The sequence below is a fragment of the Mycobacterium sp. NGS15 genome, assembly GCF_059813245.1.
This window is the reverse complement of record NZ_JCALEF010000006.1, coordinates 556,175-613,485: the sequence shown is the minus strand read 5'-3', so window position 1 is coordinate 613,485 and position 57,311 is coordinate 556,175. Positions and strand designations below refer to the sequence as shown.

52 protein-coding genes and 1 pseudogene (1 of these 53 cut by a window edge) are annotated in these 57,311 nt (G+C 63.9%); 29 read left to right on the top strand and 24 right to left on the bottom strand.

What is annotated here, in order from left to right:
* Both AC5Y5C_RS20785 and ku read right to left on the bottom strand, forming a co-directional pair.
* On the bottom strand, positions 1 to 978 hold the 5' portion of the coding sequence (locus AC5Y5C_RS20785; protein WP_499975926.1) for an Nramp family divalent metal transporter. 252 nt of this gene lie to the left of the window's left edge; the window shows 978 of its 1,230 coding nt (coding positions 1-978); the start codon lies at positions 976 to 978; its stop codon lies off the left edge, out of view.
* Between the two features lie 93 nt (positions 979 to 1,071).
* Positions 1,072 to 1,881 (bottom strand): non-homologous end joining protein Ku, encoded by an 810-nt coding sequence (gene ku / locus AC5Y5C_RS20780; RefSeq protein WP_499975924.1) that lies wholly within the window; start codon positions 1,879 to 1,881, stop codon positions 1,072 to 1,074.
* Here ku and AC5Y5C_RS20775 point away from each other — a divergent pair.
* Positions 1,871 to 4,207, top strand: a complete 2,337-nt coding sequence (locus tag AC5Y5C_RS20775) for an ATP-dependent DNA ligase (protein WP_499975922.1) — start codon at positions 1,871 to 1,873, stop codon at positions 4,205 to 4,207. The genes ku and AC5Y5C_RS20775 overlap by 11 nt on opposite strands.
* Here the strand turns inward: AC5Y5C_RS20775 and AC5Y5C_RS20770 are convergent.
* Together AC5Y5C_RS20770 and AC5Y5C_RS20765 are read right to left on the bottom strand one after the other, a co-directional pair.
* Positions 4,175 to 4,504, bottom strand: coding sequence for a DUF4873 domain-containing protein (locus AC5Y5C_RS20770; RefSeq protein WP_499975920.1), 330 nt, complete (start codon positions 4,502 to 4,504; stop codon positions 4,175 to 4,177). The genes AC5Y5C_RS20775 and AC5Y5C_RS20770 overlap by 33 nt on opposite strands.
* Positions 4,501 to 5,403: an AurF N-oxygenase family protein gene (locus AC5Y5C_RS20765; RefSeq protein ID WP_499975919.1), complete on the bottom strand. Its 903-nt coding sequence runs from the start codon at positions 5,401 to 5,403 to the stop codon at positions 4,501 to 4,503. The genes AC5Y5C_RS20770 and AC5Y5C_RS20765 overlap by 4 nt, the downstream gene beginning before the upstream one ends.
* Positions 5,404 to 5,512: 109 nt before the next feature.
* Between AC5Y5C_RS20765 and AC5Y5C_RS20760 the strand changes: the two genes are divergently transcribed.
* From AC5Y5C_RS20760 to AC5Y5C_RS20735, 6 genes are all read left to right on the top strand, one after another.
* Positions 5,513 to 6,163 carry a TetR/AcrR family transcriptional regulator gene (locus AC5Y5C_RS20760; protein WP_078310402.1) on the top strand — a complete coding sequence of 217 codons (651 nt, stop codon included), beginning with the start codon at positions 5,513 to 5,515 and terminating at the stop codon, positions 6,161 to 6,163.
* A gap of 6 nt (positions 6,164 to 6,169) precedes the next feature.
* A complete protein-coding gene (gene cobF, locus AC5Y5C_RS20755) occupies positions 6,170 to 6,919 on the top strand; it encodes a precorrin-6A synthase (deacetylating) (protein WP_499975917.1) in 750 nt (249 codons plus the stop codon).
* 15 nt (positions 6,920 to 6,934) lie between these two features.
* Complete coding sequence (locus tag AC5Y5C_RS20750; protein WP_499975915.1) at positions 6,935 to 7,888, top strand: Fpg/Nei family DNA glycosylase; 954 nt, start codon at positions 6,935 to 6,937, stop codon at positions 7,886 to 7,888.
* 9 nt (positions 7,889 to 7,897) lie between these two features.
* The gene (locus AC5Y5C_RS20745; protein ID WP_499975914.1) at positions 7,898 to 8,647 is read left to right on the top strand and encodes an SDR family oxidoreductase; all 750 of its coding nucleotides are present in this window, start codon (positions 7,898 to 7,900) and stop codon (positions 8,645 to 8,647) included.
* A 55-nt stretch (positions 8,648 to 8,702) separates the two neighbouring features.
* The gene (ppk2, locus tag AC5Y5C_RS20740; RefSeq protein WP_499975913.1) at positions 8,703 to 9,611 is read left to right on the top strand and encodes a polyphosphate kinase 2; all 909 of its coding nucleotides are present in this window, start codon (positions 8,703 to 8,705) and stop codon (positions 9,609 to 9,611) included.
* A gap of 175 nt (positions 9,612 to 9,786) precedes the next feature.
* Complete coding sequence (locus AC5Y5C_RS20735) at positions 9,787 to 11,358, top strand: histidine phosphatase family protein (protein WP_499975911.1); 1,572 nt, start codon at positions 9,787 to 9,789, stop codon at positions 11,356 to 11,358.
* Between the two features lie 23 nt (positions 11,359 to 11,381).
* Here AC5Y5C_RS20735 and AC5Y5C_RS20730 read toward each other — a convergent pair whose 3' ends face one another.
* On the bottom strand, positions 11,382 to 12,434 hold the full coding sequence (locus AC5Y5C_RS20730; RefSeq protein WP_499975910.1) for an NAD(P)H-dependent amine dehydrogenase family protein: 1,053 nt from the start codon (positions 12,432 to 12,434) through the stop codon (positions 11,382 to 11,384).
* A gap of 86 nt (positions 12,435 to 12,520) precedes the next feature.
* Between AC5Y5C_RS20730 and AC5Y5C_RS20725 the strand changes: the two genes are divergently transcribed.
* Together AC5Y5C_RS20725 and AC5Y5C_RS20720 are read left to right on the top strand one after the other, a co-directional pair.
* The gene (locus tag AC5Y5C_RS20725; protein ID WP_499975909.1) at positions 12,521 to 13,369 is read left to right on the top strand and encodes a TIGR03621 family F420-dependent LLM class oxidoreductase; all 849 of its coding nucleotides are present in this window, start codon (positions 12,521 to 12,523) and stop codon (positions 13,367 to 13,369) included.
* Positions 13,370 to 13,418: 49 nt separating this feature from the next.
* Positions 13,419 to 13,853, top strand: a complete 435-nt coding sequence (locus AC5Y5C_RS20720; RefSeq protein WP_499975905.1) for a pyridoxamine 5'-phosphate oxidase family protein — start codon at positions 13,419 to 13,421, stop codon at positions 13,851 to 13,853.
* On the opposite strand, the gene ctaD is transcribed toward AC5Y5C_RS20720, so the two are convergent.
* The 3 genes from ctaD to AC5Y5C_RS20705 form a co-directional block, all read right to left on the bottom strand.
* Positions 13,850 to 15,529, bottom strand: a complete 1,680-nt coding sequence (gene ctaD / locus AC5Y5C_RS20715; RefSeq protein ID WP_499975903.1) for an aa3-type cytochrome oxidase subunit I — start codon at positions 15,527 to 15,529, stop codon at positions 13,850 to 13,852. The two genes, AC5Y5C_RS20720 and ctaD, sit on opposite strands and share 4 nt — an antisense overlap.
* 72 nt (positions 15,530 to 15,601) lie before the next feature.
* Positions 15,602 to 16,474, bottom strand: a complete 873-nt coding sequence (locus AC5Y5C_RS20710) for an NAD(P)-dependent oxidoreductase (RefSeq protein WP_499975901.1) — start codon at positions 16,472 to 16,474, stop codon at positions 15,602 to 15,604.
* Complete coding sequence (locus AC5Y5C_RS20705; protein WP_499975900.1) at positions 16,471 to 16,965, bottom strand: VOC family protein; 495 nt, start codon at positions 16,963 to 16,965, stop codon at positions 16,471 to 16,473. The genes AC5Y5C_RS20710 and AC5Y5C_RS20705 overlap by 4 nt, the downstream gene beginning before the upstream one ends.
* A gap of 81 nt (positions 16,966 to 17,046) precedes the next feature.
* On the opposite strand from AC5Y5C_RS20705, the gene AC5Y5C_RS20700 reads away from it, so the two are divergent.
* Complete coding sequence (locus tag AC5Y5C_RS20700) at positions 17,047 to 17,607, top strand: CGNR zinc finger domain-containing protein (protein WP_499975899.1); 561 nt, start codon at positions 17,047 to 17,049, stop codon at positions 17,605 to 17,607.
* Between the two features lie 83 nt (positions 17,608 to 17,690).
* Here the strand turns inward: AC5Y5C_RS20700 and AC5Y5C_RS20695 are convergent, their stop codons facing one another.
* The 3 genes from AC5Y5C_RS20695 to AC5Y5C_RS20685 are packed head-to-tail and all read right to left on the bottom strand — an operon-like array spanning position 17,691 to position 20,525.
* The gene (locus AC5Y5C_RS20695; RefSeq protein ID WP_499975897.1) at positions 17,691 to 18,827 is read right to left on the bottom strand and encodes a GTP-binding protein; all 1,137 of its coding nucleotides are present in this window, start codon (positions 18,825 to 18,827) and stop codon (positions 17,691 to 17,693) included.
* A gap of 22 nt (positions 18,828 to 18,849) precedes the next feature.
* Entirely contained in the window at positions 18,850 to 19,737 is an 888-nt protein-coding gene (locus AC5Y5C_RS20690; protein WP_499975895.1) for a dihydrodipicolinate synthase family protein, read from the bottom strand.
* Positions 19,734 to 20,525, bottom strand: a complete 792-nt coding sequence (locus AC5Y5C_RS20685) for an aldolase (protein WP_499975894.1) — start codon at positions 20,523 to 20,525, stop codon at positions 19,734 to 19,736. Before AC5Y5C_RS20685 ends, AC5Y5C_RS20690 begins: the two co-directional genes overlap by 4 nt.
* Positions 20,526 to 20,653: 128 nt before the next feature.
* Here AC5Y5C_RS20685 and AC5Y5C_RS20680 point away from each other — a divergent pair, with 128 nt between their 5' ends.
* Entirely contained in the window at positions 20,654 to 21,163 is a 510-nt protein-coding gene (locus AC5Y5C_RS20680) for a helix-turn-helix domain-containing protein (RefSeq protein WP_499975892.1), read from the top strand.
* Between the two features lie 16 nt (positions 21,164 to 21,179).
* Here the strand turns inward: AC5Y5C_RS20680 and AC5Y5C_RS20675 are convergent.
* From AC5Y5C_RS20675 to AC5Y5C_RS20660, 4 genes and pseudogenes are all read right to left on the bottom strand, one after another.
* Positions 21,180 to 21,293: pseudogene (locus AC5Y5C_RS20675) on the bottom strand (peptide-methionine (R)-S-oxide reductase); the annotation flags it as partial.
* A gap of 26 nt (positions 21,294 to 21,319) precedes the next feature.
* Positions 21,320 to 22,957: a glucose-6-phosphate isomerase gene (pgi, locus tag AC5Y5C_RS20670; protein ID WP_499975891.1), complete on the bottom strand. Its 1,638-nt coding sequence runs from the start codon at positions 22,955 to 22,957 to the stop codon at positions 21,320 to 21,322.
* Between the two features lie 42 nt (positions 22,958 to 22,999).
* Positions 23,000 to 23,824: a hypothetical protein gene (locus tag AC5Y5C_RS20665; protein ID WP_499975889.1), complete on the bottom strand. Its 825-nt coding sequence runs from the start codon at positions 23,822 to 23,824 to the stop codon at positions 23,000 to 23,002.
* 31 nt (positions 23,825 to 23,855) lie between these two features.
* Complete coding sequence (locus AC5Y5C_RS20660) at positions 23,856 to 24,146, bottom strand: chorismate mutase (RefSeq protein WP_499975887.1); 291 nt, start codon at positions 24,144 to 24,146, stop codon at positions 23,856 to 23,858.
* Positions 24,147 to 24,485: 339 nt separating this feature from the next.
* Here AC5Y5C_RS20660 and pcrA point away from each other — a divergent pair, with 339 nt between their 5' ends.
* On the top strand, positions 24,486 to 26,879 hold the full coding sequence (gene pcrA, locus AC5Y5C_RS20655) for a DNA helicase PcrA (protein WP_499976114.1): 2,394 nt from the start codon (positions 24,486 to 24,488) through the stop codon (positions 26,877 to 26,879).
* A gap of 56 nt (positions 26,880 to 26,935) precedes the next feature.
* On the opposite strand, the gene AC5Y5C_RS20650 is transcribed toward pcrA, so the two are convergent.
* Positions 26,936 to 27,982, bottom strand: a complete 1,047-nt coding sequence (locus AC5Y5C_RS20650; protein WP_499975885.1) for a M23 family metallopeptidase — start codon at positions 27,980 to 27,982, stop codon at positions 26,936 to 26,938.
* A 422-nt stretch (positions 27,983 to 28,404) separates the two neighbouring features.
* Here AC5Y5C_RS20650 and sucC point away from each other — a divergent pair, with 422 nt between their 5' ends.
* The 3 genes from sucC to AC5Y5C_RS20635 all read left to right on the top strand — a co-directional run bounded on the left by sucC (position 28,405) and on the right by AC5Y5C_RS20635 (position 31,323).
* Positions 28,405 to 29,568, top strand: a complete 1,164-nt coding sequence (gene sucC / locus AC5Y5C_RS20645; protein WP_499975883.1) for an ADP-forming succinate--CoA ligase subunit beta — start codon at positions 28,405 to 28,407, stop codon at positions 29,566 to 29,568.
* Positions 29,569 to 29,582: 14 nt separating this feature from the next.
* Entirely contained in the window at positions 29,583 to 30,485 is a 903-nt protein-coding gene (sucD, locus tag AC5Y5C_RS20640; protein ID WP_499975881.1) for a succinate--CoA ligase subunit alpha, read from the top strand.
* A 235-nt stretch (positions 30,486 to 30,720) separates the two neighbouring features.
* Positions 30,721 to 31,323: a hypothetical protein gene (locus AC5Y5C_RS20635; RefSeq protein WP_499975879.1), complete on the top strand. Its 603-nt coding sequence runs from the start codon at positions 30,721 to 30,723 to the stop codon at positions 31,321 to 31,323.
* Here AC5Y5C_RS20635 and AC5Y5C_RS20630 read toward each other — a convergent pair.
* On the bottom strand, positions 31,320 to 32,168 hold the full coding sequence (locus AC5Y5C_RS20630; RefSeq protein WP_499975877.1) for an LLM class F420-dependent oxidoreductase: 849 nt from the start codon (positions 32,166 to 32,168) through the stop codon (positions 31,320 to 31,322). The two genes, AC5Y5C_RS20635 and AC5Y5C_RS20630, sit on opposite strands and share 4 nt — an antisense overlap.
* Before the next feature lie 118 nt (positions 32,169 to 32,286).
* Here AC5Y5C_RS20630 and sfnG point away from each other — a divergent pair, with 118 nt between their 5' ends.
* The 7 genes from sfnG to AC5Y5C_RS20595 all read left to right on the top strand — a co-directional run bounded on the left by sfnG (position 32,287) and on the right by AC5Y5C_RS20595 (position 41,644).
* Positions 32,287 to 33,408 (top strand): dimethylsulfone monooxygenase SfnG, encoded by a 1,122-nt coding sequence (gene sfnG / locus AC5Y5C_RS20625; RefSeq protein ID WP_499975874.1) that lies wholly within the window; start codon positions 32,287 to 32,289, stop codon positions 33,406 to 33,408.
* A gap of 125 nt (positions 33,409 to 33,533) precedes the next feature.
* Entirely contained in the window at positions 33,534 to 34,556 is a 1,023-nt protein-coding gene (locus tag AC5Y5C_RS20620; RefSeq protein WP_499975871.1) for a DUF5336 domain-containing protein, read from the top strand.
* 26 nt (positions 34,557 to 34,582) lie between these two features.
* Positions 34,583 to 35,908 (top strand): cell division protein PerM, encoded by a 1,326-nt coding sequence (locus AC5Y5C_RS20615; protein ID WP_499975868.1) that lies wholly within the window; start codon positions 34,583 to 34,585, stop codon positions 35,906 to 35,908.
* On the top strand, positions 35,905 to 36,603 hold the full coding sequence (gene purN, locus AC5Y5C_RS20610) for a phosphoribosylglycinamide formyltransferase (RefSeq protein ID WP_499975864.1): 699 nt from the start codon (positions 35,905 to 35,907) through the stop codon (positions 36,601 to 36,603). The genes AC5Y5C_RS20615 and purN overlap by 4 nt, the downstream gene beginning before the upstream one ends.
* A complete protein-coding gene (gene purH, locus AC5Y5C_RS20605) occupies positions 36,573 to 38,153 on the top strand; it encodes a bifunctional phosphoribosylaminoimidazolecarboxamide formyltransferase/IMP cyclohydrolase (RefSeq protein ID WP_499975860.1) in 1,581 nt (526 codons plus the stop codon). The genes purN and purH overlap by 31 nt, the downstream gene beginning before the upstream one ends.
* A gap of 22 nt (positions 38,154 to 38,175) precedes the next feature.
* Positions 38,176 to 40,029 (top strand): ABC transporter ATP-binding protein/permease, encoded by a 1,854-nt coding sequence (locus AC5Y5C_RS20600; protein WP_499975856.1) that lies wholly within the window; start codon positions 38,176 to 38,178, stop codon positions 40,027 to 40,029.
* Between the two features lie 379 nt (positions 40,030 to 40,408).
* On the top strand, positions 40,409 to 41,644 hold the full coding sequence (locus AC5Y5C_RS20595) for a hypothetical protein (RefSeq protein ID WP_499975852.1): 1,236 nt from the start codon (positions 40,409 to 40,411) through the stop codon (positions 41,642 to 41,644).
* Here the strand turns inward: AC5Y5C_RS20595 and AC5Y5C_RS20590 are convergent.
* The 7 genes from AC5Y5C_RS20590 to AC5Y5C_RS20560 form a co-directional block, all read right to left on the bottom strand.
* Positions 41,598 to 42,200, bottom strand: a complete 603-nt coding sequence (locus tag AC5Y5C_RS20590) for a DUF1707 SHOCT-like domain-containing protein (protein ID WP_499975847.1) — start codon at positions 42,198 to 42,200, stop codon at positions 41,598 to 41,600. The genes AC5Y5C_RS20595 and AC5Y5C_RS20590 overlap by 47 nt on opposite strands.
* An 86-nt stretch (positions 42,201 to 42,286) precedes the next feature.
* Complete coding sequence (locus AC5Y5C_RS20585; RefSeq protein WP_499975843.1) at positions 42,287 to 43,081, bottom strand: enoyl-CoA hydratase family protein; 795 nt, start codon at positions 43,079 to 43,081, stop codon at positions 42,287 to 42,289.
* A 17-nt stretch (positions 43,082 to 43,098) separates the two neighbouring features.
* The gene (locus AC5Y5C_RS20580) at positions 43,099 to 44,268 is read right to left on the bottom strand and encodes an acyl-CoA dehydrogenase family protein (protein ID WP_499975841.1); all 1,170 of its coding nucleotides are present in this window, start codon (positions 44,266 to 44,268) and stop codon (positions 43,099 to 43,101) included.
* Positions 44,265 to 46,277 (bottom strand): acetyl/propionyl/methylcrotonyl-CoA carboxylase subunit alpha, encoded by a 2,013-nt coding sequence (locus AC5Y5C_RS20575; RefSeq protein ID WP_499975838.1) that lies wholly within the window; start codon positions 46,275 to 46,277, stop codon positions 44,265 to 44,267. The genes AC5Y5C_RS20580 and AC5Y5C_RS20575 overlap by 4 nt, the downstream gene beginning before the upstream one ends.
* A 14-nt stretch (positions 46,278 to 46,291) precedes the next feature.
* Entirely contained in the window at positions 46,292 to 47,887 is a 1,596-nt protein-coding gene (locus AC5Y5C_RS20570) for an acyl-CoA carboxylase subunit beta (protein WP_499975834.1), read from the bottom strand.
* On the bottom strand, positions 47,884 to 49,032 hold the full coding sequence (locus AC5Y5C_RS20565; RefSeq protein WP_499975830.1) for an acyl-CoA dehydrogenase family protein: 1,149 nt from the start codon (positions 49,030 to 49,032) through the stop codon (positions 47,884 to 47,886). The genes AC5Y5C_RS20570 and AC5Y5C_RS20565 overlap by 4 nt, the downstream gene beginning before the upstream one ends.
* Positions 49,033 to 49,063: 31 nt before the next feature.
* Positions 49,064 to 50,779, bottom strand: coding sequence for an acyclic terpene utilization AtuA family protein (locus AC5Y5C_RS20560; protein WP_499975828.1), 1,716 nt, complete (start codon positions 50,777 to 50,779; stop codon positions 49,064 to 49,066).
* Between the two features lie 345 nt (positions 50,780 to 51,124).
* Between AC5Y5C_RS20560 and rpmF the strand changes: the two genes are divergently transcribed.
* From rpmF to mspA, 7 genes are all read left to right on the top strand, one after another.
* On the top strand, positions 51,125 to 51,298 hold the full coding sequence (gene rpmF / locus AC5Y5C_RS20555) for a 50S ribosomal protein L32 (RefSeq protein WP_078297068.1): 174 nt from the start codon (positions 51,125 to 51,127) through the stop codon (positions 51,296 to 51,298).
* 67 nt (positions 51,299 to 51,365) lie between these two features.
* The gene (locus AC5Y5C_RS20550; RefSeq protein ID WP_499975826.1) at positions 51,366 to 52,052 is read left to right on the top strand and encodes a response regulator transcription factor; all 687 of its coding nucleotides are present in this window, start codon (positions 51,366 to 51,368) and stop codon (positions 52,050 to 52,052) included.
* Positions 52,053 to 52,072: 20 nt separating this feature from the next.
* Positions 52,073 to 53,608, top strand: coding sequence for a HAMP domain-containing sensor histidine kinase (locus AC5Y5C_RS20545; protein ID WP_499975825.1), 1,536 nt, complete (start codon positions 52,073 to 52,075; stop codon positions 53,606 to 53,608).
* A 41-nt stretch (positions 53,609 to 53,649) separates the two neighbouring features.
* Positions 53,650 to 54,957, top strand: a complete 1,308-nt coding sequence (locus AC5Y5C_RS20540; RefSeq protein WP_499975823.1) for a S1C family serine protease — start codon at positions 53,650 to 53,652, stop codon at positions 54,955 to 54,957.
* A 35-nt stretch (positions 54,958 to 54,992) separates the two neighbouring features.
* Positions 54,993 to 55,490 carry a MogA/MoaB family molybdenum cofactor biosynthesis protein gene (locus AC5Y5C_RS20535; protein WP_078297529.1) on the top strand — a complete coding sequence of 166 codons (498 nt, stop codon included), beginning with the start codon at positions 54,993 to 54,995 and terminating at the stop codon, positions 55,488 to 55,490.
* A 4-nt stretch (positions 55,491 to 55,494) separates the two neighbouring features.
* Positions 55,495 to 55,698 carry a hypothetical protein gene (locus AC5Y5C_RS20530; protein WP_499975821.1) on the top strand — a complete coding sequence of 68 codons (204 nt, stop codon included), beginning with the start codon at positions 55,495 to 55,497 and terminating at the stop codon, positions 55,696 to 55,698.
* A 369-nt stretch (positions 55,699 to 56,067) separates the two neighbouring features.
* Positions 56,068 to 56,673 carry a porin MspA gene (gene mspA / locus AC5Y5C_RS20525; protein ID WP_412457851.1) on the top strand — a complete coding sequence of 202 codons (606 nt, stop codon included), beginning with the start codon at positions 56,068 to 56,070 and terminating at the stop codon, positions 56,671 to 56,673.
* The last annotated feature ends 638 nt before the right edge of the window (positions 56,674 to 57,311 follow it).

The following is a 57,311-nucleotide window of genomic DNA, read 5'->3' as shown; positions in this document are numbered from 1 at the left end:
CCGCCGCGCCACGATGGGAAAGGACCGGCGCAGTAGTCCTTGCATGATCATCGCGCCGGCATAGGCGCCGACCGAAGACGATGCGAGCCCGGATGCCAGCAGGCCGATGGCGAACAGCAGGGCCACGGTGGGGCCAAGGCTGTCACGGACGGCGGCATGCGCACCTTCGATGGTGTCGACGCCCTCGCGCCCCTGCAAATTCGTGGCCGCCACCAGCAGCATTGCCATATTGACGGCGCCGGCGAACAGCATCGCCAGGCTCACGTCCCAACGGGTAATACGAAGCAGTCGGCGGCGCGGCTCGCCCTCTTCGGGATGACCGTGCCGATCCCGGGCCAGGCCGGAGTGCAGGTACACGGCGTGCGGCATGACCGTGGCGCCCAGCATGGCTGTCGCCAGCATCAGGCTTTCGGCGCCCTGGAAGCGTGGGATCAGTCCCGCCGCCGCCTCGGCCAGTGGGGGCGGTTCCACCACGACGCTGGCGAGGAATCCGATCGCGATGATGGCCAACAGCGCGGAGATCACGTATTCGAAAGAGCGTTGTCCGCGGCGGTCCTGTACGGCAAGCAGCACCATCGAGACGATTCCGGTGATAACACCACCGATGAGCAGCGGCAGGTCGAACAGCAGATACAGCGCGATGGCCCCGCCCACAACCTCAGCCAAATCCGTTGCCATGGCCACCAATTCGGCTTGTATCCAGAACACAAGTCGGGTGGGCCGCGACATGCGATCGCCAACGGCCTCCGGTAGCGACTGCCCGGTGACGAGGCCGAGCTTCGCCGAGAGGTACTGCACCAGCCCGGCCATCACGTTGGCGGTGACGATCACCCACACCAGCAGGAAGCCGTACTTGGCGCCGGCACTGACATTCGAGGCGACGTTTCCGGGGTCGACATAGGCGATGGCTGCGACGAAGGCGGGTCCGAGTAGGGAGAACCCGCGCACCGGTCGCGCTTGCTTCTGCCGCTCCAGCACCCGCGCCTCCTGATTTCAAGTACCCCGAATAGAAAAGTTAGAGTACCCGAAACTATGTGCTGCGGCGAGGCCACCCACGGGCGGCTCCGGTGACTAGTTGGTGCTGGCCTTCTCCGCCTGACGTTTCTTGACGCTGGCCTCGAGCTTGGCCAGCAGGTCGGAGACATCGGTGGTGTCGAGCTCGGTGGGCGCCTCTTCCTTGGTGAACGCCTCGCCGCCTTCGAGCTTGGCCTCGACCATCTCCAGCAGCTGCGATTGGTACGTGTCGTTGTATCGGCTCGGATCGAAATCGTCGGCCATCGACTCGACCACCTGCCCTGCCATCGACAGTTCGGCCGGTTTGATCTTCACTTCCTGGTCCAACACCGGGAAGTCGGGTTCACGAATTTCGTCAGGCCACAGCAGGGTGTGGATGATCATCACCTGACGCTCGCCGAAGTCCTTGACCCGCAATGCCGCGAGCCGTGTCTTATTCCGCAGCGCGAAATGCACGATCGCCACCCGATCGGTCTGCGCGAGTGTCTGGGCCAGCAGCACATACGATTTCGACGACTTGCTGTCCGGCTCCAGGTAGTAGCTCTTGTCGTACAGCAGCGGGTCGAGTTCGGCGGCGGGAATGAACTCCAGCACCTCGATCTCGCGGCTGGACTCGGCGGGCAGGCTTGCCAGATCCTCATCGGTGATGACGACGGTGCGCCCGTCCTCGGCCTCGTAGGCCTTGTTGATATCCCGGAACTCGACGATCTCACCGCACTCTTCGCAGGTGCGTTTGTAACGGATTCGGCCGTTGTCCTTGTTGTGGACCTGATGGAACTTGAGGTCGTGGTCCTCGGTCGCGCTGTATACCTTGACAGGGACGTTCACCAGCCCGAAGGCGAGGGAGCCCTTCCAGATGGAACGCATATCCCAAGTATGGCCCACGCAGCCAACTTCGGGACCTTCTGTGCGCCTTTCCAATGCGGAAAAGGTGCTGTACCCGGATGCCGGAACCACTCCGGCCACCACCAAGGCGGATGTTTTCAGCTACTACACCGCCATTGCACCCTTCATGCTGCCGCACATCGCCGGGCGCCCGGTCACCCGCAAGCGGTGGCCTAATGGAGTTGGACGGCCGTCCTTCTTTGAGAAGGACCTCGCGTCGTCGGCCCCCGATTGGCTTCCGCGGCGGCGCATCGAGCACAAATCCCGCTACGTCACCTACCCGTTGATCGACACCTCGGTGGGGCTGGCCTGGATAGCTCAGCAGGCGGCACTGGAGGTGCATGTGCCACAGTGGCGTTTCGCTGGCGAAAATCCAGGCCCAGCAACACGATTGGTGTTTGATCTGGATCCGGGCGAGGGCGTGGATCTGCCACAGTTGGCGAAGGTGGCTCGTGCGGTGCGCGATGTACTCGACGATATCGGTCTGACTACCTTCCCATTGACCAGTGGTAGCAAGGGCCTTCACCTGTATGTGCCACTGGCGCAGCCGGTCAGCTCATCCGGTGCGGTCACCGTCGCCAAAAAGGTCGCGGTCCAGCTGGAGCAGTCGATGCCGGATCTGGTGACCGCGACGATGGCCCGGGAACTACGTGCGGGCAAGGTGTTCGTGGACTGGAGTCAGAACAGCGGTTCCAAGACGACGGTTGCCCCGTATTCCTTGCGCGGCCGCGAGGCGCCGACCGTTGCCGCACCGCGTACCTGGGAGGAGTTGGAAGATCCGGAGCTGCGTCAGCTGCGGTTTGACGAAGTGCTGGCGCGCGCTCAACGTGACGGCGACCTGCTGGCAGGTCTTGACGATGTAGAGGTCATCGAGGACAGATTGTCCACGTATCGCAGCATGCGCGATCCCGCGCGTACCCCTGAACCCGTACCTGCCATCGAACCGCAGGCAGGCCACGACAGTTCATTTGTCATCCAGGAGCATCACGCCACCGCGCTGCATTACGACTTCCGGCTGGAGCGCGACGGTGTGCTGGTCTCGTGGGCGGTTCCCAAGAATCTGCCCATGGAACCCTCGATCAACCATCTCGCGGTGCACACCGAGGATCACCCGCTGGAGTACGGAACCTTCGAGGGCACGATTCCCAAGGGAGAGTACGGCGCGGGGGAGGTGACCATCTGGGACTCGGGCACTTACGACACCGAGAAGTTCATCGATCCACGTGACGATTCCGGGCCCGGCGGCGGGTCCAAAGGAGAGGTCATTGTCACCCTGCACGGCAAGCGAATCTCGGGCCGTTACGCGCTGATTCGAACCGGTGGCAAGCAGTGGCTGGCGCACCGAATGAAGGATCAGCGCTCCCCGGTAGACAAGCACCGGATGCCGGCCGACCTCGCGCCGATGCTGCCGGCTACCGGATCGGTCGCGGGACTGGCGGCCGATGAGTGGGCCTTCGAAGGCAAATGGGATGGTTACCGCCTCATCCTGGAATGCGACCACGGCCAGCTCAAGGCCTTGGCACGCAGCGGGCGCGACGTCACCGCGGAGTTCCCGGCCTTGCGGCGGCTCGCCCACGAGTTGGCCGATCACCGCGTGATTCTCGACGGTGAGGTAGTGGTGCTGGATTCGACGGGGCTGCCGAGTTTCTCGCTGCTGCAAAACCGGACAGCCGCTGCCGAGACGGATTTCTGGGCCTTCGATCTGCTGTATCTGGACGGAAAATCATTGCTGAGCACCAAGTATCGTGACCGGCGCCGATTGCTTGAGGTGCTTGGCGCCGGCACCGAGGCGATGACTGTGCCGGAACAACTTAACGGCAATGGCGCGGCTGCTCTGGCGCATTCGCATGACCAGGGATGGGAGGGTGTTGTCGCCAAGAGGCTGGATTCCACCTACGTTCCGGGGCGCACTCAGTCCTGGATCAAGGCGAAGAACTGGAGCAGCCAGGAGGTCGTCATCGGCGGTTGGCGTAAGGGCAAGGGTGGGCGCAGCAGCGGAATAGGCGCTCTGCTGATGGGGATACCGGACGGGAGTGGATTACGTTATGCAGGACGGGTGGGTACCGGGTTCACCGAGAAAGACTTGGCGTCGCTCAAGGCGCAACTAGAACCGCTGCACCGCGATGAATCGCCTTTTAGTGCACCGCTTTCCGCGGTCGAGGCCAAGGATGTGCAGTTCGTCGAGCCGGTGCTGGTTGGCGAGGTCCGCTACGGCGATCGCACGCCCGGTGGGATTCTCAAGCATTCCAGCTGGCGTGGTCTGCGCGCCGATAAGTCAGTTGGCGACGTCCAGCTCGATCTCGGGTAGCGGGTACGGCGGTGCGCCGACACCTGCCACCGAAAAGTGGCCCCATGGGGTCTGTTCGGTGATCCGACCCGGCGCGCTGGTCTCGCCCACGGCGATCGTGACCTGGGTGCCGCCTTTGAGCTCCCCGCCCTCCGGCTTGGCGTAAATCGTTCCCTGCCAGTGGAACTTGCCGTCCAGCGGGTTGAAGAACCCGATCAGCCGCACCCGGGACTCGACGGTGAAATCGCCCGTGGTGACTACGGCCATGCCGTCGAAGACGTCATCATCTTCCGTGTCGTTCCTGCCGTGCTCACTCACGCGACGAAACCCGTTCTGCGCCACATGCGCCGGGAGAGCGGGCCCATTAGGCCCGTCTCGTCAAGGAACTTGTACAGCGGGGCGAAGCCGGTCCGTGAGGCCTCCTGGAATGCCGGGTTGCTGCGGGCCACCCGCATGGTCTGCCTGCCGGGAAGCCCGACAGCCTCGTACATCTTCTTGTTGGTCAGCAGGTAGCGGAAGATGGGCCCGCCCAGGCCGTTGGTGAGCCGCAGCAGTACCTTGACGCGCTTGGGAGTTCGGTCCAGACGTTGCCGGATGCCATCACGCGCGAACTGAATGTGCCGAGCTTCCTCCGTGACATGAATACGCATGAGCCGCTGCACAAGTGGCTGCAGCTCGGGGTCGTCCATGATCTCGCGCTGCAAGGCATCGAAGATCTCTTCGCCGATCAGAGCGGCCACCCACAGCACCGGGCCTTTGAGTGCCAGTGGCAGAAGGTTGGCCATCGCCCGCTGGTGCCACGGCATCCGGTATGCCGGCAAGCCGGTCTTCTCGATAGCCTTGGCGAACATCGTCATGTGCCGGGTCTCGTCGCCGATTTCGGCGAGCGAGTAGAGGGTCTCGTGGCTGATGGGGTTGGCGTGCATCATCACCCGCAACAGGCCCTGGTTGAGCATGTTCTCGAACCAGATTCCCGTCGAGAGCAGGTTCACCATCTCGTGCCGCGACAGTTCGATCTGCTCGGCTCGCGACATGTTGTTCCACACGTCGGTGCCGTACAGCGAGACAACCTTGGGTGGCAGGTAGTACTTGTCGGGATCTAACGGTGCGTCCCAATCCAGGTCGACCATCGGCTGGTAAGACCGGCGCACGGAACCTTTGAGCAGCCGGTCTGAGTACTCCTCGCGCGTGGGGCCGTTATTGAGGGTTGCGGTCACCGTTGGCCGTCCTTTCCGTTAGGATGACAAACGTAAACGTTGCAGGTTGAGGCGTCAAGTGAGACGCGAAGTGCCACGTAATTTTTGTGGCGGACGAAAGTAGGCACCGATGAAAGTGAGCCGGTCGAGCCATCGTGGCCGCACCCGCGATCACGGCGAGATTCGCCGTCGAATCCTCGATGCCGCCGAAGAATGCTTGCTGGAACATGGCTACGAGGCGCGCCTGCATGCACTGATCGCCAAGAAGGCCGGTTTGTCGCGGCCCACTGTCTACAAGCACGTGGGAGACCAGGCCGCGATCATCGAGGCGCTGTTCCATCGCGAATTTCTGCGTTTCGGAGAGATTCTGGAACCGGTCTTCGCGACGGCTAAGACGCCGCGCACAGGATTCATCGATGCCATCGTGCGCATTGTCCAGCACGGTCGTCACCATCCGTTGCTGCAGAAGGGCCTCAAGGAGAACCCCGAACAGGTGCTGCCGTACCTGACGGTCAAGGCCCGGCCGTTCATCGACCAGACGACCGTGTTGCTGGCCCCGTACTTCCGCAAGTTGCTCACCGAGGAGCAGTTGGCCAGCATCAACGTCCGGGCCGCCGCCGAGTGGAGCTTCCGGATCGCCGCCTCGTTGTTGGTGACTCCCGGTGTCGTCGAGACCCAGAGCGACGAGCAGTTGGGCGATTTCATTGGCAACCTGCTCACGGTATCGGCGATCACCGAGGAGATCTCGGCGGTGTTGACTCCCAATTCGGCTGCTTCTTAAGTCGCGATGCGACGGATTCGCGTCATCGGGATCGGCGCAGGCCACCCCGAATACCTGACCGTGCAGGCCATCGCGGCGCTTAACGATGTCGACGTCTTCTTCGTGGCAGACAAAGGTGATACCAAGGGCGATCTGGTCGAACTGCGTCGCCATATCTGCGAGCGCTACATCACCGACCCGGACTATCGCTTCGTTGAACTGTCCGACCCGGTGCGCGGCAAGGGTGAATATCGGGGCGCGGTGACGCAGTGGCATGCCGAACGGGCTGCCTTGTGGGGCAAAGCAATTGCTTCCGAGCTGGCGGAGAACGAAGTCGGTGCCTTTCTGGCCTGGGGGGATCCTTCCCTCTACGACAGCACGCTGCGGATTCTGGACGCGATCCTGGCCAACGATCCCGAGGCATTCGCATACGACGTGCTGCCGGGCATTACGGCGATTTCCGCGCTCACCGCGCGGCACCGGATTGTGCTGAACGGTATCGGGGAACCGGTGCTCATCACGACCGGGCGCCGGTTGCTGGACGAGTGGCCCCGCACCGGAACCGTGGTGGTGATGCTCGACAGTGATTGCGCGTTTCGGCAGCTGGAGCCGTCGACACAGATCTGGTGGGGCGCCTACCTGGGCACCGAACACGAGCTGTTGGTGTCGGGGGCGGTCGGCGAGGTAGGTGCCCGAATCGCCGAGGTGCGTGCCTCGGCCCGGGCCGAACATGGATGGATCATGGACACTTACCTCCTGCGGAGTGTCGGCGAGTAGAGGCAGACTGAGCCCATGCCCGAACTACCGGAAGTCGAGGCACTCGCCGATTACTTGCGTCGTCACGCGACCGGGACCACCATCGCCCGCATCGACGTGTCGGCGTTCTCGGTGCTCAAGACCTTTGATCCGCCGATCACCGCCCTGTACGGCCGGACGGTCACGGGTGCGACGCGCTGGGGTAAGTACCTTGGTCTGCAGGCTGGGGACCTGTATCTGATTACCCACCTGTCGCGAGCCGGGTGGCTGCGCTGGTCGGACAAGCTGGCGGCAGCGCCACTCAAGCCGGGCAAGGGGCCCATCGCGCTGCGGGTGCACCTGGGAACACCTGGCGATGCACCGGGATTGAATGTCGCCGGCGCTGCGGCTCCCAGGTCGAATGTCGCCGGCGCTGCGGCTCCCGGGTTGAATGTCGCCGGCGCTGCGGCTCCCGGATTCGATCTCACCGAGGCCGGCACCCAAAAGCGTTTGGCCGTGTGGGTCGTGGCTGACCCGGCCTCTGTGCCGCAGATCGCCTCCTTGGGGCCCGATGCGCTCTCTCTGACCGCAGCCGGATTGGCCGATATCTTGTCCGGCACCACCGCACGTCTGAAGAACGTGATCACCGACCAGCGAGTGATCGCCGGGATCGGCAACGCGTACAGCGACGAGATCCTGCACGTGGCCAAGCTGTCTCCCTTCGCCAGCGGCAAGGCGCTCACCGAGGGCCAACGAACGGCGTTGTACGAGGCCATGCAGTCGGTTCTCACCGACGCGGTGGAGCGCAGTGCGGGCCAGCGAGCGGCGACTCTCAAGGGGGAGAAGCGATCCGGATTGCGGGTGCATGCGCGAACCGGCATGCCCTGCCCGGTGTGCGGCGACGTGGTGCGGGAGGTGTCCTTCGCCGATAAGTCGTTCCAGTACTGCCCGACATGCCAGACCGGCGGCAAGGTGCTGGCCGACCGTCGGCTCTCGCGGCTCCTCAAATAAAGTGACAACGTGACGCGACAGAAGATCCTTATCACCGGGGCGAGCTCCGGCCTCGGCGCCGAGATGGCCCGTCAGTTCGCGGCGAAGGGACGCGACCTTGCGCTCTGCGCCCGGCGCACGGAGGCCCTGGAAGAACTCAAGGCTGAGCTGTTGGCCGCCAACCCGGGGATCAAGGTGGCCGTGCGCTCCCTGGACGTCACCGACCATGACTCGGTGCCGGTGGTCTTCGGTGAGCTGCGCGAGGAGCTTGGCGGTCTGGATCGCGTGGTCGTGAACGCCGGTATCGCCAAGGGCTGGCATCTGGGGGGCGGCAAGTCGTGGGCCAATATCCAGACCATCGAAACCAATCTCATTGGTGCGCTGGTGCAAATCGAAGCGACGCTCGCGCTGTTCAAAGAGCAGGGCCATGGGCACCTGGTGCTCATCTCGTCGGTCACCGCGGCCAAGGGGCTGCCCGGCACCAAGGCCGCTTACGCGGCCAGCAAGGCCGGGCTCTCCTCATTGGGTGAGTCCCTGCGTGCCGAATACGCCAGCGGTCCCATCAAAGTCAGCACCATCGAGCCCGGCTACATCCAGACCGACCTGAGCGCCAAATCACCGACCACGCCGATGATGGTCGATACCAAGACCGGTGTGACGGCGATGGTGGACGCCATCGAAAGAGAACCCGGACGTGCCGCGGTGCCGCGCTGGCCGTGGGCACCCGTGACCCTGATCATGCGCCTGATTCCGCCGCGGCTGGCCGGACGCCTGGCCTAGTCCGGACCAGGGGTTTCCCACGTGGGACTTTATGCCCACGTGGGATGCTGAATCCATGTCCGATCAAGAGAAACCGAACGCCTCAGTCACGGTGGACTACGCCGCAGAACTTGATGAACTCGCGAGCCTGCGCGGTGGGATCAGTCGCACCAAAGAGGCCAAGGACGCCTGGAAGCAGGGCTATCCCTACGACGAGAAGCTGAGCCGCAAGGAGTACGAAAAGACCAAGCGCAAGCTGCAGATCGAACTGCTCAAGCTGCAACTGTGGGTCAAGGAGCGCGGCGAGAAGATCTGCATCGTTTTCGAAGGCCGGGACGCTGCCGGTAAGGGTGGGTCGATCAAGAGATTCACCGAGCACCTCAATCCCCGCGGTGCCCGCGTGGTGGCACTGGAGAAGCCGACCTCGGTGGAGCAGACGCAGTGGTACTTCCAGCGCTACACCGCGCACCTGCCCAGCGGCGGGGAGATCGTGCTGATGGACCGCTCCTGGTACAACCGGGCAGGTGTCGAGCGCGTGATGGGCTACTGCACGCCTGCGCAGTGCGCTGAATTCCTACGCGAGGCGCCGGAATACGAACGCATGCTGGTGAATTCGGGTACACACCTGATCAAGTTGTGGTTCTCGGTGAGCCGCAAGGAACAGTTGGCCCGCTTTGAGGCCCGGCGCACTGATCCCGTTCGGCACTGGAAGCTCTCGCCGACCGACCTCGCCTCCCTTGACAAGTGGGACGCGTACACCGAGGCCAAGGAGGCTATGTTCTTCTACACCGATACCGACAGTGCGCCCTGGACGGTGGTGAAGAGCAACGACAAGAAACGTGCCCGCCTGGAGGCGATGCGACACGTGCTCTCGCAATTCGACTACGACAACAAGGACGTGGAGATCGTGGGTGCCCCGGATCCGTTGATCGTCGGACCCGCCTCGGCCATCTTCGAAGAGGGAGAGAAGGCCGGTTCGCGTTAGCCGAGTCAAGCATTGAAGCACTGAATATTCAGCCCTGCAAGGGTTTTCGTTTAATATCTCGTTCTGGATTTGGTCACATCCATATGGTCCGCTCAGTGGGATGAAACATTGCCTAACTCGGATCGGGCATCGCTAATGTGAGCGCACTCACATGACCTATGGATGGGGATTCTCAATGCGTCAATCGAAAACGCGGGCAATGTCGCGTGTCCTGACGACGGTGATCGCTGCCGTCGTCTTCTCGATAGTTACCGCGGTTGTTGCCTGGGCGGCCGATCCGATGACCATTACCTTTGTGCGACACGGTGAATCCGAAGGTAACGCGTTAGGCAAGATTGACACCTCGGTCCCCGGGCCGCACCTGACGCCGACAGGCCAGCAGCAGGCCAAGGATGTCGCCGACAAGCTCGGTGGAGCCTTCGACGGCATCTATGCGTCGGACATGATCCGAACCCAGGAGACCGCTAAGCCCATGGAGGACAAACTGGGTGAAAAAGCCACGGTGCTGGGCGGTCTGCGTGAGATCGGCGCCGGCATCTTCGAGGGGCAATCGGAGAAGGACGGCATCGGCCGCATCGGATACATCGCCGCGCCCTTGATGTGGACGTTGGGCGCTCGCTTCGTGCCGGTGCCCGGGGGCGAGGACGGCAACGCGTTTGACGCACGTGTCGATAACTCGGTGAAGACGATCTACGAGAGCGGCGACCGTAATGCGGTGGTGTACTCCCACGGGGCCACCATCATGTTTTGGGTCATGATGAACGTCGACAACCCGGACCCCAGCCTGCTGCTTTCTGATCCGCTGAGTAACACCTCGGTGGTGAAGGTGGAGGGCACCCCCGAGGGCGGCTGGACACTCAAAGAGTGGAATGGCAAGCCCGTCAACCAGAATCCTTCGTTGCCGACCAAGCTGTTCGTAGATTTCCGCAACTTCTTCGTGCAGCCGCAGACGACGGCATACCGTATTCAGCAGGCGATCGCGACCGGCGATATCTCCAAGGTCGCCGATGAGGTCGCCAAGGGAGTGGTGGACGTCATCAAGTCCACGGTGCACTTCCCGGCGGCGGTGGCACGTGACGTCATCAACGAGGTACGCGGCGCGTTGCCGAAGGCGCTGAATCAACCCGTCAAGCCGGATGCCGCCGTGGCGGAAAACAAGTCGACTGCCGCGCGCGAATCTACGGTCAACACCGAGACCCATGAGTCGAAGTTCGCCGGCGTGAAGGTGATCGAGGCGAAGAAGCCCGCCACGGTGGTCGGGGCCGCGACGGAGAAGCCGGCCGGATCCGCCAAGCCGGTCACCAAGGCCGATGAATCGGGCGCACCGGAGCTGAAATCGCCTGAAGTCACGACGCCAGAAGCGAATGCATCGGAGACGAAGGAGCCCGCCGTCAAGGCTCCGGAGGTCACAACACCGGCCAAGGTCATTGCGCTGCCGAGTAAGCCGGTGAAGGCAAACGGCGCAACTGATCTGACCGACGGTAACAAGTCCGAGCCGGGCAAGACCCCCAACGGTGTGCAGAGGGTGAAGGAGCACCTCGCGGCCACGCTTCAGAAGGCCTCTGATGCGGTCCAGAAGATCACCGGTACGCCGTCCAAGTCCGAGCCTGCCGCGAGTACCGGCAACAAGAGTGAACCGGCGGGTGCGGAGTCGAAGGCCGCCACACCTGCCACCTCCAGCACATCGAAGAGCGGCGGGTCCGAGGAGTCGGGAGCCACCGGCTCATCTCATAAGGACGCTGCCTAACGAGCGGTCCTCGGCTCCGTCGGTCACCGATGGAGCCGAGGATGTGCTCTGCCCGCGATGAGCGGAAGGTCAAGGTACGACTTGAGCCCCGGCTGCGCCGCGCAGACATAGGGCACGGAGTTGACACAGTGCGCCGCCGTCGAGACCACGCCCTCGTTGGCGAGGAGCCCGGCCTCGACGCTGTGGGGATGAAAGCCGGTGATCGTGCACGATGACGAGGGAGTGCCGCGCACCTCGACCTCGTAGCGCGGACCACTGGGGCCGAAGGTCCAGGCGGGTTCCAAGTGTTCTTCGCCCATCAGCCAGTTCACGGCGATTCGTGCGACCGCCTCGTCCCCGATGAATGCTTCCCACGAGAATTGCTGACCGGCAACGCATCCTGGTCGGATGACACCTATCGGAGAATCGATGTCCACGGTGGCGACGGCGACCTTGAGATTGGGCCGGATCTCCACCTCTGCGAAGCCCATACCGTCGAGGATCATTCGTAGGGACTGTTTGAACCCGCCGCCCAGCAGTTTGGGCATCGGCCCGCTGATTGCCTCTTCGGGTGTGCCGCCAAACTTCATGATGTGTCGGATGACATCCGGCGCGCCATAGGTGCGGATGTCCGAGTACTCTTCGGCGCGCACGTAGGTGACGGCGGAGGTCATGGACGAGAAGATCAACGGATACAGATCAGTGATACCGCCGGGATCAATTCCGGTGCCGTGCAATGTGACTCCGGCCTGGCGGGCAGTGGCATCCAGATCATGGCCGGAACTGTCGGGGTAGAACCAGCCGACGGGGGTGACCACGTTCTTGCCTGAGGCGAGCAATGCCGCGACTTCCGACGGGTTGGGGAGTAGCGGGCTATAGATCACGCAATCGGCGTCTAGAGCGAGGATGTCGTCCAGACTATTGGTCGTGGTGACGCCGATGGGCGCCTGGCCGATGAGCTCGCCGACATCGACGCCGGTCTTCTGCGGTGAGTGCACCCAGCACCCCACCAGCTGTACTTCCGGGTGTGCGATCACCGCAGTGATCGCGGCCCTGCCCACTTCACCGGTCGCCCACTGGACCACTCGATAGACCATGTCATTGCCTCCTCGCAACCGGTAACCTCAGACCTGCATAACACCAAACAAGTGCTTGGTCCAGATCTTGAGAGGTGGGAATCTCGGTGATTAGACACGGATTTCGGTTTGGGACGAATCTGATCTCTCATGGGGATATTGGTCAGATTCGCGACCAGGTGCGGCAGGCCGAGGATTGCGGTGTTGACGTCATTGTGGTTCCCGACCACCTCGGTGTCGGTGCACCCTTCCCGGTAATGCTTGCCGCCGCGAGCGTTTCGACGACGATCCGGGTCGGAAGTTTCGTACTGACCACAGGTTTCTACTCTTCGCGTCTACTTGCGCGCGACATCGCGACGGCTGACCGGCTCACCGACGGTCGTGTTGAGATCGGATTGGGGGCCGGATATGTCCAGCAGGAATACGAGGCGGCGGGAGTGCCATTCCTGAGTCCGGCCGGACGTGTGCAGCAGCTCGCCGATGCCGTCGGCGCGCTGCGCGGGCTGCTTTCCAGCCCGCATCATTGGCCACGGCCAGTGCAGTCTCCCGTACCGATCATGATCGCGGGCAAGGGCGACAAGATTCTGAAACTCGCGGCACGGCAAGCCGATATCATCGCCATCTCCGATGCGAAGACGCGCGCCGATCTCGCCGAACGTGCCGCATACGTACTGGAGGCGGCCAGTCACCGCGCCGACTCGCCGGAGCTGAACCTGGGGATCTTCGATGTCGCCATCGGCCGCTCACCAGACTTGGGGCTCATGCGCGTATACCGGCCACATGATTCCGATGATCAGTTACTCGCATCGCCCACTCTGCTACACGGGTCCAAGGGGGAGCTCATCGAGCGGATCCTCGCACTTCGCGAAGAACTCGGCATCTCCTATCTGACGTATATGGGAGTGGATCCACGTGGACTCAAGGACTTTCATTCGCTGATCGCGGCCCTCCCGTAGGGACCTTCGCATCTAGTTACGGAGGCGGCGGTAGGCGATCATCGGCGTCATGACGCCCGATTCGCAACCCGTGACCCTGCTCGAGAAGTACGAAAGCTGGACCCTGCTGTCGAGCGCCAAGCTGGGCAGATTGGTGGTAGTGATCGATGGCAGACCCGAGATCTTCCCGATCAACTTCGTGACCCAGCGCGGCACCGTGCTGTTCCGGACCGCCGAGGGCACCAAGCTTTTCGGTGCGGTCGTGAGTGACGAGGTGCTCTTCGAGGCGGACGATCACAACGATATCGGTGGCTGGAGCGTCGTCGTGCGCGGTGCGGCACAGGTGCTGAACTCGTCGGCCGACATCGACGAGGCCGACCGGGGAGGACTGTACCCATGGATACCCACCGTGAAGCTGCATTACGTGCGGATCATCCCGGCACAGATCACCGGCCGCCGCTTCGTGTTCGGGCACGAGCCGGACGGCGGCCACGTTCCGGGCTAATGCCCGACGTGCGCCTCGGTGCGCATGCGTTCGGACATGTGTGGATAGTGCAGCTCGAATGCCGGGCGCTCCGAACGGATCCGGGGCAGCTCGGTGAAGTTGTGCCGCGGCGGCGGGCAGCTGGTGGCCCACTCCAGGGAGTTGCCGTAGCCCCACGGATCGTCGACCGTGACCACCTCGCCGTAGCGGTAACTCTTGAACACGTTCCACACGAACGGCAGCATCGACGAGCCGAGGACGAAGGCACCGACCGTTGACACGATGTTCAAGCCCGTGAAGCCATCGGTGGGCAGGTAGTCGGCGTACCGGCGCGGCATGCCCTCATTGCCCAGCCAGTGCTGCACCAGGAACGTGGCGTGGAAGCCGATGAACGTCAGCCAGAAGTGAAACTTGCCCAGACGCTCGTCGAGCAGGCGGCCCGTCATCTTCGGGAACCAGAAGTACACGCCCGCGAAGCTTGCGAACACGATGGTGCCGAACAAGGTGTAGTGGAAGTGCGCCACCACGAAGTACGAGTCGGTGACGTGGAAATCTATGGGGGGAGCGGCCAGAAGGACGCCCGTCAGACCACCGAAGAGGAAGGTGACCAGGAACCCGATTGAAAACAGCATCGGGGTCTCGAAGGTCAACTGCCCCTTCCACATGGTGCCGATCCAGTTGAAGAACTTGATACCGGTCGGAACCGCGATCAGGAAGGTCATGAAGGAGAAGAACGGCAGCAGCACCGCCCCGGTGGCGTACATGTGGTGTGCCCACACCGCGATCGACAACGCCCCGATCCCCAGGGTCGCAAAAACCAGGGTGGTGTAACCGAAGATCGGCTTGCGGCTGAACACCGGGAAGATCTCCGATACCACGCCAAAGAAGGGCAAGGCCAGCACATACACCTCGGGGTGTCCGAAGAACCAGAACAGGTGCTGCCACAGCAGAACACCGCCGTTGGCGGGATCGAAGATGTGTGCACCCAGGTGCCGGTCGGCGGCCAGCCCGATGGCGGCGGCGGCCAAGAGCGGGAACACGAGTAGCACCAGCACGCTGACTACCAGGATGTTCCAGGTGAAGATCGGCATCCGGAACATCACCATGCCGGGCGCCCGCATACAGACGACCGTGGTGATCATGTTGACCGCACCCAGGATCGTGCCCAGGCCGCCCACCGCGATACCCAGGATCCACAGGTCGGCACCCGCTCCGGGGGAGTGAATGGCGTCCGAGAGCGGGGTGTAGGCGGTCCACCCGAAGTCCGCGGCGCCACCCGGGGTGATGAAGCCGGCCATCGCGATGAGAGCACCAAACAAGAAGAGCCAGAACGAGAGTGCGTTCAGTCGCGGGAAAGCCACGTCGGGAGCGCCGATCTGAAGCGGCAGCACCACGTTCGCAAAGCCGAACACGATGGGCGTCGCGTAGAACAGCAGCATGGCGGTGCCGTGCATGGTGAAGAGCTGGTTGTACTGCTCATTGGACAGGAACGCCAGCCCCGGCATGGTGAGTTCGGCGCGGATCAGCAGCGCCATCAGACCGCCCACCATGAAGAAGGCGAAACATGTGACGAGGTACATGACCCCGATCAGCTTGTGATCGGTTGTGGAGACAAGTCTGTAGATAAGAGAGCCTTTAGGCCCTAGCCGACGGGGAAAGGGGCGACTTGCCGTCAGTTCGAGAGATGATGTAGCCACAGGAAACCTCCATACGGGACAGTGCGATTCGCCTGTGTACGTGAGGCATTTCCTGCGGACATCATGCCATAGTCACCCCGCGTCGCGCGCCCGCTGTAGATCGGCGATCGACGACCAGTCCAGGTCTGCTTGTCCGTTGGCCAGCGCCTCATCGAGAACCGTTCGCAGTACCTCGCCGAATGGCAGTCGCGGGCCGGTGTCCGCCGCGACATCGAGTACCAAGCCAACATCCTTGCGGCCCAGGGTAGTTGTGAATCCAGCGGGTTGGTAGGTGGAGGTGGCGATGAGCTTGCCGTAGCTGCTGTACGCCGGGCCCTGGAACAGGGTGCTGGTCAGCAAGTCCACCAGCAGTTCGGAGTCCACGCCGGATCGCTCGGCCATGCTGACGGCCTCACTCAATGACTGGATGGCCGACGCGATAAGGAAGTTCCCGATGATCTTGACGACGTTGGCCTGTCGCGGCACATCGCCCAGTCGCCACGTGCGCGCCCCGATGACGTCGAAGAACGGCTGTGCTCTGTCGATCTGGCCGGTAGCGCCCGCGACCAGCACTTGCAGTTGTCCGGCCTGTGCCACCGGGACCCTGCCGAACACCGGGGCGGCAATGTATCCCACGCCGTGCTCGCCATGCAGTGTGGTGGCCCGGTCGGCCAGCTGGGTGCTTACGGTCGCGAGATTGACATGCACAGCTCCCGCTGCGGACGCGAGAAATCCGGGCGTCAAAAAGGTTTCGTCTACGGCGCGGTCATCGGCCAGCACGGAGAACACCACGCCGGACTCGAATGCCTGCGTGGCCGACTCGAGCGGGCGAGCACCGAGGGCCGCGAGGTCTGCCACGGGACCGGGCGATCGATTCCACACTGATACCTCATGTCCGGCCTGAATAAGATTGTGTGCCAGGGCCTTTCCCATGGCGCCGAGTCCGACGACGGCAATTGTGCTCATTGGTGTGCTCCTGTTTCGGTGGGCCAGGTGGCGAATATTTCGGTGTAGTCATGGCTCATCAGTTCGATGACGGTGCCCCATGGGTCAGTGAGATAGGACATGGTCCACGGTCTGCCCGCAACGACTGGCCGCGGAGCCGTGATGACATGTCCGCCACTTGCGACGGCGGCACGCGTGAGCTCCTCCACATCGGGAACCGTGAGGCACAGATGCCAGGTGCCGCGCCGCGTGTAGTCGACACGTCGGACCGGCGCCGGATCCGTCACGGGATCGATGAATTCGAAGAGCTCGACACCCACGCCATTGTCCGTCTGCAGACCGGCCATTCGAGCCCGGCCGAATCGGGCGTCCAGTCCCGGCGGCAGCTCCCCGGCCGGTCCGGGTTCGAGTGTGCGCGGCCCCATGATGCATTCAAATCCGAATACCTCGTGATACCAGCCGATTGCCGCTGCGATGTCGGGAACGGTAATCCCGATGTGATTGACGAGCATCTCTCCTCCAATTGAACCTGTTGAGACGGTTCCAACGTAGATCACCTTTGATGATCTGTCGAACCGGTTAAACTAGTTCGCATGACAGGGGATGCGCGGGCGATCTTCCGGCTGGACAACGCGGTGCTGGCGTTCCGGTTCACCGCGACCGTCTTCGACCGTGCCGGGGCGTCGACCGAGCGGCTCACCGATCCGGGACGGCTGAGATTGTGGTTGCACGCCAATGGGCTGGATTTCTCGGACGCAACGCTGACCGAAGGTGACCTGGCCGCCGCCACGGAACTACGTGAGAGCATTCATCGTGCGGGTACCGCGGTCGCGGATGGCGGCAGGATCGCGTCGGCCGCGGTCCGCACGTTGAATGCGTTCTCCCGAACCGGAAGTGCGCACCGGTTGCTGGAGAACGGCGAGGCGGTCTGGCGGGGTTCGAGCATCGCGGACGCGTTGTCGGTGATCGCCGCCGATGCCATCGAGACGCTGGGCGGGCCCGAACGTGATCGGGTGAAGGCGTGCTCCGATAAGCACTGCCGCGGTCTCTATGTCGATACCAGCCGGGCCAATAACCGTCGCTGGTGCAACATGAACACCTGCGGGAACAGGGCCAAAAAGGCTGCGATGAGCCGCGTGCGCGAAGAGCGTTAAACCCGATGAGCCGCGTGCGCGAAGAGCGTTAAGCCTGATGAGCCGCGTGCGCGAAGAGCGTTAGACCCGGTGACAGACCGGCGTTAGTGGGCGTGCATGACACCCCACGCAGGCAGGGGATCGAGGTAGTCGCGCCAGGCCTGCGGTCCGGCCGCCAGTTCCTCGTCGGTGAGCACTGCGGACTCCAGAAGATGCTGCACGCGCGGGCGGTCCAGTCGTACCCCGATGAAGACAATCTCCTGGCCCGGCGCGACCTCGGTGCCGTGCCAGAACTGGGCTGGTTCGATCGTCAGGTTCGGCCCCGCCTGCGACCAGATCGCGGCGATGTCAGGGCGGCTGGCGATCCAGCAGAATCCCTTGCTGCGCAATAGTCCTTGCAGAGATTCCAGGGCCGTGTTGAGGCGCTGCGGATGAAATGGCCGGTCCGAGCGAAAGGTCATACTGCTGATGCCGTATTCCTCGGTTTCGGGCGTGTGTCCGTCGGCGATCTCCTCGTCCCAGCCGGGTGTTTGTGCGGCTAGATCGGGATCGAACAACCCCGTTTGCAGCACGAGGTCGAGGTCGACGGCGCCGCCGGTGGAGCGCACGATCGTCGCCGACGGATTGAGGCGGCGCAGCAGCGTCTCCACCATCCCGAGGGTTCGTTCGTTCACCAGATCCACCTTGTTGAGGATCAGCACGTCGGCGAACTCCACCTGGTCGGTGAGCAGATCGGCGATGGAGCGGCCGTCCCCGTCGGCGGCGGCCATATCGCGGTCGGCCAGCGCCTCGCCGCGTGCCAGCTCGGGCAGGAAGGTGGAGGCGTCGACGACCGTCACCATGGTGTCGAGTTTGGCGACTTGCCCGAGGCTGGTTCCGTCCTCGAACTCCCAGGTGAATGAGGCAGCCACGGGCATGGGTTCGGAGATGCCTGTCGACTCGATGACGAGCTGGTCAAATCGGTTCTGCCGGGCCAGGTCTCCGACTGCTTCGATCAGATCCTCGCGCAAGGTGCAGCAGATACACCCGTTGGTGAGCTCGACGAGCCGTTCCTCGGTGCGGTCCAGGTGTCCTGTGCCCGCAACGAGGGCGGCGTCGATGTTCACCTCGCTCATATCGTTGACGATCACCGCGACGCGGCGCCCCTCGGTATTGGCGAGGATGTGGTTGAGGAGGGTGGTTTTTCCCGCTCCGAGGAATCCGGAGAGCACGGTTACGGGTAAGAGCTGGGCTGTGGTCACATGTTAATGATAACCATTATCATTAAGAAGTCGACGCCAGGATGCCCTTCAGTGTCTCGCGGCCCTGAGAATCCAGCGGGAGCAACGGGCGCCTCGGGTCGCCGACGGCATGTCCCTGCAATTCCAGTCCGGCCTTGACGGTGGTCGGTAACCCACCCGCGACGATGAACTGCAGGAGCGGCTTGAGCCCCTTGTAGATCGACGCGGCGTCATCGTGGCGTCCGGCGCGCACGGCCTCGTAGAGATCCAGGCACGGTTGTGGGGCCAAACATGGTGCGGCGGTGCACCATCCGGATGCGCCGGCGTTGAGTGCGTCGAGCACCAGGGGATTGCTACCGTTGTAGAAGGGCAGTTGTCCGTCGCTGAGACGTTGGATGTCGAGCATCCGGTTGAGGTCGCCTGTCGACTCCTTGACCATGGTGAAATTGTCGATATTGCCGAACATCGACACCAGGAGTTCAGGTTTCATGTCCACGCCGCTGGTGGCAGGGTTGTTGTAGGCCATCACCGGAATGTCGATGGCTGCTGCCACGGAGGTGTAGTGCTGTGCGATCTCGCGATCGCTGAGCTTCCAGTACGACACCGGCAGCACCATCACCGCGTCGGCTCCGGCCTGCTGGGCGTGACGTGCTCGCCGAATGGTGTTGGCGGTAGTCAGATCCGAAGCCCCAACAATGACGGGCACCCTCCTGTTCACGGCCGCAACCGCGGTATCGACGACGGCGTCGAATTCGTGTTCCTCAAGATAGGCGGACTCGCCGGTGCTACCGAGCGGCGCGATGGCGTGGGCCCCGTCCTCGACGAGCCGGGACACCAGTTCGGCGAGTCGATCGGTGTCCACGGTGTCGTCGGGAAAGAAGGGGGTGACGGGGTACGCGATGATTCCGTGGAACTGCGGCGCGGATGTCATGCGGTCTTCCTTAGGGTCTCGGGGTGATTGGCGAGTGCGGTGCGGGCGTAGTAGGCGAAGTTGGCGATGCTGCGCCTGGGGGTGAGCGTCCAGTCATGGGCCTCGCGGGCCAGCCGGTCGGGAAGGGGCGCGATGGTTCCCGCCGCCATGGCGGCTAGCTGGAGCCGCGCACCTCTTTCTATCAACACCGCCAGCGAGCAGGATTCTTCGACGGAAGCGCCGGCGACGACGTGACCGTGGTGGGCCAGCAGTATCGCCTTCTTGTCGCCCAATGCGGCCGAGATGATCTCGCCCTCTTCGTTTCCGACGGGCACGCCCGGCCAGTCGGGCAGGAACGCGCAGTCGTCATATAGGGGTGCGATATCCATCTGCGACACCACGAGCGGCGTCTCCAGCATGGACAGGGCCGCGACATGGAATGGGTGGGTATGCACGATGCACTGCACGTCAGGGCGAGCGCGATAGATCCAGCTGTGGAATCGGTTGGCGGGGTTGGCCATTCCGGATCCTTCGAGGACTTTGAGGTCCTCGTCGACGAGTAGCAAGTTTTCCTCGGTGATCTCGTCGAACCCGAGTCCGAGCCGTTGCGTGTAGAAGGTGCCTGGTTCCTCCGCGCGTGCAGTGATTTGTCCGGCGAGCCCGGAATCATGTCCGCGGTCGAAGAGCGCGCGGCAGGTGAGCGCGACCTTTTGCCGTGTGGTCCACTCCGAGTCGGAGAAATGCGCCTCCATGCTGCGCTCGGCGCGATCCATCAGGTCGGACTTGGTGTCGTGAAGTGTGCTGGCCATTTTCCGTGCTCCTTTCTGGTCTCGGGCTGTTCCACCATCACCGTAGGACACAAAGTGTCATATAGTCAACAATGTTGTCTTTGGTTGTCGTTAGTGGTCGATAAGACCCTTCGTGTCACACTGACCTGATGACATCGCTGGTTCGTGCGCTGCGCCGGGAACGGGGGCTGACCCTGGAAGAGCTGGGTAGCCGCACGGGCCTGACCAAGAGCTACCTATCGAAGGTCGAGCGCGAACACAGCACCCCGTCCGTATCCGTCGCCATGCGCATCGCGCGGGCCCTCGACGTCGATGTCAGTCGCCTGTTCACCAACGACGCCCACGAGTCTCGGGTGGTGGTGGATCGCGGAGCGGATGCATGGGATGACAGCAAGTTTCACGCGTTGAGCACCGAGATGCTCGGCAAGATCATGACGCCGTTCCTGGCCAGCCCATCCACGGAATTCGCGGAACACAAGTCTTCCCACGAAGGGCAGGAGTTTGTCTTCGTGCACCGCGGATCCATTGAGTTGCAGTGTGAGGACGTCAGTTATGTCCTCGACGAAGGCGACAGTGCCTACCTCGACGCCACCCGCACCCATCGGATTCGCCGCACGTCGCAGGCGCCGGCCCTGGTGGTCATCATCGCCGCGACCTAGACACTATGCGGCGACACTATGCGGCGCGGAAGCTCATCGCGGCGCCGTTCATGCAATAGCGCAACCCCGTAGGTTTGGGGCCGTCGTCGAAGACGTGGCCCAGATGTCCCGAGCACCCTGCCGCAGAGACGACAACCAGCGGGAAAGACCTCGCGGTTACTTGGCTCTGCCGCGCGCCCCGCGGTAGTAGCGCACCAGCGCATCGGTGGAGCTGTCGGTCTGCTTCGCGGGGGAAGCGTCATCGGTGATGACGGGCAGCAGGGCGACGGCCTGCTTCTTACCCAGCTCCACCCCCCACTGGTCAAAGGAGTCGATGCCCCAGACCGTACCCGCGGTGAACACCTCGTGCTCGTAGAGTGCGATCAGCTGGCCCACCGTCGAGGGTGTCAGCTTGCTGGCGAGAATTGTTGTGCTGGGGCGGTTTCCGGGCATTACCTTGTGGGGGACGATACTCGGCGCGGTGCCCTCGGCGGCAATCTCCTCGGCGGTCTTGCCGAAGGCCAGCACCTGTGTCTGCGCAAAGAAGTTGCTCATCAGCAGGTCGTGCATGCTGCCGAGGCCGTCGGCGGTGGGCAGATCGTCGGTGGGTTCGCTGAAGCCGATGAAATCCGCCGGGATCAACCTGGTGCCCTGATGCAGCAGTTGGTAGAAGGCATGCTGGCCGTTGGTTCCGGGCTCGCCCCAGTAGATGTCGCCGGTATCGACCGTCACGGGTGCGCCATCGGCCTTCACCGACTTGCCATTGGATTCCATGGTCAGCTGCTGCAGATACGCCGCGAACCGCGCCAGGTCATTCGAATAGGGAAGCACCCCACGTGACTGTGCACCAAAGAAATTCGAGTACCACAGACCTATGAGGCCCAGGAGCGCCGGCGCGTTCTCTTCCAGGGGCGCGGTGCGAAAATGTTCGTCGACGGTGTGGAAGCCGGCCAGGAATTCACCGAATGCCTCACGTCCGATCACCGCCATCACCGAGAGGCCGATCGCCGAGTCCACCGAGTAGCGACCGCCAACCCAATCCCAGAAGCCGAACATGTTGGCGGTGTCGATTCCGAATTCCGACACCAGCTTCGCGTTGGTAGAGACGGCAACGAAGTGCTTGGCGACGGCGTCGTCGCCGAGTGCATCCACGAGCCAGCGCCGTGCCGCGGTCGCGTTGGTGAGCGTCTCCAGCGTCGAGAACGTTTTGGAGGCGACGATGAAAAGTGTTGTCGCGGGGTCCAAGTCGGCGAGCGCGGCCACCAGATCGGCGGGATCGACATTGGAGACAAATCGCGCCGAGATCCCGGCGTCGGCGTAGTGACGCAGTGCCTGGTAGACCATCACCGGTCCCAGGTCGGATCCCCCGATCCCGATGTTGACGACGGCGGTAATGCGCTGCCCGGTGGCCCCGGTCCACTCGCCGCGGCGTAGCCGGTCGGTGAAGTCGCCCATGGCGTCGAGCACCTGGTGCACATCGGCGACCACGTCCTGCCCGTCGACCACCAGCTGCGCGTCGCGGGGCAGGCGCAGCGCGGTGTGCAACACCGCGCGGTCCTCGGAGGTGTTGATATGCGCCCCGGCGAACATGGCGTCGCGGCGCTTCTCGAGATCGGCCGCCCTGGCCAAATCGACCAGCAGCGACAGGGTTTCACGGGTCAGGCGGTGCTTGCTGTAATCGATGTACAGATCACCGACGGTAACGGTCAGGTCGCGTCCCCGGGTCGGGTCGTCGGCGAAGAAATCTCGAAGGTGGGTGGAGGCGATCTGCTTGTGATGAGTTTCCAGTGCCTGCCACGCCGCTGCGAGTGTCATGCGACCGAGCCTAGTAGTGGTGCGCAGGGGCTGCAGGGCTGCCTACTGGTTGGCGCAGGTGACCCATCGACTGCTGATTCGGGCGAACCCGGCGATACCCGTCTTGGTCTCGGTCTTCCCACCGGCCGATGCGGTGATCGACACTCGCGACGAGGCGGTATCGCCATTGACGACCGACTTTTCCACCTTGTCCACGGCGATCTTCAGATCATCGGGTTGTCCCTCAAGGTCCTCGTCGGTGATCGTCACGCAGGACAGCGCGTTGAGCACGTCGAGGTTCTTGGCGCCGAGCGCGGCGTAGAACGCCTTGAGTACATTGGTGAGCTCACGCTCCTCGTCCTTGGTCGCCTCACGTGGCACCGACGAAGTGGTGGGGCCCGGCACCGAGATGCTGGTGGTGGCCGGCCCCGTGGTCGACGTCGTGGCCGAGGTGGAGCGTCCGGTACTGGTGGTCGTGCCGGGGGAGCTGGTGGCGGTACTGCTGCTGATGCTGCTGCTCGTCCTGGTCCGTGACTTTGTCGCGGTTGTCGTCGTGCTGCTCGTCGGCGCCTCGGGGTTCACGAGAGGCACGCCCAGCTTCACGGTGGGACGCGATTGCGGTGTGTCTTCGATGGTCCGGTTGTTCTCAACCCAGAGGCCCGCCGCGACCGCCGTCACCGCGACCAGGCAGACCGCCAGCACCCCGATGACGATCGTGGTGGAGTGCCTGGCGACGAACCTGCGCGTAGGTGTCGGCTCGGAAGCGACGGCGGCCTCCAGGTCGTAGTCCACCGACTCATCCTCGGCTTTGCCGTCCTTCGGTACGGGTTTGTCCGCGGCGCCGGGTTTGTCCTCGGGCTTGTCCTGGGCCTTGTCTTGGTCGCTCAACGGATCCCTCCCTTGTCGGTTCCAGCCGGGATCAGTGTCCCAATCTGCCGCGGCCCAGACGCAGCAGCAGCATGGCGAGAGTATGGCCTTCCTGGCCCAGCTCGCTGAAGCGTTCGAGAACCTTCATCTCGCGGCTGTGCACAAGGCGCGGGCCACCCGAGGCCATCCGGGCCTTACCGATTTCGCGGGAGACCTCGGTGCGGCGCTTGATCGCGTCGAGGATCTCCGCGTCGAGGCGGTCGATCTCCTTGCGCAGCTCGTCGATATCGGGCACGGGCCCGGCCGCTTTGTCGATACCTTTTTGGCTGGCGTTCTCGGTCATTTGAGTAGTCATTCTGTCTCACACTTTCTCTTGGAGCGGTCGATCCGCAATGCCGCCCCGGAATCCGGCCTCACAAGAGAGGAGCCCCGTAGTCCGGTAGCGGACTGCGGGGCTCGTGAATCGGCTAGACCACGGGCACCGGAGTCCGGTACCCGTAAAAAAATCGCTGCTGGTGGTCAAGCACATCGAAGAGTCTAGCCGACATGTGATGAACGCTCGCGGGAGGAGCGTCAGGCCGAGGTTGTCCCTCGTCAGCGGTAAGTTAGATCGGTCATGGCTATACCTGATTCTCGTCACCCAAGCGGCTCATCGGCCCTTCCGGAGCCCGCGCTCTTCGATATGCCCAGCGCCGCGAGTTCCCACAGCGATGTGTTGCTCGACGGCCTGAACCCCCAGCAGCGGGCTGCCGTCGCCCACCAGGGGTCGCCGCTGCTCATCGTCGCCGGCGCCGGGTCCGGCAAGACCGCGGTGTTGACCCGCCGGATTGCTTACCTGCTGGCCGAGCGGGACGTGAGCCCGGGACAGATCCTGGCCATCACCTTCACCAACAAGGCGGCCGCCGAGATGCGCGAGCGTGTTGCCGCAATCATTGCCAACCGTGTGTCGTCCATGTGGGTGTCGACGTTCCACTCCAGCTGCGTGCGCATCCTGCGGAACCAGGCCTCGCTGCTGCCCGGAATGAACTCCAACTTCTCGATCTACGACTCCGATGACTCGCGGCGGCTGCTGCAGATGATCGGCCGCGATATGAGCCTGGACATCAAGCGCTACTCGCCCCGGCTACTGGCGACAGCCATCTCCAACCTGAAGAATGAGCTCATCTCGCCGGAGCAGGCGGTGGCCAACCTCAGCGTCGACGATGACGCCGGTGAGCTACGCGGGGATCTTCCGCAGATCGTGGCCGATGTGTACGGCGAGTACCAGCGGCGCCTGCGTACGGCGAACGCTCTGGACTTCGACGATCTCATCGGTGAGACCGTCGCCGTACTGCAGCAGTTCCCGCAGATCGCGCAGTTCTACCGCCGCAAGTTCCGGCACATTCTGGTTGACGAGTACCAGGACACCAACCATGCCCAATATGTATTGGTCCGCGAGCTGGTAGGCGCTCACGTGGACCGCACGGTTGATCCGGACAGTCCGGAACCGGCGGAGCTGTGCGTGGTGGGTGACGCCGACCAGTCCATTTACGCCTTCCGCGGTGCCACGATCCGCAACATCGAGGAATTCGAGCGCGACTATCCGAACGCGAAAACCATTCTGCTGGAACAGAACTATCGGTCTACGCAGAACATCTTGTCGGCGGCCAATGCGGTCATTGCCAAGAATACGAACCGCAGGGAAAAGCGGCTGTGGACCGATTCCGGTGAAGGCGAGCTAATCGTTGGCTATGTCGCGGACAACGAACACGATGAAGCGTCCTTCATCGCCCGCGAGATCGACGGACTCTTCGATCGCGGCGACGCCAACTACGGTGACGTCGCGGTCTTCTACCGCACGAACAACAGCTCCCGGTCGCTCGAAGAGATCTTCATCCGAACTGGCATCCCGTACAAAGTTGTTGGGGGAGTGCGGTTCTACGAGCGCAAGGAAATCCGCGACATCGTCGCCTACCTGCGGGTGCTGACCAACCCGGGCGATGCGGTGAGCCTGCGGCGGATCCTCAACACTCCCCGCCGGGGCATCGGGGACCGGGCCGAAGCGTGTGTTGCCGTACACGCGGAGAGCGCTGGTATCGGTTTCGGGGAGGCACTCGCGGATGCCGCCGCAGGCAAGGTCGCGATGCTGAACTCCCGCTCGGAGAAGGCAATTGCCGCTTTCATGGACATGCTCGACGAGATCCGCGCCACCCTACGCACCGATCCGGGGGCGTTACCGGATATCGGCGATGTGGTCGACGCCGTGCTCAACCACACCGGCTATCGATACGAACTGGAGAACAGCAGCGACCCCCAGGAGCTGGCGCGTCTCGATAACCTCAACGAATTAGTCAGCGTCGCACACGAATTCAGTGCAGATGCGGCAAATGCCCAGGCCGCCGGGGAAGATCTGCCGGTCGACGACGAGGATGTCGGTGCGCCCCCGGGAAGCCTCGAGGCGTTCCTGGAGCGAGTGTCACTGGTCGCCGATGCCGACGAGCTGCCCGAATCGACCGCGGGTGTGGTCACGATGATGACTTTGCACACCGCCAAGGGCCTGGAGTTCCCGGTAGTCTTCGTTACCGGCTGGGAGGACGGCATGTTCCCGCACATGCGTGCGCTCGGCGATCCGGTGGAGCTGGCCGAGGAACGTCGCCTTGCCTACGTCGGGATCACGCGGGCGCGTCAACGGCTGTACCTGAGCCGGGCCAAGGTGCGTTCGTCGTGGGGGCAGCCCATGATGAATCCGGAATCGCGCTTCTTGCAAGAGATCCCGCAAGATCTGATCGAATGGCGGCGCACCGATCCGCTGCCGGGGCGTATCGCGACCGGTGCCGGAAGCTACGGCGGCGGGGGCTATGGGTCCAGTGGATCACGTGGGGGATTTGGCGGTGGCGCTGCGGTGCCATCTGCGAAGAAGCGCACCAAGCCGCTGCTGGTGCTGGAGCCCGGTGATCGGGTGAGCCACGATAAGTACGGGCTGGGCAAGGTCATGGAGGTGACCGGTGCCGGCGAGGGCGCCACCTCGCTCATCGACTTCGGCAGCGACGGGCGAGTGAAGCTGATGCACAACTTCGCGCCCGTGCAAAAGCTCTAGAACAAAAACGCCGAGGGTGAGCAGCGCTGCTCACCCTCGGCGTTGAAAGCTGTGAATCAGTCGCCGAAGCGGCTAAAGGTAAGGCCCTTGTTGGCCAGCCAACCCTGCGGGTCGATGCGTTGCGAACCGCCCAGCAGCACCTCGAAATGCAGGTGCGGACCGGTGGAGTTACCGCGGTTACCGATGGTGGCAATGCGATCACCCGCCATCACACGCTGACCCACAGATACTTCCCAGGTGTTGATGTGGCCGTACAGGGTCACGGTGCCGTCCGAATGGCGGATCTTGACCCAGGCGCCATAACCGGCTGTGGGACCCGTCGCGATCACGACACCATCCGCGGCTGCCACGATCGGAGTGCCGATGCTGTTGGCGATATCGATCCCGCCGTGCAGGGCGCCCCAGCGGTATCCGAAGCCGGAGGTGAACGTTCCGTTCGTGGGCATCACGAAGCGAGGAGCCAGCAGACGCTTTTCGCGGTCCGCGCGCTCGGAGGCGAAAGCCGTGGCCTTCGCCAGCTGCTCATCGGTGATCGAGGCGTCGGTGGCCAACGGAGCGGAGATCAACTGCGGCCCGTGGGCGGCCATCACCGCTGCGGAAGTGCCCAGCGCCAGGCTGTGATGGTCCGCAGCCGTCGCGGCGTCATGCTCACTGATCGCGGTGTATCCGGCGGCGGCGGCAGCACCGGCGGCCATGGCCGCCAGGGCGATGCGTGTCTTGCCTACCTGACCGATCTCGCGGCGGCGGTGTGCACCTCCGCTGCTGATCCTGGGCAGCTTGTCGGTGGGGGTGTCGCGAGGATCTCTGGTGCGTGCGGCGGAAGCGGCGAACCAATCCGCCGTGGCCTCGATGGAGGCGCGGATCCGATCGGCCTCGTCGGTGTCTTCTACCCAGTCCTGCTCGATCTGGGCGAGAGCGATCTGATGCTCGGTCTCGGCGCCCTCTTCGGGAGCGTCCTCATAGACGTCGTAATCCTCAAGCTCGGGGCGTTCCAGCGCGTCACTCAGGCCGAATTCGTCGATCGGCACGATGTTGGTGATCTCGTTCTCGCTCGGTGCCGCGCTTCGATCACCACGCGTGCGTGTCGTTCGATGCTGTGTCAATACCCTGCCAGTCTTCCGTTCGGCGTCACTATCTAGCGTGACCAAAACGTGATCTAACCCAAGAGAAGGTAACGGTTAGGCAAGGGGAGTCGCAACTCAATGCGCGGAAACGCATATAAATGTGACTTGTGTCACGAAGTCGCTGATAGGGCTCCCGAGCCCGGGCATCGTTGCCGAATCTCGCCGGGGCTACCTCACCACAGATCATGGCCATTTGGCGACCCTTCGTGACCGAACTGAAACCGGTTACAGACGCGTTCGAGTCCTACCGGCGGATGGCCAGCTGGTGAATTCTCCGACTGACCAGGTGGTGAATTCGGCCACTTACTCAGAAGTAGTGAGGGGCCTCGCTGTGGCCTTGGCTACAGTCCCTAGTGCAATAGTGCCGACCCGACGTTCGATGAGGAAGATGGGCTAGCTAGATGGATCTTTTCGAGTACCAGGCCAAGGAGCTGTTCGCTAAGCACAATGTGCCGACGACGCCCGGCCGGGTTACCACCACCGCCGAGGATGCCAAGGCGATCGCCGAGGAAATCGGCAAGCCGGTGATGATCAAGGCGCAAGTCAAGGTTGGTGGACGTGGCAAGGCCGGTGGTGTGAAGTACGCCGCCACTCCCGATGACGCTTTTACGCACGCGCAGGACATCCTGGGCCTGGACATCAAGGGCCACATCGTCAAGAAGATCCTCGTCGCCGAGGCCAGCGATATCGCCGAGGAGTACTACATCTCCTTCCTGCTGGATCGCGCAAACCGCACCTACCTGGCCATGTGCTCGGTAGAGGGCGGCGTGGAGATCGAGGTGACCGCCGAGGAGAACCCCGACGCGCTGGCCAAGGTGCCGGTCGACGCGGTCAAGGGTGTCGACCTGGCGCTGGCGCGTGAGATCGCCGAGAAGGGCAAGCTGCCCGCCGAGGTGCTGGACGCCGCTGCGGTAACCATCCAGAAGCTGTGGGAGGTGTTCGTCGGTGAGGACGCCACCCTGGTGGAGGTCAACCCACTGGTGCGTACCCCCGATGATCAGATCCTGGCCCTGGACGGCAAGGTCACCCTGGACGGCAACGCCGACTTCCGTCAGCCCGGCCACGCCGAGTTCGAGGACAAGGACTCCACCGATCCGCTGGAGCTCAAGGCCAAGGAGCACGACCTCAACTACGTCAAGCTCGACGGTCAGGTCGGCATCATCGGCAACGGCGCGGGTCTGGTCATGTCGACTCTCGACGTGGTCGCCTACGCCGGCGAGAACCATGACGGCGTGAAGCCCGCCAACTTCCTGGACATCGGCGGTGGCGCCTCGGCCGAGGTCATGGCCGCCGGTCTCGACGTCATCCTGGGTGATTCACAGGTCAAGAGCGTCTTCGTGAACGTGTTCGGTGGCATCACCGCGTGCGACGCGGTCGCCAACGGCATCGTCGGAGCCCTGAAGACTCTCGGTGACACGGCCAGCAAGCCGCTCGTGGTCCGTCTCGACGGCAACAAGGTCGACGAGGGCCGCGCGATCCTGGCCGAGTTCAACCATCCGCTGGTCATCCAGGCCGAGACCATGGACGCCGGTGCCGACAAGGCCGCCGAACTGGCGAGCAAGTAAGGGAGCTTGAATCAATGTCTATTTTCCTGAACAAGGATTCGAAGGTCATCGTCCAGGGCATCACCGGCGGTGAGGGCACCAAGCACACCGCGCTGATGCTCAAGGCCGGCACCCAGGTCGTGGGCGGCGTCAATGCCCGCAAGGCCGGAACCACGGTGTCTCACAAGGACTCCGAGGGCAACGATGTCGAGCTTCCGGTTTTCGGTTCGGTGGCCGAGGCCATTGAGAAGACCGGCGCCGACGTGTCGATCGCGTTCGTACCGCCCGCGTTCTCCAAGGATGCGATCATCGAGGCCATTGACGCCGAGATTCCGCTGCTGGTCGTCATCACCGAGGGAATCCCGGTGCAGGACAGCGCATATGCGTGGGCGTACAACCTTGAGAAGGGCAACAAGACCCGCATCATCGGTCCCAACTGCCCCGGCATCATCACCCCCGGTGAGGCTCTGGTCGGCATCACGCCGAACAACATCACCGGCACCGGTCCGGTCGGTCTGGTGTCGAAGTCCGGCACCCTGACCTACCAGATGATGTACGAGCTGCGCGATTTCGGTTTCTCGACTGCCATCGGCATCGGCGGCGACCCGGTCATCGGCACCACCCACATCGACGCCATCGAGGCGTTCGAGAAGGACCCGGAGACCAAGATCATCGTGATGATCGGTGAAATCGGTGGTGACGCCGAGGAGCGTGCGGCCGATTACATCAAGGCCAACGTGTCCAAGCCGGTCGTCGGCTACGTCGCGGGCTTCACCGCCCCCGAGGGCAAGACCATGGGTCACGCCGGCGCCATCGTGTCCGGCAGCTCGGGTACCGCGCAGGCCAAGAAGGAGGCCCTTGAGGCCGCCGGGGTGAAGGTCGGTAAGACGCCGTCCGAAACCGCCAAGCTGGCGCGCGAGATCCTGCAGAGCCTGTAGCGGCTTACGTACACAAGGACCCCGACCGGATCTCCGGTCGGGGTCCTTGCCATTTCGGCTGTTGTCGGCATGGTGGCCGAAATCGCGCCTCCGGTAGCGCCTTTCGTCTCTCTGGAGGTGCCGGATCTACTGTCAGGCGATATTGGGTTTCGTTCAATGAGATTGTGTGACTTACGCATGAATAATCGGAAGACGGGGCATTGGCGCCCCTGGTGACCGGCTACCTTCTCGGTTCGTGGGCCTCTCGTTCGACACATCCGGGCTGGTGCCGAGCGTTGACGGCTGGTACGACCCGGCGACCGGCGATCAGTTCTGGGCCTCGGACTCGCGCGGCCCTTATCTGTCGGTGCCGCTACAGGATCTGAGCGTGGTGCGCCGTGCGCTCGTAGAAACGGTGCTCCATCGGCGCGCGGGCGTCATAGAGGCCTATATCGTTGGCGTCGACACGCTCCCGGGCCTGCTGTATGTGGTGAAGGTTCCGAAAGCTGATGGCCCGCAAGGACTCACCTTCATGGCCTCGATAGTCGTTCCGCGCGCACATTCGTATGCGATGGTCTGCGGGGCATTCGCAGAGGGGCCGGTGACCGGGGTGCGCGAGGCCACCGTGCTGGAACAGCTGCTGGCGGTTGGTGAACCGTCATCGCACATGTGGCCCCCGCACCCGTACGCGCCCGACCTCGAGCCGGGCATTCCGTACAACATTGCCGACGAAATATGTTGGGACGGTAAGTTTCCCGATCATCCGCTGTCCCGTCTGCGTCGATGGGTGGCGCGGGTGACGCCAACCATCAGGGTGGAGCAGAAGTTCGCCGCGCTGCCGCCGTTCTCCGTGCACTAGGCGAATGCGGCCAGTTTTCCGGACAACCGTTCGATATATGCCCGCACCTCGTCCTCGGAGCGATCGGGCATCCCGAAGATCGCCTCGGTGACACCCAGTTCGCGCCACGCGGCGAGCTGCTCGGGGTCCGGCTTGCCCGCCAACACGTAGATCAACGGTTCGCCCGCACGGCCTGCCGCTGTCCACTCCGCCTTCAGTGCCACGATCTTGCCGGTGATGTCCTCATCGCGGGGGGTGGACATCCAGCCATCGGCGTTCTTGGCGATCCATGTGAAGTTCTTCTCGGTGCCGCCCGCGCCCACGATCACCGGCACATGCTTTTGCACCGGCTTGGGCCAGGCCCAGCTGGGGCCGAAGTTGACGAATTCGCCTGAGTAGCTCGCCTCTTCGTTTTCCCAGAGCTTGCGCATCGCCTCGATGTACTCGCGCAGCATGGTGCGACGACGGCCGGCGGGGACATTGTGATCAGCCAGCTCATCGGTGTTCCAGCCGTATCCGACGCCAACAGTGACCCGACCACCACTCATGTGGTCAAGGGTGGCAATCGATTTGGCGAGGGTGATGGGATCGTGCTCGACGGGAATCGCGACCGCGGTGGCAAGCCGGATCTTTGACGTGACCGCACACGCAGCGCCGAGGGACACCCACGGGTCCAGGGTGCGCATGTAGCGGTCATCGGGTAGTTCCGCGCCGCCGGTGCCGGGGTGGGCGGCTTCTCGCTTGATGGGGATGTGTGTGTGTTCGGGAACGTAGAAGGTGCTGAACCCGCCGTCCTCGGCCGCCTTGGCGGCGATGTCAGGGGAGATGCCGCGGTCACTGGTGAACAGAACAAGCCCGTAGTCCATTCACCAATTAGAACGTGTTCCAGTTTTGTTGTCGAGGGTGGGGCCGAATCCCGTCGGGAATGGATCACGGTGAGTCAGACGGATGACCGCCCGAAGGTTTCGCTGTTTGCATACCTTCATGACGACCGAACGGATATCCGACCACGTCACATTCGCTTACTGGGTACCCAACGTCAGCGGTGGGCTGGTCACCAGCACCATCGAGCAGCGTACTGACTGGGGTTACGACTACAACGTCGCTCTCGCGCGCACAGCCGAGAGAAACGGCTTCGAATATGCGCTCACCCAGGTGCGTTACGAGGCCAGCTACGGTGCCGAGTACCAACACGAATCCACCAGCTTCTCCCTTGCTCTCCTGCTGGCCACCGAGCGGCTCAAAGTGATCGCCGCCGTTCATCCGGGGCTCTGGCAGCCGGGTGTGCTCGCCAAGCTGGGCGCGACCGCCGACCACTTGTCAGGCGGGCGCTTCGCCGTCAACGTGGTTTCCGGATGGTTCAAGGACGAATTCACCCACTTGGGCGAACCGTGGTTGGAGCACGACGAGCGGTATCGGAGAAGCGGCGAATTCCTCCAGGTTTTGCGCAAGATCTGGACCGAGGATGACGTCGACTTCCGGGGCGACTTCTATCGGATTCACGACTTCACGCTGAAGCCCAAGCCGCTGCACACTCCGGAGCTTTTCCAGGGCGGCAACTCGACGGCCGCTCGGCGCAACGGCGGTCTCTACTCCGACTGGTACTTCTCCAACGGCAAGGACTTCGCCGGTATCACCGACCAGATCGTGGAGGTCCGTGACCACGCCCGAACCGTCGGCCGCGAGGTCAACGTCGGCCTCAACGGTTTCATCATCGCCAGAGACACCGAGGCCGAAGCGCGCGAGGTATTGCGGGAAATTGTTGCGAAAGCGAACCGCCCCGCCGTTGAGGGTTTCCGCGCGGCGGTTCAGCAGGCGGGCTCCGCCACCGGCGACAAGAAGGGAATGTGGGCGGATTCCTCGTTCGAGGACCTCGTGCAATACAACGACGGATTCCGTACTCAGCTCATCGGCACCCCGGAACAGATCGCCGAGCGGATCGTCGCCTACCGGCGGCGGGGCGTGGACCTGATCCTGGGCGGGTTCCTGCATTTCCAGGAGGAGATCGAATACTTCGGGGCGAAGGTGCTGCCACTGGTTCGCGAGATCGAGGCGGCCGAGGTTCAGGAAACCCACAGCGAATCTCGCGTACCGGTTTTGAGCTAACCGATGCGCCTCGGCCGTGTCTGGCCATTGTCTCGGCTTGTCCTTGCCCCAGCCAGGGCAACGGTGCAGTAGCGTGGAGGCGATCCACCCGAGACCACGACCGAAACCGTGATGTAGGAGATGTAATGACGTATTCGACCGGTGGGCCCGGATACCAGCCCGCGCAGCCGTCCAATCCGTACGGCACCCCGTCCTTTGTGGCCGAGCCCAACACGGGCGCGCTGGGGGTTTACCTGCCCGGTGGTGTCCTGGTGCTGAGCCTGATCGGCTTCATTGCCGGCTTCGGGCCGTTCTACACCGGGAAGGCCAGCTCGGGGACGTCGGGAAGTTTCGGCGGGTTCGACCTTCTGGCCTTGTCGCCGGTCTTCGGTTTCGCGCAGTTCGCTCTGCTGATCGCCGGTCTGACCGCGGGTGTCTCGCTCCTTTCAGGCAAGGACGACAAGCAAGCTCCCGTCGCAATCCTGTCGATCGTCGGATTCCTCTTCGTCCTCGGCGGTCTGTTCGGTAACCCGTTTGCCGCCGCCTTCGGCGAGGTCGGCATCGGATGGGGCCTGATCACGCTCGCCGTGGTGTCCGGCCTGCAGGCCGCGGCCGCCGTCTACGCCCTGCTCAGCGAGGTGGGCGTTGTCAAGGCCAAGACTGTCTCTCCGGCGACCAACCCCTTCGGCAGCCAGTACCAGCCGCAGCAGAGCCAGTACTACAACCCGGCTCAGCAGCAGCCGCAGCAGCAGCTTCCCAAGCAGGGGCAGGGTTACGGCCAGGCCGGCGCCCAGGGTTACGGCCAGCAGCAGGGCTTTGGCCAGCAGGCCGCTCAGGGCTACGGCCAGTCCGGTGCTCAGGGTTACGGCCAGCAGCAGCCAGCTCCCGCGGCGCCGCCGTCGTACGGTGGTGGCTACGGTCAGCAGCCGCAGTCGGCGCCCCCGACCCCGCCGCAGGGTTTCAGCAGCTCCGGGTTCACCCCGCCGTCAGCGCAGCCGGCCCAACAGGCCGGATCGTCGCAGCCGACCCAGCAGTACCCCACCTTTGGTGGGGCCAGCGGTCAGGCTCCCGGTGGTGAGCAGCAGGGCGGCGCGGGCACTGGCAGTGGTTCGGCCTCTGCCTCTGCCAGCGGTGACGATCTGTTCGGCACCTCTCGTCCCTCCAACTAGACGGTGTTCACTGCCGTGATCGGCGCGTGAATCAAACCTCGCGCGCCAATCCCGCACAGGCTCGCGCACTGCTGACGGTTGCCTTTGGCCCGTCAGCAGTTGCGTTGGTCGTCATTGCGGCAATCGTCTTGGTGCAGTTGGTGATTGCCAACAGCGATATGACTGGGGCGTTTGGTGCGGTGGCCAGCATGTGGCTGGGCACTCATCTAGTACCGATCTCGATCGGTGGGCGAGTCATCGAGGTGCTGCCGCTGCTGCCGACGGGTGCGATGGTCTGGGGTGTTGCCCGAACGGTCGCCTCGGCACTCGCGCCTACCGCTTCCTGGTACGTGGTCCGCTGGGTGATCGCTTCGGCACTGGCCGGTCCACTCTTGATGACGGCGATATCGCTGGCGATCATCCACGACGCCTCGACGGTGCTGACGCAGCTGCAATCGCCGAACGCCTTGCGCGCATTCGGTTCTGTCCTCGGAGTTCATGCGGTAGGTGCAATTGTCGGCGTCTTGCTGAGGGTTGGCAGGCGGCTCGCGGCGGTCCTCGAGCTGCCGTCATGGCCGATGGAGGCCGCTCGTGGCGCTATTGCCGGCGTACTCGCACTGTTCGGCCTGTCCGCGGCCGTGACAGCCGGGTCACTGGTGGTCCACTGGGCGACGATGGATCAGCTGTACTCGGTCACCAACGACTTCGTGGGTCAGCTGAGCCTGACGGTGCTGGCCCTCCTCTACGCGCCCAACGTCATTCTGGGTGCGTGCGCGCTGGCGGTCGGATCCAGCGCACATGTGGGCACCGCGGCCTTCAGCGCGTTCGCCGTGTTCGGTGGCCAGCTGCCGGCGGTGCCGATCCTCGCGGCGGTGCCCACGCCACCGCTCGGTCCCGCATGGGTGGCACTCATGATCATCGGTGCGGTGTCCGGGGTGGCCGTCGGCCAGCAATGTGCGCGCCGGCCCACGCCATGGCCCACCGCCATCCACAAAGTGGTCACGGCGGCGCTTCTTGCGGCAACATTCCTGGCGATCGCCGGAAAGCTCGCCGGTGGACAGCTGGGCAACTTCGGGCGCCTCGGGATCGACCAGGGCACGTTCGGCCCCGGAGTGTTCTTCTGGTTCCTGGTCATCGGCCTGTTGACGGTGTTCATGCTGGGCGGTGCCACCCGTCTCCCCGCCAAGGCGCGGCCGGAGCCGGTGCCCGAGCCAGAATCCGTCCCCGCGCCAGAGCCGCAACCTGAACCCGCGCCTGAATCCGAGCCTGAACCTGAACCCGCGCCTGCACTGGAACCGGAGACGCCACCCGAAGCAGAACTCGAAGCCGGCCCCGAGAGCGACTCCAGCGACCCTCCGGAACCGGCCAAGTGAGCAGCCCGGCTACGCTCAGCGGCGTGTCGGTGTCGGATTCTCTTCGCGCAAGCGGCTCCTCGGAGCCCAAGCGGCCCGTGGAGATTGCCCCGTCTGCCCCCGCGCGTGTCGTGGTCCTGGCGTCCGGTACTGGCACCCTCCTGCGCTCCTTGCTGGAGGCGGCCACGGGTGATTTCCCCGCTCGGATCGTCGCCGTGGGCACCGACCGGCAGTGCGATGCCCTCGGAATCGCCCTGGGCGCGCAGCTCCCTAGCTACACCGTGCGGCTCGGTGATTACGACACCCGCGAACAATGGGACGCCGCGATCACCGACGCGACGGCCGCGCACCGTCCGGATCTGGTGGTATCGGCCGGGTTCATGAAGATTCTTGGACCACAGTTTCTTTCGCAGTTCCTGGGGCGGGTCATCAATACACACCCCGCGCTACTGCCATCCTTTCCCGGCGCGCATGCCGTGCCTGAAGCGTTGGCGCACGGGGTCAAGGTCACCGGTTGCACGGTGCACCTGGTCGATGCCGGGATGGATACCGGGCCGATCCTTGCGCAGCAGGCAGTCCCTGTCCGCGGGGGCGACGACGAGGCGAGCCTGCATGAACGCATCAAGGTGGTGGAACGGGCGCTGCTGGTAGATGTGCTGGCCGCGGTGGCCACCAGAGGTTTGACATGGAACGGAAGAAGGGCCTCCATCAAGTGAGTACGCAGCGACCCGTACGGCGGGCATTGATCAGCGTCTACGACAAGACCGGATTGGAAGAGCTCGCCAGCGGGCTGCACGCCGCCGGTGTGGAACTGGTGTCTACCGGATCCACTGCGAAAACCATTGCAGCCGCATCAATTCCGGTGACACCCGTGGAAGAGGTCACCGGGTTTCCGGAGGTATTGGACGGCCGGGTGAAGACCTTGCATCCGCACGTGCACGCCGGCGTCCTGGCCGACACGCGCCGCGAGGAACACCTCACTCAACTCGAGGAGCTGGGCGTCAAGGGCTTCGAGCTGGTGGTGGTCAACCTGTACCCGTTCGCCGCCACGGTGGCCTCGGGTGCCTCCGAGGACGAATGCGTCGAGCAAATCGACATTGGCGGACCCTCGATGGTGCGCGCCGCCGCCAAAAACCACCCCAGCGTGGCGGTAGTCGTCGACCCCGCCGCATATGGCGAGGTGCTGGCTGCCGTCTCTGCCGGGGGGTTCACCCTGGAGGCGCGGAAGACCCTGGCGGCCAAGGCATTCCGTCATACGGCCGAGTACGACGTGGCCGTGGCCGGCTGGCTGTCGGCCGTCGCGGAGCCCGAGGGCGCGGAGCTGCCCGCGTGGATCGGCGGGACGTGGAACCGCTCGGCGGTGCTGCGCTACGGAGAGAACCCGCACCAGCAGGCGGCCTTGTACACCGGTGCCGCGGGGCATGGTCTGGCGCAGGCCGAGCAGCTGCACGGAAAAGAGATGTCGTACAACAACTACACGGATGCCGACGCAGCCTGGCGCGCCGCGTGGGACCAGGACAAGGCCTGTGCGGCAATCATCAAACATGCCAACCCGTGTGGTATCGCGGTGTCGGACATATCGATTGCCGATGCGCATCTCAAGGCCCACGAATGTGATCCGTTGAGCGCTTTCGGCGGGGTAATAGCCGTGAACCGTGAGGTGAGCGTGGAGATGGCCGAGCGGGTCGCCGACATCTTCACCGAGGTGATTGTCGCGCCCGGGTATGCAGACGGCGCGGTGGAGGTGCTGAGCCGCAAAAAGAACGTGCGTCTGCTGCGCGTGGCCGAGTCGCACGCCGGGCGCACCGAGTGGCGACACATCAGTGGTGGTCTGCTCGTACAGGAGCGCGACGCGCTCGACGCCGAGGGCGACGACCCGGCCAACTGGAACTTGGTGGCGGGCGCCGCCGCGGACGCGGACACGTTGGCGGACTTGGTTTTCGCCTGGAGAGTGGGACGGGCCGTCAAGTCCAACGCGATCGTCGTCGCCTCCGGCGGCGCCACCATCGGTGTCGGTATGGGGCAGGTCAACCGGGTCGATGCCGCGCGATTGGCAGTCTCACGAGGTGGGGATCGCGTCTCCGGTGCGGTCGCGGCCTCGGATGCGTTCTTCCCCTTCCCCGACGGCCTGGAGGTGCTGACGGAGGCCGGAGTGCGCGCGATCGTGCATCCAGGTGGGTCGATGCGCGATGAGCTGGTGACCGATGCCGCCAAGGCCGCAGGAATCACGTTGTACACCACCGGAGCACGCCACTTTGCCCACTAGGGTGCAATAAGAGGGAGAGCCAATGGTTCAGCCCAGTTTGGATTGGCCGGGCGAGCCATTGCGCTCGCTGATGTGGACGCTGCAGGCCTGGGTGATCACCATGGTGGTCTTCTTGGCGGTGGCCTTTGTGATCGCTCGCTTGACTCAGTGGGGACAACAGTTCTGGCGGGTCAACGCGCCTTTCTTCTGGGGGCGCGAGGCCTGGCGCACCTGGGCCCTGGTGGCGTTCATGATGTGGCACACCGTGTACATGGCACGCGTGACGGTCATCTTCACGTACCAGTACAAGGACCTGATGAATGCGTTGCAGGTCGGTTCGGAGGCGCTCGTCACTCATGACTCCGCACTGCTGGCGGACGCGCGTCAGGCGTTCTTCACGTCATTCGCGATCAGCGGGGTGTTGGTCGTACTCACCGTGACGTACACGGTGGTGGATCTCTTCCTGCGGAGAGTTCTCGCCATCCGGTGGCGGGTGTGGCTCAACACGCGACTCGTCGACGACTGGATGAGTAAGGACGCTTTCTACCGCAACCGTTTTCTTGATACTCCGGTGGAGAACCCGGACCAGCGAATCCAGATCGATATCGAGACGCACACCACCAAGTCGGCGGATCTGGTTCTCGGCGCGGTGAACAAGACCCTCCTGATCGTCATGTTCACCGGGGTGTTGTGGCAGCTCTCGGGCCCGCTGCTGCTGTGGGGAGTCGAGATCCCGCGCGCCATGGTGTTCATCGCGTTCGTCTTTTCGATCACCGTGACGGTCCTTGCGTTCTGGATCGGCCGGCCCTTGGTGCGGCTGAATTTCTTGAACGAACGATTCGGCGCGAGTTTCCGCTACGCGTTGGTGCGTCTGCGCGACAGCGCGGAGCGCGTGGCGTTCTACCGTGGCGGTGAGCGTGAACGCAGACTGCTGCATGCACGCTTCGCCGACGTCATCGCCAACATGTGGCGGATCGTCTTCGCGCAGCTGCGGCTGAACGGCTGGAATCGCGGTGTCGGCGATGTGACAACGGGGATGATCCCGTACATCGTGCAGGCACCACGGTTCTTTACCGGGCAGATCAAGGTGGGAGACCTGCTGCAGACCGTCGCCGCCTTCGGAAGCGTCTGCGGCGCAATGTCCTTCTTTCGGGACAGCTATGACGAATTCACCGTGTATCGGGCCGCGCTCATGCGCATCGACCAGATGCTCGACAGCGATCACCGTGCCCGCGAGCTGCCGCGGATCGACGTAACCGGCGTAGATGACGCGCTGACCCTCACTGGCGTCCATGTCCGAGATCTGCAGGGACTGGACATGATCGCCGACCTTAACCTCGAGCTGACCGCGGGTGGCAGCGTCGTCGTCAAGGGCCCATCGGGATGCGGTAAGACGACCCTGCTGCGCAGCCTGGCGCAGCTGTGGCCGCAGGCCACAGGTTTGGTTGCGCGTCCCGACGGGTGGGCGACTCTGTTCCTGCCCCAGCTGCCGTATCTGCCATTGGGCAACCTGCGTGAGACCGTGGTGTATCCGCTTCCGATGGAGGAAGTTTCGGACGAGACGCTGAAGCAAACTCTGCGTGATGTCTCGCTGGGGCATTTGACCGAGCGCTTGGACGAGGAAGCCGACTGGGCGGCCGTGCTCTCGCTGGGCGAGCAGCAACGGGTGTCCTTTGTACGGGTGCTGCTGGTGCAGCCGAGGGTGGTGTTCCTCGACGAGTCGACCTCGGCCCTGGACGAGGGGCTGGAGGATGCGATGTATGCGCTGGTGCGGCAACGGCTACCCGACTGCGTGGTGTTCAGCGTGGGGCATCGGTCGACGATCGACCGTCATCACCAGTCGCGGTTGCAACTGACGGGTAGCGGCGCATGGGAGCTCGTCGCGCTTCCCGAGTAATGCCCGAGTCTGCGTCCCACGACGGTTCTGGGGCACAAACCGTCGTGAGATGCAGACTCGGCGGTCGCGGGGGAGATGTGGGTGGGAACTTTTGGCTACGGCCGTACGACTGATCTAGTGACGGCGCCTGCGGGCTGGGCGTACGTCCACCGCGGTGGCTCCACGCGACGGATGTCGCCACGGTGCGTCTGATGAGTTGGGCAGTTAACCGTTGAATGAAAGGAACCGCCATGCGCGATATCGCCGTTGAGATCGTTGTCGAGGACGATGAAATCGTCACCGCGACGGAAATGGTTGCCAGCCACTAAGAGTGGACGCCGGGCGTGCGTGGCCGTCCCACTGGCCACGCACGCCCGGACGCAAGCACGGAGGCGGAACAGTGTTCGTCCATGACCCCCGCTGGCGGCAATTCGTCGCGGACCAGGCCCCTCACTATGAGGAAACGGTCTTCATTCCCGGGCTGGTTCCGGATCAGGGTGTGATCACCGATCGGATAGCGTCGGCAGTGACTACGGCGACCACGGTCGGAGGAAAAGGATTGCGGCTGCGCGCCTTCCGGGGCAGCGAGTTCGACTTCAAGCTCACCGAGCGACTCTCGCGTATCGCGCCGCGAGGTGCGCAGCCGTTGACCGAGTGGCTGGCCGAGAACGCCGACGGTCGTCCCGCATGCGTCGCTATCAACGACGTCTCCTCTTGGGATTTGGGTCTTGCCGCGTTGTCTCAGGCCGTGGTGCGCAGCTTGGTCCCGGACCGCGACCTGGTGTCCGGCGCGGATATCTATACCTTCATCGCCGATGTGGAATGGACACCCTTCGGAATTCACAAGGATGACGAGCCATCGTTGATCTTCCACCTGGGCCCGGGCCACAAGGAACTCTGGGTGTGGCCGGCGGACGGGATCGACCAACATCAGCTGTTCGAGAACCCGTCATTGGGCAAGGTCTCATTCGACTTCGACCGATTGCTACCCGGCGCGAGCCGCTACACCCTGCGCCCGGGCGACTTTGTGTGCATTCCCCGTGGGCGTTACCACCTCTTCCGCAACGGAGGTCCCTCGGTGTTTCTGGGGGTCACACTCTTTCCGCCAAACATCCGAAAATCGTTCTCGGACTTGATGACGGACCACTTCGGTGCGCGGCTGGACGCGGCGGGCGAGCCGCGTAGCTTCGAGGATGTCCGTCAACTGGTGATGGAGACCCTTGGTGCCCCTGAAGCGATATCCGGATTGGCGACAACGATGGAACTGGTGGCGACCAAGCAGCGCACCGCCGGATATCTGCGGGCACCGAAGGTGGCGGCCTTGCGTGACGATGATCCTCCCGTTGCTGCCACATTCGGCTGGGCATACCCCGGAGTGGTGCAATCAATCATCTGTGCGGATCGGACCCACCTGGTGGCCCGTGGTCGGGATATCACGTTCGGCGGGGTGGTGAACCTTGACGGACTCTTAGCGCTCGGCGAGGGGTTCACCGTGAGTGATCTTGATGCAGTCCTTGCGGCAGAACTGGATATCGACCGGCGCCGTCAGGTTGTGAATGCACTGTGGCGCTTCGGCGCTCTGGATCTTGTTAGCGCTCTCCGAGCGCCTCGCGCCGCTTGCGCCGCTTCCGCTTGACGTTCACGCCGCCCCACAACGAGAACCCCTTGACCGTCACATGCGGGGCGCCCTGTACGCCACGGCCGCTCGCCGAGTGATCGAAGCCGCCCATCACCGCGACGCCCGTGACGTCCACGTTGAGCTCGGGCGGCAGGAGGATCGTCTGGCCGCCCATGATGGAGAAGGAGCGGATCTCCACTTCGTTGGAGGTGAAGTCGGCATACCGCAGGTCCAGCACGCCGCCACCCCATAGTGCGAAAGAGGTGAGCTTGCCGGGTACGTTCCAGCGGCCGCGCCGTTCAAATCCGCTCATGATCGCCATCAGCACCGTTGAGGGGGCCGGCTTGCTGTCTTGACCGCGAACTTGAGAAGTAGCAACCGCGGGCAGATCTGCGCTGAGCTGATCAAGCTCACCGTACGTATTTGCCGAGTACACCTTGGCGAGGCGCTCCTCAAACTCGGAGAGCTCCAGCCGACCCTGCGCGGCGGCGTCGGATAACAGCTGCGCGACGCGCATGCGATCGGCGTCTGCGGCCCGCATCGATGCGGTAACCCGCTCAGGGAGGTTGCTCATCACCGCCGAGCCTACGACGAATGGCGCTTAAAGGCACGCGGTTCATTAGTGTTGCTCAGCGCACTACATCCATAGTGCTGCCTGGTTCACACCTGCCAGGCAGGAGGACGCTTCTGCAGGAACGCCAGCATGCCCTCCTGCGCCTCGGGGGACACGAACAAACGCGCGGAGGTTTCTGTCAACTCCACTGCACGCGCATCGAAATCGGCGAGGATCGGCGCGGTGGTGAGTTTCTTCGACTCGGCCAGTCCCTGCGGTGAACCGAGCGCGATGTCATCCACTAATGACGTGACCGCGGCCTCGACCGCCTCGGGACTGTCGACGGACGTGGTCACCAAACCGACCTCCGCGGCTACCCGCGCGTCGAACCTCTCGCCGGTGACGAAGTAGCGTGCGGCCGCCCTGCCGGTGAGCCGGGGCAGCAGCGTCAGCGAGATGATCGAGGGCGCGACTCCGATGCGTGCTTCGGTCAGTGCGAAGGTGCTGTCGGGTCCCGCTACCGCGATATCGGCAGCACCCACAAGACCGAAGCCACCGGCTCGCACATGGCCGTTGACGGCGACGATGACGGGTAGCGGCAGTTCCAGGATGTCGCGCAATAGCGCGGTGAGTTGGCCGGCCCGGTCCTTGGCGACATCGTGGGGATCGGACGACACCGCTGAGCTTTCCGACAGATCGGCACCCGCGCAGAAGGTGTTGCCGGTGTGGGTGAGCACCACGGCGCGCACCGTCTTGTCGGCAGCGGCCCGCTGTAGCCCCTCTCGCAGTTGCAGCACCAACCCGCTGGATAGCGCATTGCGGTTGTGCGGCGAATCGAGCGTCAGGCGGGCGGCGCGGCCATCCACCTCGTACTGGACCAGAGTCTCAGATTCTTTCGCCATTCGGCGGACCTTTCCTTCTAGTACGAGCGGGGCAGGCCGAGGGACGTCTGCGCCACGAAGTTGAGGATCATCTCACGGCTCACCGGGGCGATACGCCCGAAGCGCGACAGATTCAGCAGTGGAGCTACGGCGTACTCGGAGGTCAATCCGTTGCCGCCCAAGGACTGTACGGCACGGTCGGCGGCGCGGCAGGCCACGTCCGCCGCGGCATACTTGGCCATGTTGGCCGCCTCCGCGGCGCCCCAGTCGTCGCCACAGTCGTACAGGGTGGCGGCCTTCTGCATCATGAGCTTGGCCAGTTCCAGCTCGACCTTGATCTCGGCGAGCGGGTGCGCGATGGCCTGGTGCGCGCCGATCGGGGTCTTCCACACCTGGCGGGTCTTGACGTAGTCGGTGGCCTTGTTCAGTGCTAGCCGAGTAAGGCCAACTCCGCTGGCAGCACCCATGATTCGCTCGGGGTTCAAACCGGCGAACAGCTGCATGAGTGCGGCGTCCTCGGAGCCGACGAGCGCGTTACCGGGCACCCGTACATCGTCGAGGAACACCTGGAACTGTCGCTCCGGGAGCGCGAGCTCCATATCGATGGGTGTGTACTCGAACCCCTTGGTGTCGGTGGGCACCACGAACAGCGCGGGCTTGAGCTTGCCGGTCTTGGCCTCCTCGGTGCGCGCCACCACCAGCACGGCGTTGGCCTGATCAACACCGGAGATGAAGACCTTGCGCCCGTTGAGGATCCAGTCACCACCGTCGCGCTTGGCGGTGGTGATGATGTTGTGCGAGTTCGAGCCGGCGTCGGGTTCGGTGATGGCGAACGCCATGGTGAAGGTGCCATCGGCCATCGAGGGCAGCCAGTTCTTCTTCTGCTCGTCGGTGCCATAGCGGGCGATGATGGTGGCATTGATGGCGGGGGATACCACCATCATCAGCAGCGGGCATCCAGCCGCCGAGAGCTCTTCGAAGACGAGCCCCAGCTCGTACATACCGGCACCGCCGCCGCCGTACTCCTCGGGAATATTCACTCCCAAGAAGCCGAGCTTTCCTGCCTCATCCCACAACTCGGTCAGGGGGGCGTGAGTCTTGGACTTCTCCAGGTAGTACTCGTGGCCGTAGTTGCCGGTGAGCGAGGCCACCGCTTGCCGCAGCGCCTTGCGCTCATCGGACTCGACATAGGGATTGGTGACGGTCATGACTCTCCTTCGTTGGCGGCCAACTGTGCCAGTACGGTGCCCAGCTCGACCTGTTGTCCCGGTTCGACATTGAGGATCTCGATGACGCCGTCGGCGGGGGCGACGATGGTGTGCTCCATCTTCATGGCCTCCAGCCAGACGATCGGCGTCCCTGCCGTGACGGTGTCTCCGACCACGGCACCCAGTCGCAACACCACACCCGGCATCGGCGCGATGAGCGAGCCCGCCGCCACCTCAGTGCTGGGGTCGGTGAACCTGGGCACTACAGTCAGCGCGACCGGACCGAGCGGTGAGTCGACCTCGACGGTTTCGCCGTAGCGTGCGATATCGAAGCCCCGCCGGACGCCGTCGATCACCAGTGCCACGTGATCCGGTGTCGCCGAAACCAGTTCGATGGCAGGCCAGTCTCCATCGAGTGTCAGCCCGGCGCGGGTCAGGCGGTAGCGCACGCTATAGACGGCTTCGCTGCTTTCGCGATACTCCTTGGTTTGGAATCCGGAAGCCAAATTGCGCCAGCCGCTGGGTAATGCGCCGCAGACGGTGGCGTGTGCCCGGTTCGCGGCGGCGTCGGCAAGTGCTGCCGCGAGTGCCGAATACTGGTGCGCGGCTTCGTCGGCCAGGGGCCTGGCAAGGATATCGAGACCATGCTTGTCCAGGAACGACGTGTCGGTGTCGCCGGCAAGGAACGAAGGGTGGCGCAACACGTTGACCAACAGATCACGGTTGGTGATCAAGCCATGTATGCGGGCGCGTTCCAGTGCTGAGGCCAGCAGGCGGGCGGCCTCGGTGCGAGTTGGCGCGACCGTGATGACCTTGGCGAGCATGGGGTCGTAGTGCACTGACACCACGCTGCCGTCGACAATGGTCGAGTCCAACCGGATTCCGTTGCGTCCGGGGTGGCCGGGGACGTGGAAATTGGCGATGGAACCGGACGTGGTGTCCGGAAGCGAAAACGCGTACACGGTGCCGCTTTGCGGTTGCCACCCGGCCGCCGGATTCTCGGCGTACAGGCGTGCCTCGATCGAATGACCGTGAATGGCAGGCGATTCGGCGGGAAGCTCGCCGCCCTCTGCCACCTGGATCTGCAATGCGACGAGGTCGAGCCCCGTGGTGCACTCGGTGACCGGATGCTCAACCTGAAGGCGAGTATTCATTTCCAGGAAGAAGAATTCGCCGTCGTCGGTAGCCAGGAACTCCATGGTCCCTGCGCCGACATAGCCGATGCTCGCCGCAGCAGTGCGTGACGCCTCGAAGAGCCGCTCTCGCATGCCGTCGATTCGGGTCACCAAGGGAGAGGGGGCTTCCTCGATAACCTTTTGGTGGCGGCGCTGGATGGAGCATTCGCGCTCACCGATCGCCCACACCGTGCCGTGAGTGTCGGCCATCACCTGTACTTCGATGTGTCGACCGGTGCCCAGGTAGCGCTCACAGAAGACTGTCGGATCCCCGAACGCCGATTGGGCTTCCCGTTGTGCGGCAGCGATTTCGTCTGGCAGGTCAGAGAGTTTGTCGACTACCCGCATGCCGCGGCCTCCGCCCCCGGCGGAGGCCTTGACGAGCACCGGGAGCTGATCGGCGGTGACGGTATCCGGGTCGAGCTGTCCCAGCACCGGTACACCGGCGGAGTCCATGAGTTTCTTGGACTCGATCTTCGAGCCCATCGACTCGATGGCGGCGACCGGCGGGCCGATCCAAGTGAGGCCGGCATCGGCGACTGAGCGAGCGAAATCGGCATTCTCGGAAAGGAATCCGTAGCCGGGGTGGATGGCGTCGGCACCGGTGGCCTTGGCCGCGGCGATGATCAGCTCACCGCGCAGATAGGTCTCGGCGCTGGAGGTGCCGGGCAGGTGGACCGCGGCATCGGCCTCGGAAACATGCGGGCTGTCGGCGTCGGCGTCCGAGTACACGGCGACCGTGCCAAGGCCCAGCTTGCGACAGGTGGCGAAAACGCGACGGGCGATCTCGCCGCGGTTGGCCACCAAAACAGAGGTGATTGAAGGCACAGTCACGGATTCCTTACGTGTCACATCCGGAAGACGCCGAAGTTCGACGTCCCCTCGATTGGTCCATTGGCGATGGCGGACAGGCACATACCGAGCACGGCCCGAGTATCGCGGGGATCGATGACCCCGTCGTCGTAGAGACGCCCGGACATGAACATGGGCAGCGACTCGGCTTCGATCTGTGCCTCGATGGCGGCTTTCATAGCAGAGTCAGCATCCTCGTTGACGGCCTGGCCGCGGGCTGCCGCGGCCGCCCGGCTCACGATGGAGATGACACCCGCGAGCTGGGTACCGCCCATCACGGCCGACTTTGCGCTGGGCCAAGCGAACAGAAAACGGGGGTCGTACGCGCGCCCGCACATGCCGTAATGCCCCGCGCCGTATGAGGCCCCGACGATCAGCGATAGATGCGGCACCGTCGAGTTGGACACGGCATTGATCATCATCGAGCCGTGTTTGATCATGCCGCCCTCTTCGTATTCCTTGCCCACCATGTACCCGGTGGTGTTGTGCAGGAAAAGAAGTGGAGTGTTGGTCTGGTTGGCCAGCTGGATGAACTGGGTGGCCTTCTGTGCTTCCTCGCTGAACAGCACGCCGCGCGCATTGGCGAGGATTCCGATGGGGTACCCATGTAGCCGCGCCCACCCGGTGACCAGCGATGACCCGTACTGCTCTTTGAACTCGTCGAACTCCGACCCGTCGACGATGCGTGCAATGACCTCGCGCGGGTCGAACGGGATGCGCAGATCTCCCGGTACGATGCCGATGAGTTCTTCCTGGTCGGCGATCGGTTCGACCACCGCCGCGGGCTTGGGGCCCTTCTTGACCCAGTTCAGTCGGGAAACGATCTGGCGCCCAAGGCGTACCGCGTCTTGCTCGTCGATTGCCAGATAGTCGCCCAGACCGGAAACGCGGGAGTGCATTTCGGCGCCGCCCAGAGACTCGTCGTCGGACTCTTCGCCGGTCGCCATCTTGACCAACGGGGGACCGGCCAGAAATACCTTCGAGCGTTCCTTGATCATCACCACGTGATCGGACATGCCGGGGATGTAGGCGCCCCCTGCGGTCGAGTTCCCGAACACCAGGGCAATCGTCGGTATGCCGGCAGCCGAAAGCCGGGTGAGATCGCGGAACATCTGCCCGCCAGGAACGAATACCTCCTTCTGGGTGGGCAGGTCCGCGCCGCCGGACTCTACCAATGAGATCACGGGTAGGCGGTTCTTGAAGGCGATATCGTTGGCCCGCAGGACCTTACGCAGCGTCCAGGGGTTGCTCGTGCCGCCCTTCACGGTGGGGTCGTTGGCCACGATCATGCACTCGACGCCCTCGACCACGCCGATACCGGTGACCAGCGAGGCGCCGACGGTGAAATCGCTGCCCCATGCCGCGAGCGGACACAGCTCCAGGAATGGGGAGTCGGGGTCGATCAAGAGCTCGATGCGCTCACGCGCCAGCAGCTTGCCTCGTTCATGGTGGCGGGCAACGTATTTGTCGCCGCCGCCGGCGAGCGCCTTCGCGGTTTCGGCGTTGACCTCGGCCAGTTTGGTCGTCATCGCCTCGGCCGCGTCGAGGTACTCGGGAGAGTTGACGTTGACGGCGGTACGCAGGATCGTCACGACTGGTACCCCAGGAGCTTGGCGGCCAGCGAGGTGAGGATCTCGGTGGTGCCGCCGCCGATCCCGATGATGCGCATATCGCGATACTGCCGTTCGATCTCGCTCTCGGTCATGTAGCCCATACCCCCGAATAACTGGACGCCCTGGTTGGCCACCCACTCGCCGGCCTCAACCGCCGTGTTTTTGGCGAAACACACTTCGGCGATGAGATTGGATTCACCGGCGATCGCGCGGTCGACCAGGGCGTGCGTGTACACCCGTGCGACATCGACCCGACGCGCCATCTCCGTGAGTGTGTTTTGTACGGACTGCCGGGAGATGAGCGGGCGCCCGAAGGTCTCTCGGTTGCGGCACCATTCCACCGTCAGATCAAGACAGCGTTGCGCGCTCGAATATGCCTGGGCAGCAAGGCCAATGCGCTCGGATACGAAGGCGCCGGCGATCTGCGCGAAGCCGGTGTTCTCGCTGCCTACCAGATTTTCGGCGGGCACTCGCGCATCGGTGAAGGACAGCTCGGCGGTGTCCGAGGAGCGCCAGCCCATCTTGTCGAGCTTGCGTGCGACCTCAAATCCCGGTGTGTCCTTGTCGATCAACAGCAGCGAGACTCCCGCCGCGCCCGGTCCACCCGTACGCACCGCGGTCACCACATAATCGGCGCGCACGCCGGAGGTGATGAAGGTCTTGGCGCCGTTGACGATGTAGTGATCGCCGTCTCGCTTGGCCGTGGTGGTCAGATGCCCGACGTCGGATCCGCCACCAGGTTCGGTGATGGCCAGCGAGCCAATGAGATCACCGGCCAGAGTGGGCTTTACGTAGCTTTCGATGAGTCGCTGATCGCCCGAGGCAATCATGTGCGGCGTGGAGATTCCGCAGGTGAACAGCGAGGCGAACACGCCGCCGGGCACACCGGCATAGTGCAGTTCCTCGCACACGATCACCGGGTCGATGGCATCACCGCCGCCGCCACCGACTTCCTCGGGCGCGCCGGGGCCGAGGAGGCCCAGATCGCCTGCCTTGCGGTGCAACTCACGAGGAATCAGTCCCTCGCGTTCCCATTCATTGACATTCGGCAGGATCTCGCGTTCCGCGAAGTCGCGCACCGTCTCCCGAAGCGCCTTGCGCTCCGGGGTATTCCACTGGGTCACTAGATTGTCTCCTCTTCGCGCAGGCGGCTCATCAGTCTGTCTCTAGCAAGTTTTCGGGAATGTCGATCTCGCGGGAACGTAGCCATTCACCAATGCCCTTGGCCTGCGGGTCGAACCGGGCCTGATAGGCCACTCCCTTGCCGAGGATGCCCTGGATGACGAAGTTCACGGCCCGCAGTTTGGGCAGCAGGTAGCGTGCCACCTCCAACTGCTCGGTCTCGGGCAGCAGCTCTCGCAGTGTGTCGATTGTCAAAGCATGTGCAAGCCAACGGTATTCCTCATCGGTGCGCACCCAGACGCCGACGTTGGCACTGCCGCCCTTGTCACCGCTACGGGCTCCCGCAAGCGTGCCCAGCGGGACTCGGCGTACTGGCCCGGCCGGAAGCGGCTCGGGCAGCGCAGCTGCCGGGGCATCGGCGAGCGGCTGTGTCTGCGCCGCCTGTGCGATATCGATCCGGGAACCGTCGGCCAGAACCGCGATATGCGGCACCTTTTCCGCGGGGACGTATCCCGGAGTGAACACGCCGTACGGCTCGCCCTCCTTAGGGGGCGTGGTGACGTGGAACCCCGGGTAGCTCGCCAGGGCCAGTTCCACTGCGGCATTGGAGAACTGGCGGCCAACCTTGTTCGGGTCCGAGTCACGCACCATCACGTGTAGCAGGGCGCTGGCGGCCTGCTCGGTGTCGGCATTCGGGTGGTCGGTACGGCCCAGCGTCCACTGGATCTCCTGCGGGGCCCCCGACGGGGAAGACAGAGCCGTCTCGAGCTGCTTGCGGGTCAGCTCGGCCTTGGCGTCGATGTCCAGCCCGGTCAGGACAAAGGTCATCTGATTGCGGAAGCCGCCCAAGGCGTTCAGCGACACCTTGAGATCCGGCGGGGGCGCCTCGCCCGTCACACCCGAGACGCGCACCCGATCCGGACCCTCCTGGGCCAGCTCGATGCTGTCGATGCGAGCAGTGACATCCGGGTTGGCGTACCGGGCCCCGGTGATCTCGTAGAGCAGCTGCGCGGTCACGGTACCCACGCTGACCGCGCCGCCGGTACCCGAGTGCTTGGTGATCACGGACGATCCGTCCTCATATACCTCGGCCAGCGGGAACCCGGGGTGCGAGAGGTCGGGGATCTCGGTGAAGAAGGCGTAGTTGCCTCCGGTGGCCTGGGTGCCGCACTCGATGATGTGCCCGGCCGCGACCGCGCCGGCGAGCTTGTCGTAGTCGTCGCGGCGCCAGCCGAAGTGTGCGGCGGCGGGGCCCACGATCACGGAGGCATCGGTGACGCGACCGGTGACCACGATGTTGGCCCCGGAATTGAGGCATTCCACGATGCCCCAGGCGCCGAGGTAGGCATTGGCGGTGAGTGGCGATCCCAGCCCGAGCTCCGCGGCGCGGGGCAGCAGATCGTCGCCCTCCACATGGGCGACCGCGGTCGCAACACCCAGTTTTTCTGCCAGTGTGCGGATGGCGTCCGCCAGACCGGCGGGGTTGAGTCCGCCGGCGTTGGCGACGATCGTCACGCCCTTGTCCTGAGCCAGACCGAGGCACTGCTCGAGCTGGCGCAGAAAGGTCTTGGCGTAACCGCGCTCGGGGGCCTTGGCGCGATCGCGGCCGAGGATGAGCATCGTCAGTTCGGCCAGATAGTCGCCGGTCAGATAGTCGAGTTCACCACCGGTGAGCATCTCGTGCATGGCCGATATCCGGTCACCGTAGAAGCCTGAACAGTTCCCAATTCTTACCGGCGCAATGGTCACGATTTCTGATCCTCTTCGCGCATGCGGCTCATCGGAAGTCCTCTCGAGGTCGGCATCGACTGCTCGTGCGCTGCTAAATTACCTCACCCACCAAAACGTCAATCTATTGGGCCAACCAAGTGGTTGGCCGAGCTCAACGGACGTATCGATACGCCGCGTTCTGCCGGCGCGATGCGATACGAAACCGCCACGATGCGGCACGTCGGCCTGGATTGATCAGGGCAAATTTGGAGCTCATGTCAGCCACCGGCTATCGTGTGGTGATTGTCGCTCGCTGCGCCCGACATATTGGCGCGGCGCGGGCGAATGACACAGAAACCTGAGAAATAAGGAGAGGGCGCGACCATGGCCGTCCCCAAGCGGAGAATGTCCCGCTCGAATACCCGTAGCCGGCGCGCGCAGTGGAAGGCCACCGCCACTGAGCTGGTCAATGTCACTGTCGGCGGACAGAACCACAAGGTTCCCCGCCGCCTGCTCAAGGCTGCCCGCCTCGGGCTCATCGATTTCGACCGTCGCTGAACGTTGCGAGGCCTGATTCTCAGGCTTCCTCAGTAATATCTCAGCCGCACGGTTAACACTGGTGCCTGTGCGAATTCTTGTAGTCGATGACGACCGTGCGGTGCGTGAGTCGTTACGGCGGTCTCTGTCCTTCAATGGGTACTCGGTGGATCTCGCCGAGGATGGCGTCGATGCGCTGAACTCCATTGCCACGGACCGCCCCGACGCGTTGGTACTCGATGTGATGATGCCCAAGCTCGATGGTCTTGAGGTGTGCCGCCGGTTGCGCAGCACGGGAGACGATCTGCCGATCCTGGTACTGACCGCCCGGGACTCGGTCTCCGAGCGGGTGGCGGGCCTCGACGCGGGCGCCGACGATTACCTGCCCAAGCCCTTCGCGCTGGAGGAACTCCTGGCCCGGATGCGCGCGCTGCTGCGCCGGACCACGGCGGAGGAATCGGCGGACGCTGCCACGCTGAGCTTCGGTGACCTCACGCTCGACCCCATCACCCGCGAGGTGTATCGCGGCACTCGATCCATCAGCCTGACACGCACCGAATTCGCGCTGCTGGAAATGCTGATGGCCAATCCTCGTCGTGTGCTGACACGTAGCCGCATCCTCGAAGAGGTGTGGGGGTTCGACTTTCCGACATCCGGCAATGCGCTCGAGGTGTACGTCGGCTATCTGCGGCGCAAGACAGAAGCCGAGGGAGAGCTCAGGCTCATCCACACCGTTCGCGGTGTCGGCTATGTGCTGCGGGAGACCCCTCCGTAATCACCATGGCGACATTACGGATGCGCAGACCTAGCTCTGCACTGTTCTCTCCGCTGCGGGCAACCAGCTCATCGGTATCGCTGCGCTGGCGCGTGATGTTGCTTGCGATGTCGATGGTGGCGATGGTCGTGGTGCTGATGGCCGTCGCTTCATACCTATTGGTATCCACGGCGTTGTATCGCGATGTCGACAAGCAGCTCAACGATCGCGCCAATCTGCTCATCGGCAGCGGGCTGCTGTCGGTGGATCCGCGTCGCGCCATCGAGGGCACTGCGTATTCGGCCGATGTCAACGCCAAGCTGATCTTCCCGGGGCTGATCACCTTCTCGGCGACTCAGCAGGGACAGACCATTCCTTACGGCGCACCCGAGCAGGCGGTGACCCGCGGCGAACTGGAGCAGTCGCTGCGCACTGTCAATCACCAACGGGTGCTTGCTCTTAGGCTCGACAATGGCAGCACCCTGATCATGGCGAAATCGCTGGACCCCACCGATACCGTGCTGCGGCGACTGGGCTGGGTGTTGTTGATCGTCGGTGGCGTGGGTGTCGCGGTGGCGGCCGCGGCCGGCGCCATGGTGGCCGGTACCGGGTTGCGGCCGGTGGCTAGGCTTACCGACGCCGCCGAACGGGTGGCCCGAACCGACGACCTGCGACCCATTGCCGTTACTGGCAGTGACGAATTGGCGCGACTCACCATCAGTTTCAACACGATGTTGCGTGCCCTGGCAGAGTCTCGAGACCGCCAGGCGCGGCTGGTGACTGATGCCGGCCACGAGCTGCGCACTCCGCTGACCTCGTTGCGTACCAATACCGAGCTGCTGATGGCCGCCATGCAACCGGGCGCTCCGCGTCTGCCCGACGAGGAGATGGAGGCGCTGCAACTCGATGTGATTGCCCAGATCGAAGAATTGTCCACATTGGTGGGCGATTTGGTCGATCTGGCGCGCGGCGATGGCGCCGATATCGTGCACGAGCCGGTGGACATGGTCGAAGTCGTGGATGGTGCCCTGGAACGAGTTCGACGCCGCCGCAACGACATCGAATTCGACGTCGTCATGCAGCCGTGGCAGGTCTACGGAGATGCGGCGGGACTGTCACGAGCGGTTCTCAATCTGCTCGACAACGCGGCGAAGTGGAGCCCATCGGGTACCACGGTGTCGGTGCGGCTTGCTCAGGTTGATGCTGCGCACGCCGAGCTGGTGATTTCCGATCGCGGTCCCGGGATCCCGCCCGCCGAACGGGATCTGGTCTTCGAGCGGTTCTACCGCGCCACCCCGGCTCGGGGAATGCCGGGCTCTGGTTTGGGGTTGGCCATCGTGAAACAGGTTGTGCTGAAACATGGTGGCGCCATCAAGGTCGAGGAGACGGAGTCCGGTGCGGTGGTTGACGGTAACCCGGCCCCGGGTACGTCGATGCATGTACTACTTCCGGGCAGGCCGGGGCCCGTCAGGTCGCCGAACATGGGCGACGCGACTGGCCGCCGGAACTCTGTGCCAAACGAGAGGGAGATCTCAGTGGATTCTCAGTCCCCTCCGGCAGCGTGGCACCCGAGCTAGTCGATCGTGAACGCCTATGAAGGACGTGTGAGGAAGTTCCTATGACCAACGACCCCCACGGCAGCTGGTCCTACCGGCCGTCCGGGCCTTATTCCGGACAACAACATGGGCATCAAGCACCGGCGCACCACGCCCAGTCAGGTCAGCACTACCAGGGACAGGCATACGGCTACCCGGCAGCGCCGAACCAGCAGCGCCCCGCGTCGCAGCAGTCTCAGGAGCCGCGGGGGAGACGCAGTGGCGGTCTTGTGGTGGGGGCTGTGGTTCTGGCTCTGGTCTCCGGTGGTCTGGGCGGGACGGTGGGTGCGGTGGTCGCCGACCGTCAGCACAAGGCGCCCGTTGCCACGAGCGGTAGCACCGGCCTGACGCCCATCTCCCCGGGGCGCCCGTCTGCCGCCCAGCCGGTCGCAGCGTTGCCCGCGGGATCGGTGGAACAGGTTGCGGCCAAGGTGCTTCCGAGTGTCGTCAAGCTGGAAACGATCATGGGTCGTTCGAGCGAAGAGGGATCCGGGGTGATCCTCTCCGCCGATGGTCTGGTGCTCACCAACGCGCACGTCGTGCAGGCGGCAGGGGAGCCCGGCGCCAAGACCACCGCCACCATTGCGGGCGGCAAGAACTCGCCGTTCACCGTGGTAGGAATCGATCCCGCCACCGACATCGCCGTGATCCGCATCACCGGGGCCTCGGGCCTGACGCCCGTCGCACTCGGATCGTCCGCGAATCTGGTTGTGGGCCAGTCGGTTGTCGCGATCGGTTCGCCGCTGGGTCTGGATGGCACGGTGACCACCGGGATCGTCAGCTCGCTCAACCGGCCGGTGTTCACGGCGGGACAGGCGGGCAATCAGGACACCGTGCTGGACGCCATTCAGACCGATGCCGCCATTAACCCGGGTAACTCCGGTGGTGCGCTGGTCAACTTGAATGGCGAGCTGGTGGGAATCAACTCTGCCATCGCGACCATGGGTGGCGATTCCAGCGGCGAGACGCAGGGCGGATCGATCGGCCTGGGCTTTGCGATTCCGGTCGACCAGGCCAAGCGGATCGCCGATCAGCTGATCGCCAACGGCCACGCCACCCACGCCTCCCTGGGGGTGCGGGTCGGCAACGACAAGGAGATCCAGGGCGCCAGGATCGTCGAAGTGGTCGCCGGCGGCGCCGCCGAGAAGGCCGGGATACCCAATGGCGCGGTCGTCACGAAGGTGGACAACCGCCCGGTGAACAGCGCTGACGGGCTCGTGGCGGCGGTGCGCTCCAAGGCGCCGGGGGACAAGGTGACGCTGACGTACTCCGATGGCAACGGTGGATCGGAGAAGACCGCCGACGTGATCCTGGGTGAGGTCGCCCGATGACCCAGATGTCCCTGCGAGCCGTTACGGTTGCTTCCATGACAGAGCTTGAGGTGGGACCGGTGGGGCGATCTCTGGTCGTCATCGTCAACGACAGGACAGCCCACGGCGACCAGGACACCAGTGGTCCGCTGGTCACCGAGCTGCTCTCGGAGGCGGGAATCGTCGTCGACGGTGTGGTGGCAGTCGAGGGGGACCTGGCCGAGATCCAGAACGCCGTCAATATGGCGGTCATCGGCGGTGTGGACCTGGTGGTGACCGTGGGTGGCACGGGTGTCACCCCGCGCGATGTCACTCCCGAGGCCACGGCGCCACTCCTCGACAGGGAACTGCTCGGCATCGCCGAGGCCATCCGGTCGTCGGGGCTGGCGGCGGGTGTCACCGAGGCGGGTCTGTCGCGTGGAGTGGCGGGCATTTCGGGCAGCACCTTGGTAGTGAACATCGCGGGCACGCGCGCCGCGGTGCGCGATGGGATGGCCACGGTGACACCGATGGCGATTCAGATCATCGAGCAGCTATCCAGCCTGGAGATCTGATCGGGTGTCGGCCCCGGAGCACTGCGATTGTGACCTTCGCCACAAAAGTGGCGAGGGGGGAACAAGTCCCAGCAATGCGGATATCGACCGGATCTTCGGGCAGGCCATGCCGTCTTTGGGGCCAGATGAACGCGATGTGAACGATTCGCGCGGCATGCACGAAAGTGATCGGTGGTTGCGCGATAACGTTCCGCCTCATCACGGCTAAGGAATTCCCGCATATCGAACGCGTAAATCCGGCAGGTCGCGAGGCCTGCATACCCATTCGGGGTGTCGGTTTCCTTGTCGTGTTCGCGTGTTTCCCAGCAAATCGCTCGTTCACCCAATTGTTAACCCGGCGATGTCCCGGGTTTGGCTAACTTCCGGTTCACAGTCGTGGTGAGGGGCGGGTGAGTCGATCTTGAACAGAACGGCCGTTCAGATTGCCGCGCCGTCACCGTGCCGATATCGTCCTTCTGTCCGTCGCTTAGGAAATTCTCATGTTCGCCATGAGGGGACTGATAGGAACAGAATGAAGCTGTTGAGCAAGGTATCGGGCTGGGCCCGCCACGGTCTGTTGGCGGTTGGCGCCCTAGTCATGACTCTTGTTGCTCTCTTTGCGACGGCGGCGACGGCGCATGCGGGTTTGGATGATGAGCTGACCCTGGTCGATGGCAAGGGGCGGACGCTTCGGATTCAGCAGTGGGACACCTTTTTGAACGGTGTGTTCCCGCTTGACCGCAACCGCCTGACGCGTGAGTGGTTCCATTCGGGCCGCGCGGTCTATGAGGTGACGGGTCCGGGGGCCGATGCGTTCGAGGGCACGCTGGAGCTGGGCTATCAGGTGGGTTACCCCTGGTCGCTGGGTGTGGGGCTGAACTTCAACTACACGACGCCGAATACCTCGATTCTCTACGGTATTCCGAACGCATTCGGCGGCACCCCGGAAGCTTCGTATGTGCAGACCACGAACTTGTTGCCCTCGGCGGGTATCAACGTTGACCTGGGCAATGGCCCCGGCATCCAGGAGGTCGCGACGTTCTCGGTGGCCATCGCGGGCCCCAAGGGTGCTGTCGCGGTATCCAATGCGCATGGCACGGTGACCGGTGCCGCCGGTGGTGTGCTGCTACGCCCCTATGCACGGCTGATCAGCAGCGCGGGTGACAGCGTCACCACCTACGGCGAAACCTGGGACATGAAATAGCGAATCCTCGCTGACATCTGGGCTACAAACGTTTCCTCATAAGTGTTTTGCTGCTGGACTAACGGCCTCACATAGGTCGAGGCGTCATCTGGCGGTCGAGGGCAACTCTTATGCGCGCCGGCTGCTCAAAAGGGTAGCCACGGCGGCGCATTCAGCAGTGGGCACCTTCTGAATGAGGGTTTGCGCTCGATCGCAACCGCCCGACGTGTGAGTGGTTCCATTCGGGCCGTGCGGTTACGCGGTGAGGGTCCGGGCCGGCGCCAAGGGCGCGGTTGGGTGTCCCATGCCCCACGGGACGTTAACCGGGACGGCTGGCGGGGTGCTTTGTTATGTCCTGTTGCACGCTTGATCAGCAGTGCCGGAGGCAGCGTCATCACGTGTGGCGAGACCTGGGATATGCGGTAGTCGCCATTACTTAATGGGTGCGCTGACGTAGGACACTGCACAGTACTGGACGCCACGCACAGTAATGGGCGTCGCGCAGCAACAAGAGCTGTGTATCTGCTGTGAGTTAGCCTCCCAGAAACATTCGGGAAACTCAGAGAGATGATTTGGCCGTTACGTTTGGCCCGCCTGAGCAACAATGTGGTCCTGGCGAAGTAGGCATTTGCCGCGGCGTACATCCGCCCTGAGAATTG

Coding starts and splice junctions, on each gene's coding strand:
- pgi (WP_499975891.1), bottom strand. CDS start 22,957: ATGACACTCGCAGCGGCGTGGCAGGCACTGGAAACTCATCACAAGCAG.
- cobF (WP_499975917.1), top strand. CDS start 6,170: ATGCGACGGATTCGCGTCATCGGGATCGGCGCAGGCCACCCCGAATAC.
- AC5Y5C_RS20630 (WP_499975877.1), bottom strand. CDS start 32,168: ATGGACTACGGGCTTGTTCTGTTCACCAGTGACCGCGGCATCTCCCCT.
- AC5Y5C_RS20705 (WP_499975900.1), bottom strand. CDS start 16,965: ATGCTCGTCAATCACATCGGGATTACCGTTCCCGACATCGCAGCGGCA.
- ppk2 (WP_499975913.1), top strand. CDS start 8,703: ATGTCCGATCAAGAGAAACCGAACGCCTCAGTCACGGTGGACTACGCC.
- AC5Y5C_RS20730 (WP_499975910.1), bottom strand. CDS start 12,434: ATGGTCTATCGAGTGGTCCAGTGGGCGACCGGTGAAGTGGGCAGGGCC.
- AC5Y5C_RS20660 (WP_499975887.1), bottom strand. CDS start 24,146: ATGACCGAGAACGCCAGCCAAAAAGGTATCGACAAAGCGGCCGGGCCC.
- AC5Y5C_RS20590 (WP_499975847.1), bottom strand. CDS start 42,200: ATGAGCAACCTCCCTGAGCGGGTTACCGCATCGATGCGGGCCGCAGAC.
- AC5Y5C_RS20620 (WP_499975871.1), top strand. CDS start 33,534: ATGACGTATTCGACCGGTGGGCCCGGATACCAGCCCGCGCAGCCGTCC.
- AC5Y5C_RS20580 (WP_499975841.1), bottom strand. CDS start 44,268: ATGACCGTCACCAATCCCTATGTCGAGTCCGATGAGCGCAAGGCGCTG.
- purH (WP_499975860.1), top strand. CDS start 36,573: ATGGAACGGAAGAAGGGCCTCCATCAAGTGAGTACGCAGCGACCCGTA.
- AC5Y5C_RS20600 (WP_499975856.1), top strand. CDS start 38,176: ATGGTTCAGCCCAGTTTGGATTGGCCGGGCGAGCCATTGCGCTCGCTG.
- AC5Y5C_RS20685 (WP_499975894.1), bottom strand. CDS start 20,525: ATGGCCAGCACACTTCACGACACCAAGTCCGACCTGATGGATCGCGCC.
- AC5Y5C_RS20690 (WP_499975895.1), bottom strand. CDS start 19,737: ATGACATCCGCGCCGCAGTTCCACGGAATCATCGCGTACCCCGTCACC.
- AC5Y5C_RS20775 (WP_499975922.1), top strand. CDS start 1,871: ATGGAACGCATATCCCAAGTATGGCCCACGCAGCCAACTTCGGGACCT.
- AC5Y5C_RS20750 (WP_499975915.1), top strand. CDS start 6,935: ATGCCCGAACTACCGGAAGTCGAGGCACTCGCCGATTACTTGCGTCGT.
- pcrA (WP_499976114.1), top strand. CDS start 24,486: ATGCCCAGCGCCGCGAGTTCCCACAGCGATGTGTTGCTCGACGGCCTG.
- AC5Y5C_RS20735 (WP_499975911.1), top strand. CDS start 9,787: ATGCGTCAATCGAAAACGCGGGCAATGTCGCGTGTCCTGACGACGGTG.
- AC5Y5C_RS20545 (WP_499975825.1), top strand. CDS start 52,073: ATGCGCAGACCTAGCTCTGCACTGTTCTCTCCGCTGCGGGCAACCAGC.
- sucD (WP_499975881.1), top strand. CDS start 29,583: ATGTCTATTTTCCTGAACAAGGATTCGAAGGTCATCGTCCAGGGCATC.
- rpmF (WP_078297068.1), top strand. CDS start 51,125: ATGGCCGTCCCCAAGCGGAGAATGTCCCGCTCGAATACCCGTAGCCGG.
- AC5Y5C_RS20720 (WP_499975905.1), top strand. CDS start 13,419: ATGACGCCCGATTCGCAACCCGTGACCCTGCTCGAGAAGTACGAAAGC.
- ku (WP_499975924.1), bottom strand. CDS start 1,881: ATGCGTTCCATCTGGAAGGGCTCCCTCGCCTTCGGGCTGGTGAACGTC.
- AC5Y5C_RS20540 (WP_499975823.1), top strand. CDS start 53,650: ATGACCAACGACCCCCACGGCAGCTGGTCCTACCGGCCGTCCGGGCCT.
- sucC (WP_499975883.1), top strand. CDS start 28,405: ATGGATCTTTTCGAGTACCAGGCCAAGGAGCTGTTCGCTAAGCACAAT.
- AC5Y5C_RS20700 (WP_499975899.1), top strand. CDS start 17,047: ATGACAGGGGATGCGCGGGCGATCTTCCGGCTGGACAACGCGGTGCTG.
- AC5Y5C_RS20585 (WP_499975843.1), bottom strand. CDS start 43,081: ATGGCGAAAGAATCTGAGACTCTGGTCCAGTACGAGGTGGATGGCCGC.
- AC5Y5C_RS20535 (WP_078297529.1), top strand. CDS start 54,993: ATGACAGAGCTTGAGGTGGGACCGGTGGGGCGATCTCTGGTCGTCATC.
- AC5Y5C_RS20710 (WP_499975901.1), bottom strand. CDS start 16,474: ATGAGCACAATTGCCGTCGTCGGACTCGGCGCCATGGGAAAGGCCCTG.
- AC5Y5C_RS20760 (WP_078310402.1), top strand. CDS start 5,513: ATGAAAGTGAGCCGGTCGAGCCATCGTGGCCGCACCCGCGATCACGGC.
- AC5Y5C_RS20680 (WP_499975892.1), top strand. CDS start 20,654: ATGACATCGCTGGTTCGTGCGCTGCGCCGGGAACGGGGGCTGACCCTG.
- sfnG (WP_499975874.1), top strand. CDS start 32,287: ATGACGACCGAACGGATATCCGACCACGTCACATTCGCTTACTGGGTA.
- mspA (WP_412457851.1), top strand. CDS start 56,068: ATGACTCTTGTTGCTCTCTTTGCGACGGCGGCGACGGCGCATGCGGGT.